This window comes from Myxococcales bacterium, from assembly GCA_023898405.1.
Classification (GTDB): domain Bacteria; phylum Myxococcota; class UBA727; order UBA727; family JABDBI01.
This window is the reverse complement of the sequence record CP060221.1, coordinates 980,416-1,038,086: the sequence shown is the minus strand read 5'-3', so window position 1 is coordinate 1,038,086 and position 57,671 is coordinate 980,416. Positions and strand designations below refer to the sequence as shown.

Sequence of the window (57,671 nt, the reverse complement as noted above, 5' to 3'; positions counted from 1 at the left end):
AAGGCACAAAACACGCCATCAGAAGTAATAAAATTACCGACACCTCATGCCATAAAAGAATTTCTTGACCAATATGTCATTGCTCAAGATGAGGCCAAAAAGGTTTTGGCTGTGGCGGTCTATAATCACTACAAACGCATCAATTCTACTAATGAAAAAAATGATGTGCAGATTCAAAAAAGCAATGTTTTACTTATAGGACCAACTGGAACAGGAAAAACCTTGCTTGCCCAGAGTTTGGCTCGACTTTTGCAAGTACCTTTTTGCGTGGTGGATGCAACTTCTCTTACTGAAGCTGGATATGTAGGGGAAGATTCAGAAAGTATTTTGCAAAACCTTTTGTCTGCAGCGGATAATGATCCGCACAAAGCTGCAAAAGGTATCGTTTATTTGGATGAGATCGATAAAATTGCTAAAAAGGGTGATGCCTTGAACGGCAGCCGTGATGTTTCTGGTGAAGGTGTACAGCAATCATTGTTGAAGTTGATAGAAGGAAGTGTCGTAGCTGTTTCTCCAAGAGGCTCTAAAAAATATGGCCAACCGGAACAAGTGGTTCACCTCGATACTAAGGATATTCTCTTTATCTGCGGGGGAGCATTTGTTGGTCTAGAAGATATTTTGAAACGAAAGATGGGAACAAAATCTTTGGGTTTTAACTCAGACCAGACAAAATCCCAGAGCAATAAAGTGGCTTTGAAACTGAGTGATGTTGAACCCAGCGATATTATTAGCTACGGCTTTATACCAGAGTTTGTTGGTCGTCTTCCCATTATTGCTACTCTCGATGAAATGACGCAGGAAAGTTTGGTCACCATATTGGCTGAGCCTAAAAATGCACTTGTAAAGCAGTATCAAAAGCTTTTTGCTCTTGAAGGAGTTGAATTGATATTTACCCAAGATGCATTGAGTACTGTTGCAAAAATAGCCTTAGAAAGAAAGAGCGGCGCACGTGGACTGCGTTCAGTCTTGGAAAATGCCATGCTCGACATCATGTACAGTGTGCCTTTTTTACCAAATGTTCAGAGTTGTACAATTACGGGTGAGGTTATCCTAGGTAAAAAAGATCCTGAGCTCACCTTTAATCAAAAGAAAAAAACAGCTTAGAAAAGCTAGAGCGAGATAAAATGGAGCGAAGAGTTACCACAGAAAGTTGTGGACCAACCTTGCAGAGGTACTTTCTATCAATAGCCCATCTTTGTAAATGCCTCCATCCAGCATTGTTGAAATCTGCTCAGCACCATGGATTTTCTCCAGCGTTTTTCTGCCTCTAGCAAGAGCTTTAAGGCCATTGCTTCTGCCATTTTGACGCTCCCGCTACCTTTGATATTTCTTGTGCGAAGCTTTACCGTGGCAAAGGCAAGTTCTGATATGAAGCCAATGCTTCGCCGGGAAATCAAAAAATGTCACCAACTCATTCCATGACGAAGTAACTGATTTTACTGCTTTAACCTGAAGTTTGCTTAAGCGATTAAGTTATTGTTCAGGTTTGACGGCATTTTTAGCGCTGGCTTTTTAGGGCTCATCTGACAGCAAGTTAAGTCAGTTAAAAGATTTATCAAAAAGTTTATTGGACTACGATGTCGCGTATGCTCAATCTGGTATTCATTTTTTAATTTATCATTTATTGTTTCTATAATAAATCGCTTTATAAGTGTGATTTTATTAAACAACGACATGAGTTTATTTTTCATATTTTTTCGAATGCTTGTGATTAAGTATAAACCATTAGAACGCAATTTTTCGGATAATGAGCTGGAAAGATAGCCCTTGTCGCCAAATAACTTCGCAAAGATATTCTTCACCATTTTTGGCACTGGTTGGCAATCGTCAACATAGCCCTTTGTTAGTCTTATGGATAAAAGTTCGCCTCGGTCATTAGCGATTAAGTGTACTTTTATGGCATACGTTTATCGACGTTGAATCTATAATCGATATGCCACTGCACTTTCCAAAACTTGCTTTTAAGAAGCTCGCCATTGGCATCACAAGACGCGGTATTAACTGGATAAAACGAGAATATGAGATAAGAACTGGGAATTCCTTTCTTAAATGTCTGCAAACACACTCAATATACCTGAGTTTTGCTTAATCCTTCAAAAAAAAAGCGCGTGAGGAATGGCTTAGTGCATGATTCTGTATTTTTTTACAGCTTCTTATTGGGTATGCATCGCTTTTTCTTGCTTGGCTTCTAAAATAGATTTGGCACCAGTATGTGCCAAAAAAGACTTCGAAGGTCGCCAGAAAATTATCAATAAATAGTCTGCTAAAGTACTTTTTGCTTCAGCTGTTGTGCAAAACTGATCTGCTCCCAACTCAGCTCAATATCATTGCGCCCAAAATGGCCATAGGTTGCAGTTTTTTGATAGATCGGCTTTCTAAGATCAAGGTATTCGATAAGGCCAGCAGGCTTAAGTGGAATGGAAGTTTTGATGACATCTTCGATCTTTGACTCATCGACAACAGCCGTGCCAAAAGTATTGAGCATAACGCTTACCGGATTACTTTCACCAATGGCGTAGGCCAGTTGTACTTCGCATTGACGAGCAAGGCCAGCTGCTACAACATTTTTTGCAATGTAACGTGCAAGGTAAGCTGCCGAACGGTCTACTTTTGATGGATCTTTGCCAGAAAATGCTCCACCGCCGTGTCGGCCCATGCCACCATAAGTATCAACAATAATTTTTCTGCCGGTAAGACCACTATCACCTACTGGACCACCGATAACAAAGGCACCGGTTGGATTGATATGAAATTTAATGTCAGGAAGTAAATGCTCTTTTTTGACGATAGGTTTGATCACTTCTTCAATAATGGCTTCTTTTATTGTGGTCTGAGAAATACCCTCATCATGTTGGGAGGAAATTACGAGAGTGCTTATTCCCTTGGGACGCCCCTGTTCATATTCAACGGTTACTTGGGTTTTGCCGTCGGGCCCCAAGAATGGAACAACATTTCTTTTGCGTACTGAGGCAAGTTGCTGGGCGAGTGCATGTGCATAGGTGATTGAAAGAGGCATAAACTCTGGCGTTTCATCGCATGCATAGCCAAACATCATGCCCTGATCGCCAGCACCTTGCTCTTTATCAGCTGACGCATCAACACCAAGCGCAATATCTTTTGATTGTTCATCAATACTTGTGAGAATTGTACATAGCCGAGCGTCAAAATCATGTTTTTCGGCGCGATAGCCAATATTTTTTATAACTTCACGAGCGATAGCAGCATAATTGAGTTGAGCGTGAGAACTTACTTCCCCAGCAATGATGCAAAGATTACTTTTTAAGAGACACTCAATAGCAACACGGCCTTGAGGATCTTTAGATAGAATAGCATCCAAAATGGCATCAGAAATTTGGTCTGCTATTTTATCTGGGTGGCCTTCTGTTACAGATTCACTAGTAAAAACATGTGGTCTTTGAGATATCATGAGTGGCACTCCGCTTTGGGCTTAGATTGCTATCAAGTTTAGTCTTTGTCTTGGAGTATGCAGGCAATCTCTCAGATGGAAAAGACGTTCAACTGATAAATTCATGCCAAGTTTTCGGACTTCTCTGTTGCATGAACATAATTTTCCAGTATTGATAATTCATTGATAAAGAAATAAGTACCTAATTTGTTTAAATAAAACGTCTGGTATTAATGGTGATTGTTTTGTTGAAAATAAGATTTTTTTAATTTCAATGAAATAGTAGAAATTATTTGGAAAATTTATGCTGCATGAACAAGAAGTAAGGATAAATCCTTATGTTGTTAACTCTTTGTATCTTGTGTTGATTCCAATTGCTGTGTTGATGATTGTTGATTTAGTTGTGTTCTCTGGTTATTTTAAGACCAGGTCTCCTCTGACATTAGAATTTGTTTTATGGTTGAATCTTTTTCTTAATTTTCCACATATAATTTGTAGCTCTTTGTTGCTTGCAGATAAAAAATATCTTTCTTTTTTTAAGGATAAACTTCTTTATTTGGCAATTTTTGGTATTTTTGCCGTTTTTATTTTGGTGGCTTTTGACTCAGCTGGCTTAAGAGAGGCTGTTACACTTTTTGCGCTTATTTGGACTGTAAAGCATGTGATCGGTCAACAATTTTCCATGACCAAAATATTTTTGAAAAGAAAAGAAAATCTCACTTTTAAAATTTGGAAAAGCTATGGAGTGTTTATTTCTTCTAGTTTATTTCTTTGCATTTACTCAAGGATTTATACAAATTATTTCAGTTATCTAAAACCATTTCTAAATCTGTTTGAGCAGTACTCCCTTTATTTTACTATCCCTGCAATTGTTCTGTCTGCCATTTTACTATTTCAAGTAAGAGAATCAGCAGGCATTCTCTCAGGAAAATTAATGATAGTGGGAAATCTATGCATGGTTTTAGTATCGTGCTTCTTATTTTCTCAGGACTATTTTAGTCTGGCCGTGTTGGGTCCAAGGATTATTCATGATTTTTCCGCTCTGTATTTTTATGGAGCGCATTCCTACAATAAGAAGAAAGTAAAAAAATCAGGATCATTTTTTGACTTTATACATAGAAATCAGCCAATCCCTTTGTTTTTTGCTTCGTCATTATTGGGCTGTGGGCTTATGTATTTTTGCCAAAATATTATTTTTGATTTGACAATTTATCATGCGCTGAGCGCGCTCCATTTTTATACAGAATCATTTTTTTGGAAAGCAGATAGTCCTGCCCGAGAATTCTTGCATTTTTAGGGAATCAACATGTTAAGCCATAAGAGCAATGAGAGCTCATTGCCTCATCTGTCCCAACTCGATGGTTTAAGAGGCCTGGCTATATTTTTGGTTATTGTTGGGCATGTGGAACTTATTAACGGACCTTTCATTACTCCAAATTATTTTGATTCAGCTTCGAGCTTTGAAAATGCTTTTTGGTTTTGCTGCAAGTTTGGTTGGATAGGTGTTGATTTATTTTTTGTTCTTTCCGGTTTTTTGATCACCTGCATTGTGATCAGGCAGGTAAACTCCTCACAAAATTATTTGATTTTCTTTTTTCGGCGCTTCCTGCGTATCTATCCGCTTTTTGCAGTGTCCTTAGGGGCGTATTTTTTTGCGCTTCATTTTATCGATATAGAAAAAATGGTTGGCTCTAAGTATAGCTGCTATGTCGAAAACCAGTGGTTGATGTGGTTTCAGCTAACTAATTTTATGAGAGAAAATGGTATATATCCTCAAGGAGAATTGGCGCATTTTTGGAGTCTTGCGATTGAGGAGCAGTTCTATTTTTTAATGCCATTTTTATTTTTGTGCCTAAGAAAAATTTTCAAAGAAAAATTTTCAAGCATTTTTGTGTTGGGAATAATTCTGCTTATTGCTTTAATTTACACGCTCAAAATCTTTCATATTAAAGCTGCAGTGGATTACGCTGAAAATATTTATGTTTCATCAATATTTCGGGGTGAGCCTATTTTGTGGGGAAGCATCTTGGCTTTTGCTTATACCTACAGCAAGGAAAAATTTCAAAGTTACTCTCCTTTCATTGGGACTTTATTGCTGTTGTTGGGGGCGACACTTTTTGTCTTTAGTATTTTTTGTGCGCATAAGCAGATATCTATTCGTTCATTCGATATGAATTTTACTGGATATCGCACGCACATACAGAGTTTTGGTTTTCATGGCGTCAGTATATTTTTTAGCGGGCTTTTAATGCTTGCCCTCTCCATGCCAAAGAACAAGAGATTCATAAAATTGTTAAATAGTAAGTTACTTAGGTTGCTTGGGAAATATTCATACAGCATCTATATTTTTAACACTTTAATTATTGCCGCATTAACAGCCGGAGGTTTTTCCTGGTTCTTTTTGCGCAGCGCCTTTTCATCATATTTTTTACCCTGTTATTTTTTGCTGATTATTTTTCTTTGCCTTATGATTGCAGCCGCCACCTGGCATACGATCGAAAAATTTTTCTTTTTTATAAAAGGGCGCAAATATTTGGCCTATGTTGATAATCAAGACAACTAAGTTTTACTTAGATTGCGCTTGATGCAAACTCTGTTTGGCTTAGTTGAAGTGTCGCCTTGACAATTCTGCCCTACTTAATAATTGTCTGCAAGCAAAAAGCCGGCATAGCTCAGTTGGTAGAGCGACTGATTCGTAATCAGTAGGTCAGCGGTTCAACTCCGCTTGTCGGCTCCATTATTTGTTTGTTCTCCAAGCACCCTGGCGTTAAAAGGCCGTGGTGCTTTTTTAGATTATTGATAGCGATTGTTAAGGTCTGGAAGATACTTTGATTGAAATTGTCTAGCATCAATAGCGTTATCCAAGAAGGGTTTTAATAGTTCTTATTTTTTATAGATAAAATGCCATATTCTTCCAACAAAATCACCGACAAAGGATAAAACCATGAAACGCACTGGAATCATGGGGGGAGTATGCGGGCATTTTTTAATATATTTTTTTGCTGCGCGATTATTTTTGGAAGCAATTCTTGGGCAGAGCGACCAATTCGTGTTCTTAGTCTAGATGGTGGTGGAATCAGAGGCATTCTTGAAGTTATGTCTCTTACTGAAATTGAAGATGAAATAGGCAAACCAATAAACCAAATTTTTGACGTAATGGTGGGCTCATCCACAGGTGGACTGATTGCTTTGGCGCTCAGTATTGGTGATGAACAAGGAAAAGCTTTCTACAGTGCTCGATCATTGTTAGAATTTTACACAAAAATGGGGCGAGAAGTTTTTCACTCAACGGTGTCTCACAAATTATCGACAGGATTTGGATTGTGGGGACCAAAATATCAAAGCGCAGTTCTTAAAGAGCATCTTGAGAGAGTGTTGGGTGACACCATGATGAGTCAGGCGCTTGTCCCTGTTATAATTACCGGATATCACGTTGATGGTGAGACAGGGGTTGAGTTTAGTTCTGCGGATGCCAAAGAATTTCCTTTTGATAAAGATTGTCTTATGAGGGAAGTAGCACAGGCTACCAGTGCTGCTCCGGTTTATTTTGATTTGGCTAATGTAGAGTTTTCTTGGGGGACGCTTCATGGTGTTGCTGACGGTGGACTTTATCGAAATAATCCTGCTTTGATAGCCTATGTCAATGCTCACAGGATGTTTCCAGGCCGTGATATTGAAGTTTATTCTTTTGGAACCGGGAAAATTGGTGCAGAGGAATTGCAGCGAGAACTAAATGGCAGAGGTCTTATCAACTGGGTGGGGCCCATTTTAAAGCATTTTCAAATAGGCGATATCGAAGCTGATAATACTATGTTGCATAAGTTAATCAATGAAGATGGCAAACAGAATTTTTTTAGGGTTGATATAGATGTCCATCGAGATTTTCGTGCAATGGATAATGTTAAGCGAAAAAATATTGAATATCTTGTGAGGCGCGGCAACGAACTTACAAAAACACCTTTGTTCCAAAATATGCTCATGCATCTGAAGCAAAGTATAGATGAGCCTATGAAATGATCTTAACTTGGCTTAAAGAATTCCTAAACAGCTGCTGAATCGAATGTATATATTTTGCTACGGCTTAACAACGCTATTTTGATTTTCATGACAAGCTGAGTGCTCGAGCTTTGAGGCTCGAGCGATAAAAATTAGCGTTTACCCAAATCAATGCAGATGGATTTGGTTTCAGAATAAAGTTCAAGCGCTTCAGCGCCCATTTCTCTTCCCCATCCCGATTGTTTGTAGCCGCCAAAGGGTAAATTGGCATCAAACACATTGTAGCAGTTAACCCACACTGTTCCGGTGCGCAATTTTTTGCTGACTTGATGAGCCTTGGAAATATCTTTGGTCCATAAGCCCGCAGCAAGCCCATAGATTGAATCGTTGGCTTCATGGATAACTTCTTCTTCTGAGCCAAATGGAGAAGCGCATACAACAGGGCCAAAAATTTCTTCCTTGACTACTGACATGTCTTTGTGAGTTTTACTTAAAACCGTGGGAGCGACAAAATAGCCTTGATCATGATTGCTTTCTCCGCCTACTGCTTGTGCCCCTGCTGCCACGCCCGCTTTGATATAGTCAGTGACCCGTTCATGTTGTTCTTTTGAAACCAAAGGACCCATCATTGTGTCTTTGTGCATACCTGGGCCAAGCCTGATGCTTTGAGCTATTTTGCTAATGCCTTCAAGGGCACGATCATAAATTTTTTCGTGTATAAACAAACGTGATCCTGCACAGCAGCATTGCCCATGATTGAAGAAAATACCGTGCGCAGCACCTTTTATCGCTTGTTCAAGATCGCAATCATCAAAGATAATATTGGGTGATTTGCCGCCAAGCTCGAGCGATACTTTTTTAAGGTTTGATTGAGCTGCTTGTAAGATTAATTTTCCTACTTCAGTGGATCCGGTAAAAGCGACTTTATCAACGCCATTATGTGCTGATAGCAGTGCTCCGGTTGTTCCATCGCCGTTAACGATATTGACAACACCATTGGGAAGGCCTGCTTGATTGAGCAAGGTAGCGAGATAGCTTGCGCTCAAAGGAGTTTGTTCTGCGGGTTTTAGTATTACGCAACACCCAGCAGCTAAAGCTGGTGCAAGTTTCCATGCCGCCATCAATAAAGGAAAATTCCATGGAATGATCTGAGCAACGACACCTACCGCTTCACGTTCTGTATAGGCGTGAAAGAGATTCTTTTTTTGAAAGGGCACCGACATATCAACCACACGTCCGCTGAATTTTCCTGCCCAGCCAGCATAATATCTGAAATGAGCAGCAGCTAAGTTTACATCGGCAATACGGGCAATACTTAAGGGTTTTCCATTATCCAAAGACTCAAGTTCTGCGAGTATATCTCCATGCTGTTCTATAAGCTCTGCGATGCGCCACATGATCTGAGCTCGGCTTGATGATTGCATATGGGCCCATTCAGGAGATTCAAATGCAGTGCGCGCAGCTAAAACGGCACTGTCCACCTCGCTCTTTCCTGCCAAAGATACTTTGGTGAAGGCCCGAGCGCAGGCTGGATCATAAACCTCAAAAGTTTTTTCTTTGGAAGTGCACCATTCACCGCCAATAAAATGGCCATGCTCCTTGAGTGCAAATTCTTTTGCGGGGGTTTTCATCAGTTCAAAAGTTGCTGTTGTCATTGATTGCTCCCATAGTTGTACAAACTTTAGGTTTAGAAACTATTTTGCAAATATCTGCACAATAGTCTCTTACAGTCTTTTAAAATATTTTTTTAGGATTGTTTTAACGAATCGATTGCCATGGCATAGTCGGAAGAATTGAAAATATAGGATCCTGCTACCAACAGTGAGGCACCTGCCTTTGTACAGAGCGGTGCGGTCTTTTCATTGATACCGCCGTCAACTGAAATTATGCACGAGTCATTGTTGTGCTGAGTAAGCATTTTTTTTACACGAGTTATTTTGGGAACAACAGTTGGCAAAAAACTTTGAGCCGCAAAACCTGGATTGACCGACATAATAAGCACAAGATCCAATTGATCAATGACATATTCCAGTGTGCTTTCGTGAGTACTTGGGTTAAGAGCGACACCCACTTTGATATTTTTTGACTTAATATGCTTGATGGTTCTTTCTAGGTGGGTGCAGTTTTCCTGGTGAACAGTGATATAATCTGCTCCTGCATCAGCAAAAGCATCAATATGGTATTGAGGATTATCGATCATGAGATGAACATCCAAAGTTTTTTGAGTAATTTTTTTTACCGCACTTACAACCAAGGGGCCCATAGTGATATTGGGAACAAAGCTGCCATCCATTACATCTATGTGAACAAAATCTGTTCTTGCACTGCAAATGGCATCAATCTCTTGTCCTAAAATTAAAAAATCAGCAGATAAAATTGATGTTGCCACTTGAGTCATGATGGATTTCCTATTTTTTGGTTAAGAAAACGAATGACATCATCACAAAGTTTATCCCGATCAAAATCCAAACTGACAATATGCTTTGAGCGAGAATAAAATTTACAAAAAAGCGAGGTGTTACTTTTTTCTAGCAATAACTGCCATGAGCCACGAGTATCGATTGCGCTATCTTGTTCTCCAAAAGCCACGAACATGGGTGATAAAATTTTAGGAAGAGCATTGAGGGCTTGCAGTCTTAAGTCATCGAGTTGCATCATGCCAAATAACGACATTTCTCTATAGGAAGGACATTTTTTTTTAGCTTCAGGGTCAGCTATGTCGCTTCCTCCCGATAATTTTTTGAAGTGACTATTTTTTGGAAGCAGTCCAATATGTGCAAGCGAAATGGTAAGCTCAGCTGAAAGTTCGAGCCGCAGTGCACAGGAAAGCAAGAGCAAACTGTCAATTTTTTTTTGTGATTTTTTGCTGAGTACCAATGCGAGTAAAGCGCCCATAGATAGCCCACCAAGGATGATACTGCGATTTTGATCGAGTTGTGATAAACAGTCCTGGGCTTGTTTTAGCCAATCATCGGCTGTGACTGAGTCGAGGTCTGAAATTTTTGTGCCGTGCCCTTTTAAAAGCGGTACGCTCACCTGAAACCCACGTTGATTGAGCGATTGAGCCAAAGGCCTCAAGTCGTAGGGCGAGCCTGTCAATCCGTGAAAAAAAAGAACCTGAGGGCCATCTCCCGGTAAGTGGTATCCAGATTTAGTGACGAGCGGAAGTGGTGAAAGCATATCAATGTACCATGTTTGGTCCTAGTCTATCAGGCATGATGCTTTGGCGGATACCAACGTTTTCGTTTGGGTAATGCCAGTGCAGGATTTGCTCATCTGAACCGTGCCAGCACAAAAAAACTAGGTGTCCATTTTCTAAGGATGGAAAATCAATGTGTGGTGGAAAGAGAGATCTAACAATGGCGCCAAGCCGAAAAATAGCGTTAATCTCTTGTTCAATACGTCGATGAATTTGGGCTTTTTGTTTTTTTGATAATTTTTTTTGAGGATGTCCGCTGACATCACATAGTTGTAAGGTGTCGGATTTTTTATCAAAAATTGGGTGTTGGGTTTTAATTTTATGATTTGGGCCATCATATATCTTGCTCAGCAAAATATGGATGCTTAGGAAATGCTCTCGAACTAAAGGTAAAAGACCATTTGCTTCTTGTAATGTTACAGTTCTTAATATCATAGTTCCGTTTTATAGCTGTTGATTGCCATGTGACAAGCCCAACTTATGATGGTGCAGAATTTGGTTTGTTTTGGAAGCAAAAGCGTTCAAGTCCGCAGACAAATATTCCAACTCCAGAAAGCAGACATAAATAAAATCCGCCCCTTACCTCGATTAAATTTGTTTGTTTGGTTTGAGAGAGAAAGTCAAAAAGATTGAAAGTTGAAATACTCATAGAGCTAAAGCCATAAAATAAATACTTAAGGCTTGTTTTTTTTAAGAGTGTGGGAAGCAATAAAAGTCTATGTGCGTCATATGATTGGCGTTTGATGGATGCTACTTTAAGTACTTCAAAGCTAGCAACTAAGGAAAAAATAATGTGAATAATCCCTCCGCATCGCAAGCCAATCAGAGTAATAAAGCCAGAAATACAAAGCCATGGTAAAAAAATACTCAAAATCATAATCGCCGAGAAAAAAAATACGCCTACATCTGTTCGGCTTAAATAAGAAAAAGCATAGCAAAGTTCATCTAGAACAAAACTAATTTCTTTTACAAGCTGATCTAAGGTGTGTTTTCCCATCTGAATAAAAGTTGAGCAAAATATTTATTTATTCCAATTTTGATGCAACTTTTTTATTTTTTGTACGAAATTATTTAAAGACAATGAAGTGATGTACGAGGGGATACGAGTATGCCTACTAATAGTATCAATAATAGTTCTGCTGGGGGATCTCTTAGAGTGCACACCAAGGCTTCGCAGCCAAGAACGTCATCCAATCTCTCTTTTCAGGATAAATTTCGTTCAGGACTTCGATCGGGTATCGATTTTGGCAACAATGCAATCAGGCAAGTGATTAGACCAATACCTGGTTCGGCCGCTCTGTCGGCATCTATTTCGGATGCAGCATCAGCTTTAGGTAGTGCAAGTAGGCTTGGTGGAGGCCACTCTTCTGCAAGCCCAGGAGTGCCACCAATTGATGGAGATATAGATTCGTTGCAAGATGAAATGGTAAGAAAAAATCATGACATGCTTGAACAACAGATGAAAATATCTCATATCACGACCGTTTATAATATGGAGTCCAACCTCATTAAGGCCATGTTTGATGTTTTAAAAACTATTGGATCAAATGTTCGTTAAGAGGGTATTGAAAAGGACTTGTTCCTTGGATAGTCAGGGAGGATGGAGGTAGTTATGCCGATCGCAACTCGCCATGTTTCAGTGTCAAAGCCTATTTCATCACCTGAAAGAAAATCGCCTGCCCAAAAATCATCGACTGCAGTTTTTAAGGCTAAGTCGGGTTCCGCAGGCAGAGCTGCTCTTAGTAAAAGTTCTATTATTTCTCCAGAGCAGCTTAACAAACTTGCATTGGATTTGAAAAATAAGGTTATCGATCGAGAAGAAGCAAATAGACGCTTTGTTGCTACCGTGATCGACAATTCTCTAAGAAATAAATTAGGTGAGCAAGATAGAGAAAAATTAATGATGGATATCAAAGAATTTTTTTCTAATGATCAATCTTTTATAGATAAGCTCACTAAAAATTTGCATGATTTGGTGTAGCTAAAGATTTATTTAATTTTGTAGGAACATTAAAGCTCCAAAATGCGTTTGTGCCAGGTGCTAGGAAGACACGAGCTTGTACTCGTGTATTTGTTTGAGCGGACTGGTATGAATTTAGCAGAAAATCAAAGACAGCTCGTTGAGCAATATTCTGAATATGTGGTTCGTATAGCAAAGCAAATCAAGCGAACGCTTTCTCCCAATATTGAAACCGATGATTTGATCGGTTATGGGATGACAGGCTTGATTGAAGCTGCAGATCGCTATAACCCATCCGTGGGCGCAAATTTTTCAACCTTTAGTTATTATCGCATCCGCGGGGCTATTTACGATGGTCTGAGGGTTATGGGTTCATTGAGCCGCACCGAATATAGACGTCAGCGTTTTGAGGAAAAAGCTTCCATGTATATGGAGTCTGAATCACTAAGAACGCCTTCTACGGCACAATCAAGCCCAGATGATGAGCTCAATAAGATGGCTCAGAAAGTTCAGCGAATGGTAACAATATATGTTACCTCCCTGAGTGAAAAAGATATTCATGGCATTGCTGATAATGACTCTGAAAAAGCCGATGATCGAATGCAGCGTCTTCAACTTTACGAAAAAATGAAGGCCGCAATCGGAAAATTATCTAAAAGCGATCAAGAAATTATCAACGCTTATTATTTTGAAGATAAAAGTTTAGAAGAGGTAGGTAAGGGATTGGGGCTGTCCAAATCTTGGACATGTAGAAAACATGCCCGCGCACTTGAAAAACTTAGTGATGTTTTCTTTACCCTGATCAAGGACCCAAAATAAGCAACCTCTCTTTTTTGTAGCCGAAAGCCAGTATTGAAGGCGAGGTAAGACTATGGTTATTGGCCAAGTAGTTCACGCAAAAAAAACAGCGGTGGGCGTAAAATCAACGGGAGGCTCTACAAGTTTTAAAGAGCTTCTTAACAGCAAACAAAAAGAGCATTCCATCAAATCACAACATCAGGGTTTTGGAGTTGCTCAACCCCTCAAAAAAGTAATTAATGAGATGGTTGATAACCACAAGCTCACCACTCAAGCGCTTAAGAGCTCGCGTGTGCGCAGCAGTTATGCTCCAGAAAAACTTTTAAATTTTCAGTATAAGGTTGGTTTTTTGCTTCTCAAACAACAAATGTTTGCCAGAACAGCTGAATCTTGTGCAAGTACATTGAAAAATTTCACTCAGATGCAAGTTTAATAAGTATTTTATTGTGTTTATATCCATTATTTTTAGGATACATCCCTTTAAAAAATAATATGTTAGAGCTAATGAGTTAGCATAAATTGCTATTCACTAGATTAATCAAATAAATTGATTATAATACGGCCATACACGTGTTTGTGTGATAAATGAGGTTTTTGGGGGACAAAGATTCTGTAACCTCATAATATTTTTAGGGAAAAAACATCCATATGGATTCAGAGTTATCTTTCTTTATCTTTTTGGTTCTTTGTTTAGTAATTTCGGCATTTTTTTCGGCTCTTGAGACAGCGCTTACGACGCTTTCTGCTGTTCGCACCAAACGGTTGATTGAAGAAAGGTCCTATGCTGCACGAGCCTTGAGCCTCTGGCTTAAATATCCCAATAATGTTTTGACATCGATTTTGATTGGGAACAATATTGTCAATACATTGTCCGCCTCAATGGCGACCGTGATAGCTCAAAAGCTTTTTGCAAACTACGCTATCAGTTTGGCAACCTTTGTAATTACTGTTTTACTTCTTATATTTGGTGAGATCACACCCAAGACGTTTTCTCGCCATAATGCCGAAAAATTTGCTCCGATAGGCATGATTATTCTCTATCCTTTTTATATTTTGACGACTCCACTAACGTGGGCGTTGAGTATTTTTGCTGCCCGACTGGTGAAACTAGTGGGTGCAAAAACCGGGCAGCATGAGCCTTTGGCAACCGAAGAAGATATAGCCTATATGATCCGTCTAGGTCATGAAGAAGGTGTATTAAAGCGCGGCGAAGGCCAACTTTTACAAAGTGTCATTGAATTTAAAGAGACGGTTGCAAAAGAGGCTATGGTTACTCGCACTCAAATAGGTTCTTTTGAAGTAGGTGCAAGCTACGAAGAAGTGATGGAGCGAGTGATTGCAGAAGGCCATACGCGCTGGCCTGTGTATGAAAAAAATATTGATAATATAGTTGGTATTTTTCACGTTAAAGATCTTTTACGATGTAAAAATCTGGATAAGGAAACTAAAACTTTCTCTTTGAGGGATTTCTTGCGCCCAGCCAAATTTGTGCCTGATATGATGAAAATCGGAGCGCTTCTAAAAGAATTTCAAGCAGGTAAAGCACATCTTGCCATTGTGGTTGATGAATATGGTGGAACTGCTGGAATTATTTCGTTGGAAGATGTCTTAGAAGAGATTGTTGGTGAGATTCGTGATGAGTACGATGATGAAGAAAAAGAAGTGACTCAGATAGATGCTCATAATTATTTGGCCAACGGCCGGGCTAATCTTTTTGAACTAGGCAAAATGCTTGGCGTTTCATTTCCCGAGTCTGATGCTTTTGATTCCTTGGGCGGATTTTTAATCTCTACCTATGGACGAATGCCTCGTGTCGGGGCCAAAATTCATTTTGGCGAGATAACATTTTTGATCAAGGCAGCGGATGAAAAGAAAATAATTCAGGTTCATATTTTGCAAGGACAAAACAGACCTAAATTAGTTAGCAATAGCCAAAGCTCATCGGGCGATGAAAGAGCAGCTGCCTAAGGCGTGTTGCAATGATAGAAAAAGGTGACTCCTCCCTTTTGATGCAAAAGCTAAAATTGAGCTGGCGCAAAGCCCTTCAGCACCTAATTCAATTTGGGGGGTTTTCAGCTCACAATTCTCTCGAAATTATACATGATGGAGACCGTGCCTTTCTGGAAATTCACGATGCTTTTTTAAAATCTCAAGATTCTATATTTGTTGAAATGTATATTATTGCACCTGACCGCTTGGGGTATTGGCTTCGAGATACACTTATAGATGCAGCAGCTCGAGGTGTCAGAGTGACGGTGCTTTATGATTATATTGGTTCATCACATCTAAATAGTAATTTCATATCTCCCATGACTCATGCTGGTATTCGTGTTTTGCCTTTTAATCCAATTTGGCCGTGGCGTAGAAGAGGTCCATTGCTATTTAGGGATCATCGAAAAATAATTGTTGTCGATGAAAAAATTGCTTTTTGCGGAGGAATGAATATTAGTTGTGACTACGCGGGCATCAAATATGGAAACAACCGTTATCGAGACTCTATAGCGCGCATAATGGGACCAGCGGTAAAGGATCTGTTGGCTATTACTCAAGAAAGCATTATTGAAAGTGAATTCAAAGGGGTGGGCAATGGACACATATATTTGAGTTCCAAGCCTCCGCTTTCAATTTTTGATTTATTTTTTGAGCGTGTCAGAAGGCTCAAGAATCCACCTCTTGCGAAAGAACGATTAAGACAAAATCACGATACCTTAGTGCAGGTTTTGCGTTCAAATACGCGAATAAATCTTATGCACATTCAAAAATCTATGGAAGAGTCTGTCAATCGAGCGGTGCGTTACTGTTATTTTACGACCCCTTATTTTTTGCCCTACGGAAGCTTAAAAAAAGCCATCATCAATGCTCGGAGAAGAGGAGTGGATATTCGAATTCTTACCGCAGGGATTTCAGATGTTCCATTGATGCGTTTGGCAAGTCATCACGTCTATCAAAGTTTTTTTAATCATGGCGTAAGAATTTATGAAATGAATAAAAAAACTCTTCATGCAAAGATTGCCACTATCGATGGTATATTTTCTTCGATCGGTTCTTATAACTTGGATTATTGGTCGGCGAGAAGAAATTTAGAAGTCAATGTATCAATTTTGGATTCTCAAGTGGCTCAAGGATTAAAAGAACAGTTTAACGAGGATCTAAAACTTTCTGTAGAGATCGATCCACATAAATTTTCACTACGTTCATGGTTTAAAAAACTTGTTTGTTATCTAAGCTATATTTTGATGCGTTTATAAAATTTTTTTTGTGGCTTTCTGCAATTACAATATCAAAGCTGAGCTCAGTATTTTACTTTTAAAAAAGTTTAATCCTGGAATTTATTTGAATTTACAGGCGTGCCTGCACGTTGATTAAAGTTTATTGACAAACAAGAAATTAGGATTAAGCTCTGGCACCATGAACAGTATATTTTTTCGACAATTTTCAACAAATCTTTGGTGGTGGAACTCCTTATTTGCTAAGGTGGGCCCGTTTGCACCTAAAATTTGAAAATACTGTAAAAACCAAGCGCAGCATAAAAAGGCCCACCATATCGGTGGGTTTTTTTTATTCAAAAAGGAGAAGTGATGATCATCATATTGAAACAGCATGCCACCAAAGAAGATGCCGATACTATTTTAGAAGAGATTGAAAAAACAGGTCTTAAGCCTTTATTTTTGCCTGGGGTGGAAAGAATAGTGATTGGGGCTATTGGCGATGAACGTTTGCTCAATGAAAAACATTTTGAAAATTTTCCACAGGTAGAGCAAGTAAAACCCGTCTTATCACCTTATAAAATGGTGAGCCGCGAATTTTCCCCTGCATCAACCATAGTAAAAATTGGCAATGTGGAAATTGGGGGTGATAATTTCGTCACCATTGCTGGGCCCTGTGCCATAGAGAATACCGTGCAGATGAATAAAGTAGCGCAGGCGGTTAAATCTGCTGGTGCAAAAATATTGAGAGGGGGTGCCTTTAAACCACGTACCAGCCCATACAGCTTTCAGGGCTTGGGGGTCGAAGGTTTAAAAATTTTGGCGTCTACGGCTAAGGAATATCAAATACCAACTGTGACCGAAGTAATAGAAACAGCTGATATCGATGCTGTAGAAGAATATGCTGATGCCTTTCAGGTAGGCGCTCGAAATATGCAAAATTTTTCTTTGTTAAAGGAGTTGGGCCAGCGCAAAAAACCAGTCATACTCAAACGTGGTTTAGCTGCAAAAGTGGAAGATCTTTTGCTGGCTGCTGAATATATTCTCTCCAAGGGTAATTCCCAAGTGATTTTGTGTGAGCGAGGAATCCGTACATTTGAAACCTGCACACGCAATACGCTCGATTTAAATGCAGTTCCCTATTTAAAAGCTACAACACATTTGCCGGTGATCGTTGATCCTTCCCATGGTACTGGGGTCAGAGATTTGGTTGCCCCAATGGCCTATGCCGCAGCAGCATGTGGGGCTGATGGTGTGATTATTGAGGTGCATCATGATCCAAAAATTGCGCTTTCAGATGGAAAACAATCGCTCTTTCCTGAGCAATTTAGCAGTATGATGCAAGAGCTTAGAAAATTTGTACAAGCAAGCGGAAGGACTATGTAGTGACAAGCGCAGAAACATCAAAGTATGCAAGGTTCATTAGAAGTGAAATTGATGGAGTTTTTGACCCTGTTGAGCTCATTCAATTACATGTTGAGGCTGAAGTGATTCTTTTGGAATCAGCTGATGTCATAACCAAACTTGGCGAAAAAAGTATTTTACTTTTAGAGCCAGCCTTGAGAGTCGAAGCTCGAAATAAAAAAGTTTTTATAGAGGCGCTCGAGCCTGAAGGCGAAGAGCTGTTGCCGTTGCTGAAAAAAAGTTTGGGTTCATGGCTTATAGAGTCGAGCAAAAAAACTCTGACTTTAGGTTTTTCGCCACTCTTTAATGAATTTGATGTCTTAGAAAAGATGCGCATGCCTTCGAAACTTGAAGTGCTGCGTGCAGTACTTAAAGCCATAGATGTCAATGAAAAAGATCGTGCTGCTTTGATGCTTTCTGGAATTTTTTCTTACGACTTTATCGATCACTTTGAAAATCTTTCACCAGCTCGAAATGATCACATAAATTTTCCTGACTATCTTTTTTATTTACCGCTTTCAGGAGTTGTGATCGAGCATCCATTGCAACGGTGTTCGATATTTTCTTGGACCTTTGAAGATAAAAATACTCAACTAAGATCCCAATCGCGTTTCAAAAAACTTGAACATGAAGTTAAAAATGCTGTTGAAAATCATTGTGCAAAAAAAATATTTTCTTCCCAAATCCATTGTCTTGATAGAAATACTTTTGCTGTAGATGTCAATGATCAAGAATTTGGAAAGATGATAGAGCAATGCAAAGAATATATCGATAAAGGTGATGTCTATCAGATTGTTCCTTCACGAACTTTTTTTAGAAAAGTAGATAACGCTTTGCTTTCCTATCAGGCACTACGTTATTTAAATCCTAGTCCGCACATGTTTTATCTTTCGAGTAGAGAATGGACTCTGCTCGGTGCATCTCCTGAAACATTCATCAAAGTAGATCAAGGAGGGCGACGTCTGTTTATTCGTCCTATTGCAGGAACTCGCAGACGAGGTTTGGATAGCAACGGCATTGTTGATCCTGAGCTTGATATGCGTGAGCAGGTTTCTCTTTGTATCGATGAAAAAGAACTTTCAGAACATATGATGCTGGTAGACTTGGCGCGCAATGATATCGCTGGTGTTTCCAAACCAGGCACTCGTCGTCTGAGGCGTTTGCTTGCTGTAGATCGTTTTTCTCATGTTATGCATTTGGTCTCTGAGGTAGAGGGTATTCTAAAAAATGATTGCGATGCTCTTTTGGCGTATCAAATGTCGATGAATATGGGGACGCTGATGGGTGCTCCTAAAGTTAGAGCAGCCGAGCTGTTGCGACAAATAGAAAATTCAAAACGTGGTTTTTATGGTGGCGCTATTGGATACATTGATAAAAATGGTGACATGGATACTGCCATAATTATTCGGTCTGCACTGATTAAAGATGAGCAGGCATTTGTACGAGCGGGGTGTGGTGTTGTCTATGACTCAAATATTGATTTTGAAACACAAGAGACGCTTAACAAAGCGGAAGCTGTATTAAAAGCATTGGAGTTAGCTCAAAGATCATGAATATTTGCATCATCGATAATTTTGATTCTTTTACATTTAATTTGCTTGAAGAATTTCAGGGTGTAGGCAATACCATTCACGTTTGGCGTAATAGTATGGACAGTGCTGAAATAAAAAGGCGCCTTTTTGCTCTCGCAGTACCTCGTTTATTGGTTTTTTCCCCTGGTCCGGGGCACCCTGATCAAGCCGGTTGTATGAATGAGCTTATCAAAGATCTTGCCGGCCAAGTTCCTATGTTTGGCGTGTGCCTAGGCATGCAGGCGATGGTGAGCGTTTTTGGGGGGCAAGTAAAAAAAGCTCCTGATATCGTTCACGGGAAGGCTAAGCCACTTATACATGATGGTAAATTTATTTTTTATGGTCTTAAAGATCGTATAGCTGTTGGTCGTTATCACAGCCTGACTGCGACTGTGGTACCAGAAGAATTTGAAATTTTTGGCCGAAGCGATGAGTTGGTGATGGCGATTTCCCATCGAAAATATCCAATGATTGGAATTCAATTTCATCCAGAATCAGTGTTAAGCACGCAAGGAAGTCGTATTATTAAAAACCTGATCGATTGGGCTGGAGAACACTCATGAATGAAAAAATTTTGTTGAATGAGCTTATGAGCTTAAAAGATTTAAGTGTTGAGCAGGTTGGTCTTTTAATCGACGATATTCTTGAAGAGCGGATGCCTGCAAGTCAGGTTGCTGCTGCCTTAGCCTTGCTGAGTGCTAAGGGAGAAAGTGGGCAAGAAATTGCTATAGCTGCTCAAACTGTTTTGAAAAAAACTTTGCTGGTTGAACAACCTGATTATTTGTTTGGCGATGTTGTTGGAACTGGTGGAGACGGTTTTAATACAATTAATGTTTCAACATTGGCATCTTTGGTGGCGGCAACTGCAGGTTTTCCTGTAGCAAAGCACGGCAGTGTTTCGGTGTCTTCTCGATGCGGGTCGGCAGATATCCTGAGAGCGCTCGGCATCGATATTATGCAAGGTCCTAAAGAAGTGCGCCAAAGTTTGGATAAAAATAAATGGTGCTTTTTATTTGCTCCCAATTATCATCGAAGTTTCAAGGCAGTCAAAGATATACGTCGTGAACTGGGAATAAAAACAATTTTTAATATTCTTGGCCCCTTGGTAAATCCCTTGAGGCCGCCTATCATGTTGATCGGCGTATATGATCCAAAATTGCTTGAGCATTTTGCTGTGGCGTTAAAAGATATGGGTAGAAAAACAGCATTGATTGTGCATGGCGGAGGGCTCGATGAACTTGCCGTTCATAGCGTCAGTGATGCTGTGCTTTTGAAGGATAATAAGGTAGAAAAATTGTCTATTCACCCAGACGATCTTGGCCTTAAAAGCTTTGCTCTTGAGCAGATTCAAGGTGGTGGAGTAGAGGAGAATATTCAAATCAGCATTGATTTATTATCGGGCCATGCAGATGAGGCAAAAAGTTCAATTGTTGCTGCGAGCGCTGGTGCTTTGCTGTGGTTGGCGGGCAAAGAATCATCACTAAAATCTGGAGTAGGCTTAGCTTTAGAAATTATTAAGAGCGGTCAAACAATGAAGCTTATAAAAGAGTTACAGGAGCAGGCCTATGGCGCTTGAAGCAATCGTTGAATATAAGCATCGTTTTATCAATGAAAAGATTGAAGAAATAAAAAGCTACAAAGATTTTTTGCTTCCTAGTGCCAATAATTTTTTTCAAGCTTTAGAGCAAAGTCCTGTGGCATATATTTGTGAGATAAAGCAAGCCTCTCCCTCATTGGGCTTAATTCGCAAAGATGTAAATGTGCTTGATGTTGCCAAACTCTATAGTCCTTTTGCTGATGCAATCTCTGTACTGGCTGATGAAAAATATTTTTTGGGTTCACTAGAAAATGTCTTGAGCGTGAGTCACAAAAAATATGCTCCGCTTTTGTGTAAAGATATTGTGGTTTCACCTTGGCAAATTTATCAGGCTCGGCGTTATGGCGCCGATGCCGTGCTACTGATGCTTTCTGTGCTGGATGATGACAACTATCGTGCATGTGAAAAAATAGCCTGTGATTTAAAAATGGCCGTGGTTTGCGAAGTTCATGACGAAGAAGAAATGAAACGAGCGAATCAACTCAAAGCAAAAATTATTGGCATTAATAACCGAAATTTAAAAACTCTTGAAGTTGACGTAAACACCACAGAGCGATTGCTTAATTTAGCTTGGAAAGATGCCCTGATCATATCTGAATCGGGTTTCGCTACACATAGACAAATTTATCGCTATAAAGATAAGGTAAAAGGATTTTTGGTGGGAACATCTTTGATGCGCCAGGAACGCATTGATAGAGCCTTAAGAGAATTAATTTTTGGCCGTGTGAAAATATGCGGTCTGACCAATGCGTATGACGCAAAGATAGCCTACGACAACGGCGCGTATTACGGAGGTCTTAATTTTTCTCCATTATCTCAGCGCTGCATAAGCGTTGATGAAGCGCGCTCTATAATCGATGGCTCACCACTTTCTTATGGCGGTATCTTTGTTAATCAATCAGTGGATGAAGTCATTTCTATAGCACGAAAATTAAAACTTGATTATGTGCAACTTCATGGTGATGAAGAAAAAGATTATATCGCGCAATTGCGACCTGACTTGCCGGCAGATTGTGCAATTTGGCAGGCTATTCGTATTAAAGATCAAATTAATGTTGAGCCCAATTTAAACGTAGATCTTTATGTCTTTGATACCCATCACGAATCATCATACGGTGGGACTGGTAAGTCTTTTGATTGGTCAATACTTAAAAATATAAAAACTCCTTTCGCTTTAGCTGGTGGAATTAATCCTGACAACGTTAATCGTGCTGAAAGTATTTTTCCGTTGGTGATCGATGTTGCATCAGGAGTTGAAGAGAAAGATCCACGCAAAAAGTCTTTGCAAAAAATTAAAAAACTTTTCTCTAATTTAAGAAATAGCAAGGAGTTTTATGAAAGATAATGGGCGCTTTGGCCGTTTTGGTGGATGCTATGTCCCTGAAATTTTGGTTCCGGCTTTAGAGGAGTTGGAAAAATATTTTTATGATGCTCTTGAAGACGTAGGGTTTCAAAATGAACTTTCAGTTTTGCTCAAGCATTATGCCGGAAGACCTACACCTTTATACGAGTGTAGAAATTTATGTGCCGATACCAAAACGCGCATATTTTTAAAAAGGGAAGATTTACTGCACGGTGGGGCACACAAAACCAATCAAGTGATAGCGCAAGGACTACTCACCAAAAAAATGGGCAAAAAAAATATCATTGCTGAGACAGGTGCAGGTCAGCATGGTGTAGCGAGCGCATTGGTAGGAGCTCTATTTTCTTTAAAAACTCGTGTGTACATGGGAGCGAAAGATGTAGAGCGGCAAAAACTTAATGTTTTTCGTATGCAACTTTTAGGGGCTGAAGTTATTGCCGTAGAATCTGGTGAACAAACGCTCAAAGATGCGGTGAATGAAGCATTGAAAGATTGGGCTAAAAATTTTGCCGATACCCACTATATGATCGGAAGTGTGGTTGGGCCACATCCTTTTCCGATTATGGTGCGTGAATTTCAACGTATCATTGGCGAAGAAACCAAAGATCAAATGCTTGCAGCAATCGGTAGACTTCCTCATGCGGTGTTGGCGTGTGTAGGTGGAGGATCAAATGCCATGGGTATTTTTGCCGATTTTATCCCAGAAAAAAATGTTCGCTTGATTGGAGTTGAAGGAGGAGGTGAAGGAATTTTTAGCAATCACCATGCAGCAACTTTGCACGGAGGCACAGAAGGAATTCTTCACGGAGCTCAAACCAAGATTATGCAAAATGATGAAGGCCAGGTGATGGAGTCTCACAGTATTTCTGCAGGGCTCGATTATCCAGCAGTTGGTCCTGAGCATGCCTATTTGCAAGACAGTGGTCGCGCTGAATATGTTTCTGCAACAGATAAAGAAGCGCTTGATGCATTTATTCTTCTTTCGCAAAAGGAAGGAATCATTCCAGCCTTTGAATCGGCTCATGCATTGGCTCATGCAATTAAAATGGCTCAAAATTCGGACGAAGAACAGATATTGGTTGTCAATATTTCTGGGCGCGGAGACAAGGATATGGTTCAGGCAAGTCAGATTTTGGGAGATCATATTGGTCAGGTGCAAAAAATTGGAGTGAAGAAATGAGCCGCTATGAAAAAATGTTTTTTGAGCTTGCACAAAAAAATCAAGGAGCCTTTATTCCATTTGTGATGCTCTATGATCCTGATAGAGCTCAATGCAAAAAAATTATTAAGACTTTGATTGAATCTGGTGCTGATGCTTTAGAGTTGGGAATCGCTTTTAGTGATCCTCTGGCCGATGGTCCTACTATTCAAAAAGCTGGCCTTCGAGCCTTGCATAGCCGCGCGACTGTACACGAATCATTAGATCTTGTGCAAGAAATTCGCCAAGAATATCCAAGCGTGCCTATTGGAATTTTGACCTACGCTAATCTTATTTTTAAAAATTCCTTGGATTGGTTTTATGCTCATGCTCGTGATTGCGGAGTGGACTCAGTACTGGTTGCTGATGTTCCCATTCTAGAAATAAAACCTTTTTATGAAGCCGCTATCAAACACGGAGTCGATCCTGTGTTGGTTGCGCCCATCAACATGCCTCATGAACGCTTAAAAGATGTAGAGCATTACGGCAGAGGATATACCTATGTCGTTACGAGAGAAGGAGTTACGGGTGCAGACGAAAAAATTAATTTTCACCACAAAGATTTTTTACGAGCCTTAAAAAATGCTGGTGCACCTCCAGCTATTTTTGGTTTTGGTATTTCTAGTCCCGAACACGTTTCACAAGCTCTGAAACAAGGAGCGCAAGGTGTTATTAGCGGATCAAAGATAGTTTCTCTCATAGAGGGAAATTTAAACTCGCCAGAGCACATGCTCGATGAGCTTGCACTTTTTGTTAAAGCAATGAAGGCAGCCACAAAATTGGCGTAATCCTTGGAGATTATTTGGAAGATAATTTTTGGGGGCCACTGTCACTTGTCATCCCCGCGCAGGCAGGGATGGCGGCGATAGCGACCAAGCAAAAATAGATAATTTTCAAACTACTCTCTCAAGAAAGTTTTATTGTCTTTAATGGTGCAGAATTTTTTGCATTTTTTTTGCGTAATTTTTTTCATAGCTGATTATGCAAATGCCACAGATAAGCACGACAACAGTTGTAAGCAAGGCAAATGGAATTACCGTTTTGTCGTAGATTTTTCCGCTGATCCCTACAAAAATGGCTGTGAGCAAAAGTCGTGCACTGGTCAGCAAACTTGCGGCTATGCCTTTGATATCTTCAAGCCAGTGGATGCACTCATCAAAGTAGAGCGTCATGGTGAAATTTAAACCTACGGCAACGATCATCATGCATGCTGTCATAGCATAAGGATTTTTAGGAAAGAGCAAGGCTGAAAGGCAAAATAGAATTGCACCTAAAAAACTAAACCCAAGACCAGTTTTCTTAAAATCTTTGCCTAAGCGTTTAAATACTCGTTTGTAAGATAAGCTTGCCAGAACGAATGAACCCAATATTGCTGTTTGAAACCAGGGGAAAAATAATTTATCAACCTTGAGCTCCAACACAAAAAATACCGATATCAATGACAAAAAACCGATGTAGAGCGCAAAAAACAAACTGATATAGATAGAAGTTTGCCAAAAGGGTACACAAGTAAATGCACGTTTGAAATCTTTTATGAGGCTTAAAAAACTAAAATCTTTCCGCTGATCAGACTTTAAGGTTTCTCGGTAAAAGACAAGGCAAATAAATAAACTAAACCCCACAAACATAGTGATAGCTAAAAAGTTGGATTTAAATCCGTACTGATTATTTAAGTGAGCCCCCAGCATAGGAGCGGTGGCCATAATGATAGGAATGATAGTATTGAGCTGATTGATCGCCAGCATAGCTTTTTCTTTAGGAAAAGCATCAAATAAAATAGCTGTCCCCAAAGTAAAGCATCCTCCACTTCCAATACCTTGCAGCACTCTTCCCATCAACATGAGATTTAAATCTGTCACAAACAAGGTGATGAGACTTCCCAAAAAAAATAGTGACAAGGCAACAAGCAAAGGGAGTCGCCTGCCATAGGCATCAGATAAGGGCCCATAAAAAGGACATGAGATACAGATGCCAAAAAAATTCCAGGTCAATAAACCTTGGATAGCTTCTTCGGATGTATTAAAAAAAATCATCATGTCCGGGAAAGCTGGAAGATAAATATCTGTTTCAATGCAAGCAGCTATAAAAATAATAATGATCAAAGCTAGGTTGGAAAAATCTTTTCTGCTCATAACTATTCCATTTTAAAAATTTCTGTATCGTATCTGATAGTGACATGAAATTATGTTTAAATATAATTTTGTAAAATCTAAATTAGATTCCATTTTTATTTGTGTTGATATTTGTTTTTAATTGTTGGGTCAAAAATAAGTGAAATATGCAAACTTACAAATAGGGTTTTAAGATTAAAGATGAAAAAAATATTCTTTATTCTGATGTTTTTTTCCTGCTACCTATGCTCTTTTAGTAATGAAGAGGAGTGCTGTAGTGAATGTTCTGAGACTGAATCAGTTGACTCTGAGAACTATTGTGTAGAGTTAGAATCAGAGCCCGCGTTCGAAAATGTGACGCAGCAAATAAGAAAAAATCTTAATTATTATAAAGTTCAGATGGATGGCATAGAGCTTTTGTTAAGTCAATCTGTACTGTGTATCGGTACCGGGCGAGTTCAAAGGATTAACTTGCTGCATCCAATACCCACCATCATAAGAAAAAAGGATTTTTGTATTGACAGCAACTCAAGGCTACAAGCCGACTTTGTTATGGATGCTTTTTCGTTACGTGAAGTCAAAAAATTGCCTCAGGACAAATTCGCTTTTGTTTTTTTTGCTCACGTTGGAGTGGATGCTTTGTTTTTTGAAAATGCCATTTTAGTTGTTGAGGAATATCAAAAAAGATTGGTTGATGGTGGGTTTTTTATCTACAATTCTGAAGTTTCTAGCACACCAAATTTTACAAATCATTTGCAAGTTGAGCACAAAGTATCGAGCTTTGCGGATGCTAAAAAATATTGGAAAAAAATTCTTATTCAAGCAAAGTTTAAAAATATTTGCATCGTTTTAAAAGATGAAAAAGATTTTTGTGAAGAAGCTGTGTCTATATTGATAATAGCCCAAAAAGCATATTAATTTTTGAGATAAATAATTACTGGATAAATTGTTTTCGCATGCGCCAATGAATGAGAAAACTAAGCATAGAAACCAAAAAAATAATGCTTACGACCGCGATTTTTGTTTTGGCATTGTGTTGTTTTTCAAATAAAGCCTGTTGAAGCGATTGTTCGCGTTTGTTGGTGAGCTGCTTTCCACTGGGAAAAACAATGGGGTCTTTTTCGCGCGTGTAGACAAATCGATCGGAGTAGCAATCAGCATATTTTTCATCGTTTTGATGACACACAAGTTCATGGCCGGACAAAGTAAAATAAGGAAAAGCAACTTCAATACCAGACCAAAGGCCAACCATTATACTGATAGCCATAGCGATAGTTGCGATAAGACAAATTCCCAAGGCATAAAACTCGCCAAGTGTTTTTTTTAACATAAAATACCTTATTTTTATTAATCAGTATCTCAAAAGTAAATTTGCAATTTTAGATTTTTATAACACCAAGAAAACTAAATCCCAGTGAAGGATATTAGTTTTTCTTAAAAAAATTAGCTATGGCTTATGTGTTGCTCGCTTAGCAAATCATGTTCTTTAATTGTTTTTTCGCCTTTTTCTTTAAGTATGCTTAAAGCTAAAACATCTTTTTCAATAGTTTTGCAGATGTTATCCAAGGGCAGATGGCTGAGGTTATTTTTGGAGAATGGATTTTGCAGTTCTTTACCAATTTGATCGAGACCGAGAAGGGGATAGGCAACAAGCAAGGTAATAAAAGGCGTAGACCAACCCGCATCAAAAACAATTCCTACAGGAACGAGCAAAAGAAAAATAAATAAAAAACGGCGTGTTTTAATGGCATATGCGAGAGGCATTGGTGTTTTTAGGATACGTTCACATGCTCCCAAATAATCTATTAATTTTTTTCGTTCGACATCAAGTGTAAAAAAAGCCATAGGGCTTATCAATGCTTGTTTTTTCCAAGCTGATAAAATATTTGCCATTTCCCATGATATGAGTACTGCTGGACTCACGTTTTGAATGTTGCAGGTTCTAAAAGCAGGGTTTGCTCTGAGAATATCCTTGGTGGCAAAGGGAAAACGTACAATGAGTAAAAGAAATTTTTTAAGTAGAGAATTCCTTTGAGGAACGTAGCTCATACTTGCTATTGCTAAGTTACGACTTTGATTAACAATGCCACCCCAAAGCTTTCGTGCTTCCCACCAGCGTTCATATCCTGCGTTGGTTCGAAAGACGAGCAAAATTCCCAAAAATGCTCCACAAATTTCAAAGGGAGTTAAATCGAATTTGGGCAAAGGGAAAAAAAAATTATGGATAATTGTTATGCAGACTGAATAGGAAAAAAAAACTAAGAGCGGAAATAATATTTTTTTTGATGCCGAACCATTAAAGCTTAGTGCGCTGCGAAAAAATCCCGATCTCTCCTCTCTGTTTTCTGTCATATTTCCCTTTATGATTGATGAGGTTGGCTGTTAATTGTTTTTCGAAACTAACAGCCATTGGTTGTGCACCATCAAAGGAAATTTTATCGATCGTGCGATCGGAGTTAATTTTCTCCTGCGAAATATCCTTTGCCCAAACGAGGACCATGAGGAATAACATTCTCACCCTCTGGCCCGAATTGAGCAGCTATAGTTTTGAGCTCCTCTTTAGGTGGGTGAGCAATGGATTCTTTTTTGGCAGCTAATGCCATGGACTCAATGTGAAGAGACTGAGTCGGGAACGCAAAGCTGACACCCATTTTTTTGGCTAGGCGCACGATATCTAAATAGATTTCGTGCCGACCTCTAATTTCATCAGACCATTTTTTGACTTCCATGAAAAAATACACCTGAATTTTTAGAGAGAAATCTCCAAAAGCATTGAAACTCACTTCATAGAAATCTTTACGGCTTAATGGGTGGGCTTTGATGATGGCTCGTATACCGTTACAAAATGCTTCAATCAATTCTGGATCACTGTTATAGCTAATGCCAAGCTCTGCTACTGTGCGGCGGTACTTTCGAGCGCCCATATTATCAACGATTGAATCGGTAAATTTGCTATTGGGAACACTCACCAAAGAATTATAGAATGTACGAATTTTAGTTGAACGAAAGCCTACAGATTCTACCATGCCCTCTGTACCCGCTGATTTGACCCAGTCTCCAACTTGAAATGGTTTATCGGCAAAAATAGTGATGGAGCCAAATAGATTCGCTACTGTATCACGAGCTGCAAAAGAAAAAGCCAAACCACCAATGGTGACACCTGCAAGCAGGCTTGTGACGTCGACATTAAGATTTTGTAAAATAAAAAGAATTCCTACTACCAAAGTAATGATCTTAAGACCCCGGCGAAACAAAGGCACTAATTGATCATCAAGCTTGTTTTCAGTGCTCAATGCGCGTTGCATCATAAAAAATGCTAAAACATCAACACTGCGGTAGGCGAGAAGCACTACTGATACGCCTGCTCCCAAGCGTACAGCAACTAGTAGATAACGAGTAATATAAACATTGAAATCAAGGCCAGGAATAAAAAGAGCTATAACTAAAGCCATGGCCAAGTAACCAATTGGGGCGGAGGCCTCTTTGAGCATTTTTTCAAACTCTATGAGCTTAAATTTTAAGAAAATTTTCCCTGCTTGTCGGATAACAAAAACAGTGGTGATGGTTCGGATAGCTAATGCAAATAATACGAGCAATAATAGAAAAAATACCTGAGCCAAACTAAAGCCATGGATACCAAATAATTCTGTAGTGGCCCAATCAGGAACGAGTTTATAAAGTTTTTTCAGATCAAACCTGGTGGCTTGAGTGTAGAGCTCATCAATGGAGTCGAGAGAAGTTTTGGGGAAAATCCATCCTCGTTCAGTTTTTTCTAAGTAAATACTTTTAAGCCCTTGTGATAGAGCATAGCGATGTTGATTACTTTGAGCATCTCGATAATCGGGATCATCAGGAATTGCTTCAAGCTTTATCTCAATTCCATTTGCCCTGAGGACGTGCCTCAGATGCTCAGCCAATATGAGAAGTTCCGCATGAGAATGCTCAAAGGCATCAAAACATCGGATGCTATCTTTGCTGTCGCCATATACAAAAATTTTGAGGGCTGATTTTGGGGTAGAGCATCCCTTGCTAAATGAATTTTTTTTATATTTTTTTTCAACTTCTTTTTTAGGTTGTACAAGTCCAAGGCTTTCCAAGTAGCTCGTATCAGCTAACAAAGGTGTAGAACAAAAAAGTAATAAACAAAATATATATCGCATCTTTACTCCTGATGACTGAAAGAATTAACATTCACTGCCAATAAATCAATTTCTTGAATCACTAAAAATCAATTTCTTTTCTCTATTTGTTGGGAGCCTTTTGCATTGGCATCTAAAAAATAGGACATTTCTATTAATTAGAACTTAAAAAAGTGCATGATGTTGGTATTAAAAATAATAAAAAATATTTTTTCATGATTGCTAAATGTGACAGTATGAAGTCAAAAAAGGATATAGATGTATGAAGTGTATCACTGTGTTTTTTTTGGCCCTGTCATACAGCTTAGGCTTGTTGGCACGAAGCCCAATTATACTTGTCAGTATTGATGGTTTGCGTCCCGATGCTATTTATAGAACGCAGGCTAAGACATTAAAAAAATTAATTAATACAGGAAATTATTTTAGCCGTGCTATTACTATCAGGCCATCTATCACTTTGCCTTCCCATACATCAATGCTCACGGGAGTGTCTCCCAAAAAACATGGTATTGATTGGAACTCGTATCAGCCTGAACTTGGAGTTGTACAATATCCAACGGCTTTAGAGATTGCAAAAAATAATGGTTACAAAACAGCTATTTTTGCTGCCAAAGAAAAATTTTTACACCTCAAAAGAGAAAATGGTGTTGATCATTTTGAAGTGCTTGAGACGGATGGAATGAAAGTTGTCGATGCATTTAAAAAATATGTAGAGGCAAATGGTATAGCGGACGTAACTTTTATACATCTCCCTGATCCGGACAAATATGGTCATCAATTTGCTTGGATGTCTTTGTTGTATTTATGGGCGGTAAACTATGCCGATCAAGCCCTAGATAAGATCATAAAAATAGCAAGCAAGGCTTCAAAGGAACAAGCGACTTTCATTGTTATGGCTGATCATGGCGGTTTTGGTTTTAGTCATATGATGGATATACATTTGAACAATCACATTCCCTTTATCGTTAATGGACCGGATATTGCAGCAGAGATAAAAGTTAAAAAAGAGATTGTAACCTATGATACGGCAGCAACTATTCTTGATCTTTTACAACTGCCATTGCCAGATTATTTTGATGGAAAGCCTGTGCCGCTGGTTAAGGTGAACAAAAATCAGTGGTAGGGTCTAAGAATTTGAAAATAAATTAGGGGCTAGAATATCTGGCGGACTTAACTTCCTTAGAGGCTGTAAAAAAAATCAATTTGGCAATTCTGGTTCAATAAATGTCGCTGTGACGAAAGTATGACGTGAAAACCTTTTTGAAAGGAAATATCATGTCGTGCTTGTATGAGACCTGTTTGTCAGATTGTGCCTGGGAAGTGATTGAGCCACTTTTTCCTGCTAACGCCAAACGAGGCAGACGTCGTGTCTATAGCTTTCGGAGCATAGTTGATGCCATATTCTATGTTTTAAAGAACGGCTGTGTGTGGCGTTGTTTACCCAATGACTTTCCTCCTCACGGTATTGTCTATCACTATTTTCGCACCTGGTCTGTTTCTGGTTTGTGGGCGGTCTTAAACTGCATTCTCGTGGCAATAGTCAGAACCTGTGCTGGCAGAGATGCAAGCCCCTCACTTGTTTCCATCGACTCCCAATCACAGACAGCGGAACCAGGAGTAGATGAGCGTGGTTTGGATGGGGGAAAGAAGATTAATGGAAGAAAGCGCCACATCGTTGTTGATACGATGGGATTGATGCTCCTATGCATTTGTACCGCAGCAAATGTATCTGATAGGGTTGCCGGCGAGGAATTGGTTACTGAGCTCAATAAGCGCGAGAAGTTTCCCAGATTAGCGAAGATTCTTGGAGATAACGCATATAAGAATTTGTCTTCAGGCTTGAGAGTAGGCGTAAGCACAGAAACTGCGGAACGTTTAAAAGGGCAAAAGGGGTTTGTACCACAAATATTTCGTTGGGCCGTAGAACGAACTTTTGCTTGGCTGAATCGAAATAGGCGTCTGGTGCGTAACTATGAGAAGAATACAAAGCATCAGGAATCAATGAACTACATCGCTAATGCAAGATTATGTATCAGACGATTGGAAAATTGGCTTACCACCTGAGATTTGATTTTTTTTACAGCCTCTTAAGAGATCTCTTGTACAGCATGAAAATATTTTCTAGCCTCAGGGAGGAATTTCTGTTTAAGGCACCGTGCCATTTGTCTTCACTTGGCATTTGTCCTTTGAACCACCAGGCAAAATCAGGTCCGCTCGATGTCCATCCACTCTGGCTTGCTTCTTCAAGTTGATAGTGGTCAGCCCAAAACTCGATTCTTTGGTTATAGTGAGAGTATAGGCTGCTTTGAATGTGCAGGAGAAATCTACTTTTTTGTCCGGCTAAATTTTTTTCGATTAGGCTGAAAGTAAATTTATCAAATGGTCTTTGTATAACAAGCGAGTCGTAGTCTGCATTCGTTTTAAAGGCGAAGCCCACGTTGATTATAAGAGGTAAATTATTTGATAAAAACTCTTCATTCTTGGAAAGCAACTGATAAATGTTTAAAGGGTTGAGAAATTTATCCTCATTACCCGTACCTATACGTTCTCCGAGCATAATTTTTTTATTAATAAAAAAATTAATAGATTCCGAGCAAGACATATTTTTTAGTGAAGAGCTTGCAACAAGTGCTAAAAGCGCCTTGATATCATTAATACAAAATTCAACACCATTTTTTCTTACTGAGTGTTTGGGAGCATCAAACAAAATACTTGCTACAGATAAGCCATCGCCTAATCCAAACCACCAATAAGGTGAAAAATTTTTATCAAATGGATAATGATAAAATTCTTTTTCTACTGTTACTGAATTAGTGCCAAACGCCTGGTCATATTTATGTAGTACGCTATTTGTTGCGTAAAGATTAGTGAGGGGAGAGCCACCAGCTTTACTTTCTTGGTATCGTATTTTGTTGCGGTACCATTTAATAGGCTTAGTTTCATACTGAAAAATTACTTCATGCGCATGTGTATTTATGCACAGAACTGAAAGCAATAGTAAAAATATTAGGCTCATGGAAAAGGCTCAGTAAAAAAGATCGCAATTGAATAAATAATAATTCAGTGAGAAAAATTCCTACTTTTTCTTGAGCAAACCACAATTGTGTCATTTGTTCATAAAAAAGAGCATTTTTAAGGAGATAAATAAAAGCAGTAGAGCAAAGCCTTTTTGGAGATATTCTTGACTAAGATGGTTTGAAATACGTGCTCCTACTGCTCCACCTATGATAAAACCCAAAGCAATGAACAATGAGGCCGCAATATTGACGTGGCCGCTTTTATAATAGACGTATGCGGCAAAGAGTCCAACAGGGGGAATAAGTGCTGCTAGAGTAGTGCCTTGGGCCATGTGTTGAGTAAAACCAAAAACCAGTACCAAGGCTGGAACCAAAATAATTCCACCTCCGATCCCAACAATTCCCCCTAAGATTCCTGCTGCAAGCCCCAAACAGATCAAAGCGATAGATGTAGCCATAAAAAAATGCCTATGATTTGTAGTGAACACACATCAGACGCGCGAGACTCACCGATCATTATCTTTTAAATGAAGAAAATTTTATTTTACTCCTCGCTCTGCATGATAGCTTGAACGAACAAGAGGGCCGCTTTCCACATGAGAAAACCCTAGATCGCGAGCAAAATTCGCCAAGTATGTAAATTCTTCGGGCGAGGCGTAGCGATCTAAAGGATGATGCCATTGGGTAGGACGTAAATATTGACCGATGGTGAGCTGATCGCAGTTGTGGGCTTTTAAATCTTGGAGAGTAACTTTTACTTCATCGATATTTTCACCAAGACCAAGCATGATACCGCTTTTAGTTTGAATTGTGGGATCAAGTTCCTTAGCGGTCTTTAAAAGGAGAAGGGAACGATCGTATTGGGCACCAGAGCGAATTTTTGGCGTTAAGCGGCGTATCGTTTCAAGATTATGGTTAAAAATATTTGGTTTTTCATCGATAACAATTTTTAGGCATTCTTTATTGCCTAAAAAATCGGGAACTAGAACTTCGGTCGACATATGGGGAGCATGCTCGCGCAGTAATTTTAGACAGCGGGCAAATTGTTGTGCTCCTCCATCAGCAAGATCATCACGGGATACTGAGGTGATAACCACGTGTTTTAAGTTCATAGCAATCGCAGATTTTAGTAAACGCTCTGGCTCGTTGAGATCGACTGGGCCAGGGCGTAATTTGGATTGCACATTACAAAAACGGCACGCCCTTGTGCATTGATTACCTAAAATCATAAAAGTTGCGGTGCCAATATTCCAGCATTCGCCAATATTGGGGCAAGCGGCTGAAGAACATACGGTGTTAAGACGTTCTTTGACCAACAGGCGAGAAAGCTCTTGATAGCGCTCGCCCGTAGGAGCTCTAACCCGCAGCCAAGAAGGGCGCTCTAAGGATTGCGTAGTTGTGCATGTGCTCATTTATGGAGTTGCCGTCCAGTTTTCTAAAGTGTTTTTTAAATCTGCCATGAATATATCTGCGGTCGCACCGTCGATCAGGCGGTGATCAAAAGATAGTCCCAAAAGTCCCATGCGCCTGATGGCGATCACGTCGGTGCCATCAACCTCTAATACTCTTGCCTGTTTGCTGATTTGTCCAACACCTAAAATCGCTACTTGGGGTTGGTTGATGATTGGGGTTCCGATCAATGCTCCATAGTTTCCAGGGTTGGTGATGGTGAAAGTTCCACCTGAAAGCTCATCGGGTTTAATTTTTCTAGCCCGGACACGCTGACTCAAGTCAGCAATTGTGTGGGCAAGTCCTCTTAGATTTTGTTTATCCGCATGTTTGATTACTGGTACCATGAGTCCTGGTTCTGGATTTTCGATCGATACAGCTATGCCAAGATGAATATCTTTCTTAAAGATAATAGAATCTTTGGTCAGGCTTGCGTTGATGTAGGGATGACGCTTCAGCACTTGGCACACAGCTGCGGTTAAAAAAGTGGTGTAGGTAAGAGATACCTGCTCATCTTTTTTGAACTGATCTTTGTGAGCCATGCGTACTTTATCGATAGCCGTGTAATCGATCTCAAAAAAAGTTGTTACGTGGGCACTGGTAGCGCGAGAGGCAAGCATATTCTCAATAATTACTCGACGCATGGTGGAGATGGGTTTGCTTAGCTGACGATCGCTTGCAATAATTTCTCCCTGCAAGGCGCTATAAGGAGCTTGGTTGCTCACTGCTTGAGTTTGAGGAAGAGCATTGCTTGGCGCTTTGTTTCCTCTTGTGCTCAGGTAATCGAGAATATCTTTTTTCGATACGCGTCCGCCGTGGCCGCTTCCATTAATGGATGCCAATTCATTTTCCTGAACACCATGCTCAGATGCAATGCGTCGAACAAGAGGCGAAAAAAAATTTGACATAGTATTGGCTGAAGTGCCAAGGATTATAGAGTCTTCACCTGCTTGAGTTGAAGTTACTTGAGTTTCTGATAACGAAGGCGTAGGAGGAGCACTAGAAGGAAGCTTATCTACTGGGCTCTTTTTATCTTCAACTATGGCGGTATTAGCGCTTGCTTTTTCATTCGCCTGACCAACCTGTCCTAACACGGTGCCTACTGCTACAGTTTGTCCCTGATCAACGGTAATGCTGAGGAGTACCCCAGCACTTGGCGAAGGAATTTCAGCCTCAACTTTATCCGTGGAAATCAGTAAAATATTTTCGTCTTTTTTTACTTCATCACCAGGTTTTTTGAGCCATTTAACGATTGTTCCTTCTGCGATTGATTCACCAAGCTGCGGCATAATTATGTTATCAGCCATATCGAGAGCCCCTATAAAAATCCGCCATTCTGGAAAGCTTAGCTATGCCAAAAGAGCGTTTTAGAAAATTGTCGTGCGATGTTGCTTGCCAGCTTCGTTAACACAACGGAAACATCTGGCCAAGAAAGTTGTTGCTCTAAAAAGGCTTCCTTAAGCGTGGCAACATCTCGATCCTTAAGACCGCAAGGAATAATATGCTTTGTAAATTTTTTGGCATCGATGCTTGTGTTGAGGGCAAATCCATGTTTAGTGACCCCCTGACTTAATCCAACGCCGATAGCGACGAGTTTTTTTAATTTTTTTTGTCTAAGCCAAATGCCTGCAAAGCCAGGAATAGTCATAGCATTTTTTAGTCCCAACTCTTCTAAACTTTTGAGCAGAGCATATTCAAGGCTACGCATGTAATATTCAATGTGAGCAAGGCTGTCATAGCAGTTGGAACTCAATTTCATGATCGGGTAGCCAACAATTTGTCCTGGCCCATGAAACGTAGCATCACCACCGCGATCAGCCTCAAAAAATTCGATACCATCATCTTTGATGCTATCAATGGAACTTATTAAACTTCGAGTTTTATGTTGCCGCGTTATGGTAATCACTGGATTGTGCTCCAGCAACAATAATTGATCTGGAATCTCATCACATGCTCTTTGCTGGTGCAAAGCTCCCATCAACCTAAGACTCGCTTCGTAGGGTTGATGGGTTCCCAAATAACGTACCTCAAGAACAGAGCTAGCCATGAATAGCTTGATCGACTGCATTGAGAGCAGCCTCGTAGATTGCTTCGTAAAGAGTTGGGTGAGCGTGAACTGTAGCAGCAATGTCGTCGATAGTTGCTTCCATTTGCATGGCAAAAGCAGGTTCTGCTAGAAGCTCAGTAGCTTGCGGACCTATGATGTGAACACCTAAAATTTCACCATATTTTTTATCAGTGATAAATTTTACGAAACCGCGATTTTTTAACAAAATGCCAGCTTTGCCATTTCTCATGAAATCAAATTTGCTGACTTTAAAGTCAAGTCCTCGCTCTTGGGCTTGTTCCTCTGTAAGCCCAGCCCAAGCAACAGGAGGCTCAGAGTATACACAAGAAGGGGTATGTTCATAGTTAAGCGCAGTAGGATTAAGTCCTGCCATTTTTTCTACCGCAATGACACCTTCTTTAGAAGCGATGTGTGCAAGCCAAGGCGTATTTACGCAATCACCGATGGCATAAATATTTTCCTCGGTGCTTCTCATAAAGCCATCAACGACCACGAAACCTCGTTCAAGTTGCACCTGAGTGTTTTCGAGACCCATGCCTTCAGTGAGTGGTATGCGACCTATGGATATCAATACATAATCGCTATCGATCTGTAATGAAGCTCCATTTTCATCGCTAAAAGTCACATGAGCTTGTTCAGACTTATTCGATACCTTAGACACGCGTGCATTGACATAGAAATTGACACCTTGCTTTTCTAGCTGTGTCTGAAGTTCTTTAGAACAGGCATGATCGGCTGGTGCAAGTGGCCTAGGCATGGCCTCAATAATGTTCACCTTAGTACCAAAGCGGCTGAAGATAGAAGCAAACTCGATACCGATGACTCCACCACCGATGATGGTGAGCGAGCCAGGGATCTGTTTTAATTCTAAGATAGTGTCGGAGTTTAAAATTCGCGGTGAAGCTTTGGTATTGGGGAAATCACGCGGTTTTGAACCAACAGCAAGCAAAATATTTTTGCAGCTAATGCTTTGCGTTTCTTTTTCGTTTTTTATGACTACGGTATTTTTATCTTTCAAGGAGCCAAAGCCGTTAAAGACATCAATCTTTTTGCTTTTCATCAGGTGAGCGACACCGCCAGCATTAGAGTTGATAATCCGAGCTTTATATTTTTGTATTTCACTCCAATCGACTTCTACGCCGGCAGTTTTAATACCGATCCGAGGAGCGTGTTTGATTTCGTCAAAAGTATCTGCGGCATGAAGCAAGGCTTTTGTGGGAATACAGCCGCGATGAAGGCAAGTGCCTCCAAGGCTTGGATCTTTTTCCACCACAGCCGTCTTTAAACCTAGCGAGGCCGCTCTTGCAGCGGCAACATAGCCACCAGGCCCTGCACCAATCACTACGAGGTCATACTGCTTCGTCATCACATCCCCCTGAGGGCTAGAGTTGAATCGGTGTAGCAGCTGCAAGATACTAAGTTTGCAGCTTATTGAAGTGTTTGCTCGGGCAAGCTTATATTGAGAAGTTACTTAAGTTTTACTTCCTTAAAAGGAGCGTGTTTGCGAGCTTTAGGATCGTATTTATTGATTTCAATCTTGTCCTTGGTTGTTTGCTTGTTTTTGACTGTCACATAAAAATAACCAGTACCAAGAGTGGACTCAAGTTTAATCAATTCTCGTTTGCCTTTTTTAGCCATAACTTAACCTCATAAAATTATTCACCACCACTTATTGCCTGTATTATTCACTTAGGCAAGCCTCTTTGGGCGCAATTAATCATTGTTCAAGCATGTGCCAGATAATTTCATAGATTTTTGTTGCAGTTCCTAAGCTAAGAGTAGGTATTCTTTCATCTAGAGCTGTTAATAAAAAGTGATCCTTGGTATGAAATACTTTTCTAATTAAAAAACGTTGGGGGCCAAGTTCAATAATGCAAAATTTTTGGTGAGCATCTGCTGGGGTATCCGTAATATCAGCACCTAAAAGCCAATCGCCTTCGCGAAATTTAGGAGCCATGCTCTCATCATTAACCCTTATTTTAACTGTATTTTTGTTGATTTCTTCATAGAAAGAGGCAAGTTGTTGAAAAATTTGCTCATAACATTCATGGAGTAGGTCTTGTTGAGGGTTGGGAGAAGAGAAGATCTCTACTAAACGAGCATCAGAAATGGGGCGTGCGGGTTCGCCTATGCCATCGATGAGCCACTCAGCTGTGCAAGCGATACCTTCCTTGGCTAGTGCTTCAATAAATCTTTCGACATTTTTTCCTTTAGAAACATGTAAACCATTTTCCCATGACTGCATGGTGTATCGATTAATTCCATGGCGTTCGCAAAATAGTTTTCTATTTAAATTAGGTACCAAAGAACGTGCTGAGCGAAATCTGGTGCCAATAGTCTTTGCGTTTGGGTTGTTTTTTAGATTCACCATAACTCCGTTGCGCGCGGTCTCAACAATAAATCACACCACATAGTAGGTTGCGCTGAACAAAAAAATCACTCAAAAAAATATTTTTAAGAGTAGTTTATTGACTAAAACTATTCTTATGGATAGTAGTTTCTCTTGTGAGAGCAATAGGCCATGAATAAAACCGTGGTCCTCACAAAAACACCCGTGAAGAAGTTAGGAGAGGTAGACAGGTATATTCAATATTTTTTGGTTAACTGACTAAATTTTAGAATGATTAACCTATTTAATCCTGTTTGCAATATTATTTTAGTTGTTCAAGCCTGTCTATTCCCTCTATTTTTTGCTGAGCGTATCCAAAATTCACATTGAAAGCTAGTAGCTCAATATCATTATGTTTTTTACTCGTTTTGTTTTTTGGGGCGTCCTTATTTTGTTTCAAGCTAAAAATAAACCCGGTGCAGTCTGGCTGAACGGTTATAAATAATAGCTAAATAACTATGTGCTGCGTAGGCATGTTAAATATTGTAAAAATATCTCAAATTGTTATGCATAAGCGATTGAGAGTTTTTGATTATTTTTTTTAATATGAAATATATTCCGACTTGCTTGTTGAAATGGCCATGCTAGGCTTTGCATGCTTTATGAAAATCTTTATGGAGCCATGCTTTTTAGCACACAGTGGCTTCGAATTTTTTGCTCAACAGGAAATGAACGATGCCAAAACAATCTATTCCAAGCTTTTTTTTTCCAACTACGGTTTTAATGATTGATGATAATGTAGAATTTCTTAAGAGTGTGGCGATAGGGCTTCCTGCTGAGACTACTACCTACAATTTTTATAGCGATCCTCATATGGCGCTAAAGCATATCAATGAAAAATATCATGGGAATGAAGTAGCTGATGGTTTAGTGAGCATGATAGACGAAGAAGAGTTTGAACATAGAACTCTCGACGTGAACGTTCGCGACATTTATCGCATCATGTATAACAAGGCTCGTTTTGAGCAGATTTCTACCGTTGTGGTTGATTATCATATGCCGGGAATCGACGGCATAGAATTCTGCAAATCGATCAAAAACCCTAATATTCAAAAAATTCTTCTAACAAGTATTGTTGATGAGCATAAAGCTATTGAAGTGCTTAACGAAGGTTTGATCCATACCTTTATTCGAAAACAATCGCCCAATGTTATGCAGTTGTTGAGTCAAGCGTTAGCACAAGCACAAAAACGATATTTTCTTAATCTTTCGCAAATAATTCATCAAGCTTTAAGTTTTTCGACTGAAGAAAGCGCTTTATCCGATCCTGCTTTTGTCGAGTTATTTCATCGTATTAGTAAAGATTTTGGCGCTGTTGAATATTATCTCACCGAATTTTTAGGCAGTTTTGTATTTTTGGATGCTGATGGAAATCATTTTGGTTTGTTTACTCGAATAAAAGATCAGATCGATTTTTATTGTGAATCAAAAGAGGCCGAAAATGCTCCGGCTGAAGTGATAAGTGCTCTAAGGGAAGGATTGCAAATTCTGTGTCATCATAATGAAAATAGCTGCATTTTACCTGACGGGCGCGTATGGGAACAATATCTCTATGATGCTTTGAAAATCACTGGAAAAAGTGATTATTTCTGCGCTTTTGGACCAAATATGTTGGATGTCAGAAAAGAAAATCTGCTCTCATTTAATGAATATTCATCACCGATCGGGATGCGCTTGAATGAGTAACGCCAGAGTGGTGGGCCCGGAAGGAATCGAACCTTCAACCGCCGGATTAAGAGTCCATTGCTCTGCCAATTGAGCTACGAGCCCACTTCAAAAGGCCTACACCACCTGCACCTTTTGAGTGTTCTTGTCAATACGAATGGGTATTGCAAAACATAAAATATCCCTACAGTGTTCTGGCATATTAGTCCTCTGGCAAATACGTGTATGACTACTAGGGAGTATTTAATGCAAAAAAAACAAGGGCTCTTAGCAACTAAGGTTGGTATGACCCAATTATTTCTCGAAGATGGGGTTTGTATTCCCGTTACTGTTCTTCAAATTAAAGATAACGTTGTAGTACAAAAAAGAACTTCAGAAGTTGATGGGTATGACGCTGTTCAGGTCGCGTATGGCGATGTGCGAGAAAAGACTCTCAACAAACCTAAACTAGGTTTATTTAGCAAAAAAAATATCGAACCTAAACGCTTCTTGCGCGAATTCAGAATGGATGGATCGATGGTTGCCTCTTTTGAAGAAGGTGCATCGGCTTCTCTCGAATGGTTGAAAACTGCTGAGTCGTTGGATATTTCTGGCATCAGTAAAGGTAAAGGTTTTGCTGGTGTTATGAAACGCCACAATTTTAGCGGTTTCAATGCAACTCATGGTGCTCACGAAACATTTCGTGGCGGTGGTTCCATCGGTATGCGTGAGTTTCCTGGCCGCGTGTTGAAAGGCAAAAGAATGGCCGGTCAAATGGGGAATGAACGTGTGACAGTTAAAAATGTACGCATAGTTCGCTTCATGGAAGACGAGCGTATCTTGTGTCTAAGGGGTGCTGTCCCTGGTGCGAAAGGTGCTCTCATTGAACTGCGTATGTCAAACCGCAAGGCTAAAGTAATTCATGGTATCTCTGGACCTAAAGAAGAAAAAGGTCTGAAGAACCCAATGAAAGCTTCTAAAGCTGGGGCAGGAAAAGGTAAAAAATAATCGGACATCATTTTTTGATGGGTACGATTTGATGGCAAGTCATCTTTGGCTTGCCTTTTTATTCTTATGTGTTTTTTCCTGTCTTACAAATAAGCGAAACATTTAGTGGAAATTGCGAACGATGGGGATAAGAAAATTACAAGCATCTTGTCCTTATTAAATTTTAGCGATCCAAAGCTTTATCATTTGTGAGATTTTAAAAGCCTCAACTCATCATGTTGAAGGCGTTTATTTTTGAGAAAAGATTAATTGAGTTTAAAGTTATGAGAAGAATAAGGGAGTGCGTATGTCAGAAGCAATCGATCAGTTAACGGTAAACTGGGAAGAAGAAGGTGAACTGCGAGTCAAAGAACTTAAAAAGCATGTGCTTTCGAAAGGAGCATGGGCGACAGTGATGTTTCTTTATCAAGAGTTTGATAAAAAACTTGGGGATTTTCGTCCGCCTAAAATTACCATTCGCCGTTATCGTAAACGCAATGATCAGTACATGTATCAATCGAAATTTAATATTTCATCTGAGGCTCAAGGTTTGGAGATAGCTCGCATCATTCAAGAGTGGTATAAGCCTGAGGCTCAAGAATAAATTGAATTTTTTAAAAAATTCTCATGTAAAAAGAGTCTGTAAGCTTGAAAAATATTGGGATGTTTTAAGAAATTATTTTCAAAACATTCCAAGAATCAAATTTGATTTGTCAGTTTTTTTCATATAATCCGTGTCCATGACAAGTATTTGAACTACGTGCGCTTATTCACTTGTGGCATTCAAGATGCCCTGGCTGATTATGTGAGTTTTTATGATCGAACTAAGAAAATTATCCCATGCCTTTTTGTATAAAACTTTGTTTGAAAATGTTTCACTGCGAATGCTTGATCACCAACGCTATGGAATTGTAGGGGCCAATGGCTGCGGTAAGTCCACCTTGTTGAAAATGATTGCCGGTGAAATGGAAGCGGACAGCGGTGATATAGAAATTCCAGCTCACCAGACCTTATTTCGCATTGGTCAAGATCACAGCTTGAATGATGATCAAAGCATTATTGATACTGCCATGATGGGTAAACGAGAACTTTTTGACGCAATTAAGCTGCAGGAAAAGTTTTTGAGTCAAGATGATCCTGCTGATGGCGCAAAAATAGCCCAGCTTGAAGAGTTTATCAGCAATCATGAAGGTTATCGTTTGCGTCCTTACTCACAAGAAATTTTAGAAGGTTTGGGAGTTGCGACTGCGCTTCATGAACAAGCGCTGCGCGTGCTTTCAGGAGGATACAAATGGAGAGTATTTCTTGCTCAAGCACTTATCAAAAATCCAGATATTCTTCTACTCGATGAGCCAACCAACCACTTAGATATTGTATCTATCGATTGGTTAGAAAAATTTTTGTCCAACTATCAGGGGATGGTGGTGTTGGTTTCCCACGATCGCAGATTCATGGATAGTGTCTGTACACGTATTCTTGATATGGATTTTTCCACGGTCACTGAATATGTTGGAAATTATTCTGCCTTTGAGAACGCGCGCAGATTGTTTTTGCTGCAAAAAGAAAAAGAAATTATTGCTCAGCAAAAAGAAATTGCACAAAAAGAAGCATTTATTGAGCGATTTAGGGCAAAGGCTTCTAAAGCTCGTCAAGCGCAAAGCCGCATCAAGCAGCTGGAAAAAATAGTTATCGAAGAGCCTAAAAAAAGTACGCGTATTCATCCTAAATTTCGTTTTGATATTTTAGAGCCAGGCCCCAAAGATGTTTTGGATGTTAAAAATCTGACCAAATCTTATGGTGAAAAAATCATCATTGATGATTTTTCTTTTCAAATAAAACGCGGAGAAAAAATTGCTGTTATAGGACCCAATGGTTCAGGGAAATCAACGCTCATTAAAGCTTTGGCCGGTGAATTTTCGGAATGCGATAAACAGGTTAAATGGGGCTATGGCACGAGCGTAGGCTATTTTGCCCAGGATTGTGGGAGAGCCATAAAAAATTTCAAAAACAGTGTGCTTGAGTGGCTGTGGCAATTTTGTGCCGATAAACCACAGAGTTATGTGCAAGGCATGCTTGGGCGCGTTTTGTTCAGCGGTGAGGATGCCAAAAAACTTACTAAAGATTTGAGTGGGGGCGAGCTTGGGCGGCTCTATCTTGCTTATTTAATGATCCAAAAACCCAATGTCTTACTGTTGGATGAGCCAACCAATCACTTGGATTTAGAGAGTATCGAAAGTTTAACCATTGCTCTAAGAGACTTTATGGGAACCCTGCTGGTTGTTTCTCACGATCGGAATTTTATTGATACTTTTGCTCAGCGCATCTTGGAAGTGACCTCCCAAGGCAGCAAAGACTACATGGGAAATTATAGCGAGTTTGTGGCTTTTAAAAACAGAGATTATCTTGATGCGAAGGAAGAAAAAGCGCAAAGCAAAGCGCCTGATGCACCTAACACTGAAAAACGTTTAAGTTATGAAGAACAAAAACGCCGTCGTTCCCAGGTGCAAAAACTAAAAAAACATTTAGAAAAACTTGTGTTGATGGTGGAAGAAACCGAGGAAAAAATAGCCAAGCTCGATCAGCTATTTTTAGAACCTAATTTTTTTCAAGAAAATTCTCATGAGCGAGTGGTAGAGATAGAAAATCAAAAAAATCAACTTAAACAAAAGCTTGATGATTTAATTTTTGATTGGGAGCAAAGTGAACAGCAGCTTGGTGATCTTGGTGAAGAAACTTAACAAATAGATTATCACTGATAATTTTTTTAGAACAAAGCTTCAAACAAACCAAGAAAAGATCGCAATTGCATTCTTGTTCTATGGGGCTAAAAACAATTACGAAAAATCTAAGAACTTGCTGTGACAAGCTAGGAAGTTTAATGAAAAACTTAGCAAATGATATTAATCCTGGCGAAATTTGGCGTCACTATAAAGGCAAAAACTATCGCATCATAGCCCTTTCGCTTCACTCTGAAGATCTTAGTCCCTATGTCGTCTATGAAGCGCTATATGAAAATCCCATAAGCAAGATTTGGCATCGTCCTTTGGCGCTTTTTCTTGGATCACTTCAAGTGAATGGCAATGTTGTTTCTCGTTTTATTAAGCTTGATAGTGATTTATAGCAAGCATTGCTTGTTTGTACTCGCGCGATAAACAGTTTGTAGGTTTAAAAAAAATTCCTTTACTTTCATGAATAGTAAATTCGTTTTTTGTTTAATTTTTACAATTTTATTTTTGAACTTTATGAGCTCTTTTTAAATAAATTGAGTCGTAGAGCATTGCCAATGACTGAAACAGAACTAAGGCTCATTGCTAAGGCTGCGAGCATGGGATTGAGCAAAATTCCGAATAAGGGGTACAAAACACCGGCGGCTATAGGGATCCCGAACGAATTGTAGATAAATGCAAAGAAAAGATTTTCACGAATATTTCTTATGGTGGCTTCACTCAATCTACGCGCTTGAACGATAGCCATGAGATCGCCTTTTACCAAAGTGACACTCGCACTTTCGATGGCAATATCAGTTCCAGTTCCCATGGCGATACCAATGTCTGCCTGTGCCAGTGCTGGTGCATCATTTATTCCATCTCCAGCCATAGCCACAATGGCATTTTTGCTTTGGTACTCTTTGATGAGTGCTTGTTTTTTATCAGGAGTTATCTCCGATGCTACATGTTTAATTCCCAAAGAATGTGCCACTGCTGTGGCTGTAATATGGTTGTCGCCAGTGGCCATCACCAAGGTCAAACCTAGCTTTTGTAATTCTGTTAAAGATTTCTTGGTGGACTTTTTTATGGGATCAGCTACTGCAAGAATACCTACCGCCTGTTTTTCAATGGCAATAAACATAACGGTAGCGCCTTCTTTTCTTAATGTGTCTGCAAGGGAATCAAATGTATTTGAAAATCCAAAATGATCACACAAAAGTTTATTGCCGATGGCAACTAATTTGTTGTCAATAATTCCCGTCACTCCCATGCCGGTATGAGAAGAAAAATCGCGAACTTTTTTAAACTGCAAATTTCGGGCATGTGATTCATCGATTATAGCCCGGGCTAAAGGGTGTTCACTTGCTTTTTCTAATGAGGCAGCCAAACTAAGCAAAATGTTTTCATCAAAATTGTGGGCAGTAATAATTTTTACTAGCCGTGGTTTTCCTTCGGTAAGCGTACCCGTTTTATCAAAAATAAGTGTGTCTACTTTCCGCATTCGCTCAATAGCTTGTGCATCCTTAAATAAAATTCCAAGTGTTGCACCTTTGCCTGTTGCTACCATAATCGAGATTGGTGTTGCGAGCCCTAATGCACAAGGGCATGCAATGATGAGCACTGCTATTGAATTTACTACAGCGAAGGCCATGTTTTGTTCTGAGCCAAAAAATCCCCATGCTAGGGCGGTAATGCACGCGGCCACTATTACCAATGGAACGAACACCGCTGCTACTTTATCAACTAAGCTTTGAATCGGAGCACGGCTTCTTTGGGCTTGCGCAACCATTTGAACGATACGCGATAAGAGTGTATCTGCCCCAATTTTTTCTGCCTTCATAATGAATGAGCCAGTTTTATTGATGGTTGCACCTACAACTTTATCGTTGAGAGATTTTCTGTGAGGCAGAGGCTCGCCCGTTATCATGGACTCATCTATCAGACTTTCTCCTTCGATGATTTCACCATCAACGGGAATTTTTTCTCCAGGGCGAACTCGCAGGTGATCATTAAACTTGATTTCAGAAATATTAACATCGTGTTCAGTACCATCTTTTTCAATGCGTCGTGCTGTATTTGGCTGAAGCTTCATAAGCTCGCGTATTGCGCGGTTCGTGTGTGAGCGAGCCTTGAGCTCAAGCAGCTGACCCAACAATATCAATGTGACGATCACTGCGGACGATTCAAAATAAACAGCCACCTGTCCACGCTGATCTTTAAAAGCATCTAAAAAAAATTCAGGAAAGAAGGCCGCGATAATGCTGTAGCAATAGGCAACAGAAACTCCCAAGCCAATCAAAGAGAACATATTGAGACGCATACGCGCAAATGATTGATAGGCGCGTATAAAAAATGGCCAAGCAGAGTAAATACAAACAGGTGTTGCTAAGAGAAATTGTATAAGTCGTTCCATTGATGGGGAAATAAATTGTGCAACAGGATGGCCTACAAGCATGTCGATCATGCTCAGTAAAATTAGTGGAACGCTAAAGATCAATGCAATCAAAAATTTTTTTCGCATAAAGTGATATGCCTGATCATTTTCGTTGTGTCCGTACTGTGGTTCTAGATCCATGCCACAAATTGGGCAGCTTCCTGCACTATTTTCCTGAACCTTTGGATGCATGGGGCAGGTATAGATGATATCGCCCATGGACTTTGTTTCGCTTTGATAGTCAGTATTCATACTGCAACAGTCATGCTGTGCTTTATTGAGATTTTTCATGTGCGTATGTTTCCAATATGATTTCCTGCACCGCTCTGTGAGCACTATGCACGGCAGTATCCATGAACCCTAAAGAATTTGTATCCCCCCATTGTTCACCAACAAAATAAATATCTTTGGCTTTTGCTTTGTCGAGCAATTCTAGTTGTTGCCATTGTCCAACATGCGCAGGACCAGCATAGGCACCCTTGCTCAGAGAGTGGGTTGGCCAATGAATGGTAGGGCTTGTTCCCAAAAAATAATTTCTAATGTCGGGATACAATTTCTCAAGAACTGATAAAACTTTCTCTACCTTTTCATTGCCATCGTTGTCTTCAAGAGCTCGTTGGCCACCGAAATATGCTGTAAGATGAAAATTTTTGTTGGCTGAATTATTAAAGCTGCTTTCCCATAGATCAAAATCCTTTGTCATGAGTTCAAGCATTCCATCATCTTGTGTGCGCCAAATTGGTTTGGAAAAGACCAAAACCATTTTGTAAGTCATTGCGTAAGGAAGATCATTGATAAGCTTTGAAAGCTCTTTAGGGAGGAGTCCTTCTTGGGAAAGGTCTACGTCTTCACGCAATATAGGCATGGGCAGGGCCATGATAACCTTATCTGCATCGAAATTTTTCTCTTGCCCTTGAACATCAAACTGCAGTTGAAATCCTTGAGCATGACGCAAAATTTTCTTTAAACGGTGGTGAAAGAAAAGCTGAGACTTTGGGATTGTTTGAGCAAGTGCCTCGATAATCCTGCTATTCCCTCCTTCTATTTGACTGCCTTCATCACCTAACTGTCCATCCATAAGAAAATATTCTTTTTCAAAATCTATCTTAATAAGCTGAAGAAAACACAAAGCATTTAGATCATCGATATCTCTACCATTTTCGTTACATTGTGTAGCATTGGCCAATTCTAGAAATAAGGGTGAAGCCCCAAGCTTGGTGAGATAAGTTCGGATCGATAGCTGATCGAGCTCCTGTTCTTTTTTAGTGATACCTGTGAAGAAATATTTTTTTTCATTTTTAATTGTAGCGAGATCGTAGTGAATTTCCCTCAAAATAGGTAATGATTCACGATAAAGTTGCTTGTAATCTATCAGACGGTTATTGAAAAAATATTTTCGCTGTTGTGCTCCCTCTTTTTTGAGTTCTAACAAAGAAAGTCCAAGCTCTTGGGCAAGTTGAATTATGTTGCGATGACCTCGATCAATAAAACTTCCGCCTCCCTCAACTTCGATACCCCATTGGTAATCCTTATGCGTATAAACCCGCCCCCCTAAACGATCCGAAGCCTCAAAAAGCTGCGCTCTAAAACCTCTTTTGGCCAAAAGATATTTAGCTGTCACTCCTGATAAACCTGCTCCAACTATGGCAAAGCGAGTAGCGTGAGTAGCGTGGCCAATAAGTAAAATAGCAATGAAGAATACAAAAGTTTTTAAAACTGAAAAATACTTCATAGTTGATAGCCGCTTATTTTTGTACACGTTATAAAAACTTTTTGAACTTGCAATTTAGTCCATCGAAGATTGGGGGTTTCGTGGGCTTAGCAAGGTTTAATCGTTAAAGCTTTGTAGGAGAAATTATTTGGGCAGTTTAGCAATTTTACTTACTTTTGCCCTAATAGGATTATGATCGGATAGGCCTCCTGTCGTTGGATTTCCACCTAAGGGACAAAAGGGTGCAGAGCACCTTTGCTTGTTTTGAAATATTTCTACAATCTCGACATCCTTTAGTTCAACTCGATCTTTTTTATACCAAATGGAATCTATGATGCTGAGCCCACGGCAGTTAGTGATAGCAGACTTTTCGTTTTGAGGCTGAGCATAGAAGTATCCCATGGCTGACAGCAGATCGTATGGGCTTTGGTTGAGCTTAAGAATTACTTCTTTTTGGGCATCATTTAGTGGATGTTTTATGAATTGATTGTTGGCAAAATAATTAAATTGAGAATCATAAAAGCTTTGCTTTAACGTAGGGTCGCTAGCGTATACGCTATTGAAATCTCCAAGGATTATATCAGGATTTTTTTTGATGACGTCATTTAAGAGTTGTGTCTTATATTTTATGTAGGCATTGATCTGCTGCTGATTATCAATATTCTTGGCGATAAAATTATCGTCATATCGACCACCTGACAGATGCAGATTGGCAATTTTTAAGCCGTCTAAATCGGCAACTATTGCATGGCGATCGGGAATCTCAGCAGTAGTGCTCTGTGTGCTGATTTTCTCTCCTTTAAAAGGCTTATGCTCAATTGTATGAGCTAAATACACGCTTACCGTCTCTGGGCCATAGCCAGTCGGAATAGCCTTGCTGAGATGAAAGAGAGTATTTATGTCTACGGATTCTTGTGTGAAGAAAATATCTATATTCTTTAATAGCCTACTGAATAGTGAATTATCATTATTTAAACAGATGCCACCAAAAAGATTGTAACTTAGTATCGAGTACTCTCCTTTCTCTGATGGCTTATCATTGCTGTATTGATGATTTTTTGCTTTTTTGTTGAGTTTTTTATCTCTAAGGGCACGATCGGTATCTTGATTCTTGTTAGTAGGATTGCATGCTAGCACAGAGAATATAATCAAAAATAAAAATTTTTGCACAAGTCTGTCCATACACTTTGCCCTACAAAAAATTTCTCTATCAAAAAACGAAGCTTATTTTAAGCCTTAGTGATTTTTGTCCATATAGTCATGTTGTCAACCATGAGTTCTTGGCAATCGGCATCTTGAGAGAGAGCTTTTTCAATTGTTAAATCGCTCGCCAACAATTCAGAAGCCAAATAGTTTTGATGTTGTTTGAGCGCCACGATGATTTCATCATTGTCGCTGCTGAGATAAATTTTTATGCGATCGCTTACTTCTAGTCCCAAAGCTTTTCGGTGTCGTTGCAAGGTGCTTAGAGCATCACGCATGATTCCCTCGTATCTTAGCTCCTGGTTAATTTCGGTATCAAGCGCAACCGTGATGTGATCTTCATTCATTACCACCACGTCTTTGACTGCTTCTCTCACAATCGTCACGTCGTCGATACTTATGTGGTAGCCATTGAGCGACAAAATATCGCCAGCCTCAAGCATTTGTAATTGAGCTCGAGAAAGCGCGGCGATGGCCTGGCTCATAGTTTTCATATCTTTGCCAACACGCGGACCTAGGTGCTTGAAATTAGGTCTGCAGCTCAGTGTGCACAAGGAGTCATCTTCTCGTAAAAGTTCCAGACTCCGAACATTGAGTTCAGATAGAATCAATTCTTCGTGAGCAGTGAGCGCATTCATGGCGTCTTCAGAGTGACTTACCACGGTAATTTTGAGCAAAGGCTGGCGAGTTTTAAGTCGATATTTTTCTCTTAAAGCCCGGCCCATGTTAACTACCTGACGGATAGTGCGGATGTGTTCTTCAAGTTTGTGATCAATTTTAGCTGGATCAGCTTGAGGAAAATCACACAAGTGCACGCTATCTTCTTGAGATTTGTTGAGACCTGCATGAACCACAAGATTTTGATAGAGCATTTCACTTAAAAAGGGCAAAATCGGTGCCAGAGTTTTGGCAAAAGTAGTGAGCACTTCATAGAGAGTGGCGTAGGCAGCAAGTTTATCAGCATGCTCCTGAGGGCTATCAGCATTTTTCCAAAAACGTCTGCGGCTTCGACGAATGTACCAGTTTGTGAGGTCATCGATAAAGCTGAGTATGGGCTGAATGGTTTTATAAAGGTAGTAGCCTGACATTTCTTTATTAACTATAGCTATTAAAGATTGCAGTTTTGAAATAATCCAGCGATCGATCTCAGGTCGATCCTTAAGGCTCAGAGCTTTATTTATATCCTTTGGATCAAAAGCATCGAGATTTGCATACTGCACAAAAAATGACCACGAGTTAAAAAGTGGCAAAAGTACCGAACGTACAATTTCTTTAACATCCTGCTCTTTAAACTGGAGGGGCTCTGCACGAACAACAGGTGATCCTATGAGATATGCACGCAGAGCATCCGAACCATACTCATTAATAACATGCTCTGGATCAGGATAATTCTTCTTGGATTTGCTCATTTTAGCACCGTCAGCAGCCAATACCATGCCGTTGACGATGACGTTTTTAAAAGGAGGTTTGTCAAAGAGAGCAGTAGAAATTACCAAGAGGGTATAAAACCAGCCTCTCGTTTGGTCCAGACCTTCAGCGATAAAATCTGCAGGAAAAGATGAGTTAAAAAATTCCTGATTTTCAAAAGGATAATGTATCTGAGCTACCGGCATTGAACCTGACTCAAACCAACAATCAAATACCTCAGAAATACGCTGCATAGAAGAGCCACACTGACTGCATGGAATCTCTAGGCCATCGATAAAGTGACTGTGAAGATCATCGAGTATTGCGCCACTTTTTTCTTCTAACTCTTGGGCAGATGACAGACAAATTTTATGATCGCACGCTTTGCAATGCCAGATGGGAATCGGGGTGCCCCAGAATCGATTGCGCGAAACTGACCAGTCGCTTGCATCTTCGAGCCAGCGGGCAAAACGCTTATGGCCGATGGCTTCGGGGACCCAGTGAATGCTTTCATTGTGCCTGCTCATTCGTTCTTTTATTTTTGGTACATTGATAAACCAAACAGGGACGGCTTTATACATGAGAGGCGTATTGGAACGCCAACAAAATGGATAAGAGTGAACAATGACAGAGTGATCAAAAACTTTGTGCTCTTCTTTTAGAGTTTTTAAAACGGCTTTGTCGGCATCTTTAAAATTCAATCCCAAAAGTTTTGGAGTCCAGGCATAAAATTTTCCTTCCTCATCGATGGGATCCAAAAATGGAATGCCTTCTTTTTTGCAAGCTTCGAAGTCATCAGCTCCAAAAGCAGGAGCCATGTGCACCAAGCCAGTTCCGTTCTCTGTTGTGACATGATCAGAAGCGATCACTTTAAAACATTTCGATAGATCATTTCCCAATGCTGATGCATAGTCGGTGTGGGAATATATAGGATGATAACTTCGTCCAACTAGATCGGAGCCTTTGAGTTTTTGAACGATCTTAAAGCCATTTTTAAAAACTTTTTCAGCAAGCGCCTCGGCAACAATATAATTATTTTCATCGCCTTTTTGTTTTACTTTAAGGTAGTCAATGGCATTTCCTACGGCTATGGCCAAATTAGAGGGCAAGGTCCAGGGAGTGGTGGTCCAGATTAAAAGAAAGGTATTGGCCTCATCTTTAAGCTCTGCTTTGATAGTGACCGCTGGATCTTGTACTTCTTGGTAGTTGAGATTAGCTTCAAAATTAGAAAGAGGTGTGGAGAGGCGTACACTGTAGGGCATGACACGAAAGCCTTGATACACCAAATCTTTTTTCCAAAGCTCAGAAAATACCCACCACACCGATTCCATAAAAGAACGATCGAGAGTTTTATAGTCATTGTCAAAATCTACCCAGCGCCCCAAACGGCGGATAACTCTGCGCCATTCTTGGGTATATTTGAGAACTCCTGAGCGGCATGCTTCATTAAATTTTCCAATGCCATACTCGCGTATGCTGTGTGGGCCAGAAAGACCTAGGCTTTTTTCGGTTTCCATCTCAATGGGTAAACCATGGGTATCCCAGCCAAACCGTCGCTCAACATAATGACCACGCATGGTCCAATAACGAGCAACCGTATCTTTGATGGAAGATGCAACGAGGTGTCCGTAGTGAGGAAGTCCTGTGGCAAATGGAGGGCCATCATAAAAGCTGTAAGGTGTCGCTCCCAAAGATTTTTTTTGCTTGATTGAGCGCTTGAAGGCATCGATGCGATCCCACAATTCAAGAACAGACTTTTCTTCTTCAGTGAAGTTAAAGTTTTTGGATAGAGTTGGAAAATGATTCATCACAACACCTCAATTCAAACAGCAAACATGATAAGCCAATAAAATTTTTACACTTAAGAGAACAGTGAGAGTCTGAACTGCTTTTTACTGTTCTCTCAAACTTTTATACCAACCCCAGTAAATAACTAAGCCTAATTTCTTCCTAGTCATCGTTTTGCTGCGGGCGTTCAGAAATTAGACTTAGTTAATTTCTGGGATTGGTATTATTTTGTTCTTTGCAAGAGCAGTAAGGCTTTTGTCATGCTGTTTATCCTAAAACAACCCATTTGCCAAAAAATAGCTAAAGAGGCAGGCTGAGACCTATTGTGGGAGAAGTATCGATGCTCAGCGCTCAAATAACAGATCAATTCAAAGGTATTCATACTGCCTTGGTAACGCCTTTTTGTGAAAATGGTGAACTTGATGAGGAAAGTTTTTGTAAACTTTTGTTGCAGCAAAAAGAAGAAGGAGTTCACGGGGTTGTTTTGGCCGGTACCACCGGTGAATCTCCTACCCTTTCAACCCAAGAAAAAGTACGTTTGATTAAAATTGCTAAAGACGTGCTTAATAGCGATCAGCGGGTGATCGCTGGAGCAGGGAGTAATTCCACCAGACAAGCCATTGAATGGCAGAAAATCATGGAAGATGCAGGAGCGGATGCTACTTTGCAGGTAGTGCCTTACTACAACAAAGCGACACAAGATGGTTTGTTTATGCATTTTTCGACCATAGCTCAAAATGCTCAAAAACCTATTATTGTGTACAATGCTTTTGGCCGTACGGGTATCGATTTGGCGCCCCAAACTATGGCGAAAATTGCGTTAGAAAATCCACTTATTATCGGATTGAAAGATGCGAACTCAAACATAGAGCGTATGGTCGATATGATTCGCCTTGGTCGCGAAGCTAAGCCCAATTTTTTGTTTTTCTGTGGTGAAGACAGTAGCTTCTTTTCATTTTTAGCTCTTGGAGCGGATGGCAATATTTCCGTGCTCTCACATGTTGCAGCATCGGAGATGCTCACACTCTATAGGTGTTTTAGGCAGGGTGAAATCGTTTATGCGCAAAAAATAGCGAGCCGCCTGAATAGCTTATGCAAAATTTTATTTTCTCACAGCAATCCCATTCCTATCAAAACTATTTTGGCGGCTATGGATATGCTCAAAAAATATTTTCGTCTGCCGCTTGTGCCGCTTTCTGAACACGATGAAAAAGTCTTGCTTGAACAGTGCAATGACTTTGATTTTATAAAAAATTTCAAGCAGAAGGGGCTGTGCTCATGACTCCAATTCCCTTGATCATTGTTGGCGCTCTAGGGCGTATGGGACAAACTTTGATTAAAAAATTTTCCAACGATGCTCGTTTTGAAATTATTGGTGCAGTGATCAGTTCTCGCCCTGAACAAAACGCTCCCAATGAGTGGGAATTTCCGGTTGTTAGTGAACTCGATCAACTTGTGCCACATCTTAGGCCAAAAACTTTGATTGTCGATTTTTCACACTTTAGCAAGCTTGAGTCATTGGTGACTTTTGCAAGCAGACACAAATGCTCGTTACTGGTTGGCACTACAGGACATCCATCTGCTCATATGACTCTTTTGTCGAGAGCTGCGGAATACATAGGGGTTTTATTCGCTCCTAACACATCCATCATGGCTAATTTAATGATTGAATTTAGTCACCTGGCTGCAGCAACACTGCCTCACTCTGCTGTGCTTATCAACGATATTCACCACCGTCATAAAAAAGATGCGCCCAGTGGAACAGCTTTGGCAATTAAAAAAGCTATAGAAGGGGCTGAAGCTGAGCTTGATCAAGATATAGAAATAAATTGTGCTCGTATTGCTGAAGTGATGGGTGAACACTCAGTTCGCTTCTTTAAGAAAAACGAATGCTTAGAGATAAGCCACAAGGTCTTTGATAGAGCAATATTTGCTGAAGGTGCTTTGTTTGCAGCGCTTTTTCTTTCGCAGCAAGGACCTGGATTGTATGACATGGCTGATGTGCTAAATCTAAATATGACAATAGAAAATAGGCCTAATTGAGCCGATAAATAGTGTAGTGAAAATGAGGTGATAATGGTGGATTGGCGTGGTTTGATTGCTGAAGAAGAAAAAGATGGAAATAGGATAAAAGTTCCAGAAGATGATTGGCGAAAGGAGGTAGCCTATAGCTTGTGTGAGCTTTATTACTCTCAATATCGTGCGCAGCGTAGTTATTCTTCCAATCAGCGGATCGATTTAAGGCCTGGATCAGATTTTCATGTCTTTATGCGAACTCATATGCAGCCTTTAGAACAGTATGAAGTGTGGGAAGCATTGTTTCCCAATACTTTTTCGGCTTCTACCGCGGGTGCACTCGATGAAGCTTTACATCTACTTGCTGATACTAAGTTGGTAGATCGTGTTTATTCTGGTGACATCGTTACTGTGCAAAAAATAGTAGAGAATATTAAAAAGAAACGCGCCAAATATCTTGATGTGCTCTAAAAAATTTATGCCACCTTGTGTGAGCAGGGTGGTCTAGTTTTGGCACTCTCTTGCTGATTTTAAAAAACTCACCAGCGAAAAATGAAGAGCGTTTTAAAAAATTAAGTTTCTCCATTTTTTGTTTCATAGCGCAACATCTTTTTTACTGTGACACTATCGCTTCGAACTTTTTCCAAGCTATCGACAATAGTTTGAAGCGAGTTTCTTAAGTCATTGATATCATTTTTGAAGCTTGTTTTTTCGGTGCACAGATCAGATATTTCTTTCAAAGACAGTTTTAAATTTTGCGAGAGAACTGAAGCTTGCGAAATAATTTCGACACTACTTTTAATGTAGTTATTAATCGAATTTTCTTGATCTTTTATTTGTTGAAGTTTTTCTTGGTCAACAGCGCTTTTTAATGTGCCAAGTAGAAGCTGTTGACTTGATGTTATTTGCATTACTATTTTTAAATCATTCTCGATCTGCTTGTTGTTGGCAGCAAAGGTAGCAACAGAGTCAATCACAGGATGAATCTTTTCAACTAATTCTAAAGATTTCTTGTCAAGGTACTCAGTTTTTTGCTCAAGGGCATCTGAGGTTTTTATAAAATTTTGTCGATAAGAAAGAACGCTATTAATATTTTTTTGCATATCTCTAATTTGATCTTGAGCAGGATCGATGTGTTCTTTAACCATTTGAATGAACTTGAGTAAGTGTTTTCCCATTGCTCCCCCCAATGTTTCATTGAAAGGGATTGAAAGATTTAAATCATTTTTTGTAACTCGAACTAAATAATCTTTAACAGTATACTCGGGCTTAATGAGAAATCTTCCAATAATGAATCCCACGACAATAAAAAGCAAAACGACAATAAAGCCTGATACAAGGAGAATTATCCTGGCTTTTGTTGTGGTTTGAATACCGAGGGCATGGTAGTGCATGCCTTGACCTACTGCAAAGTTTGTAAGTTTTAAAATTGAGTTTTCTATATAACTTAAAAGATTATTGCCTTCACTGCGAAGCAACTCAAAGGCTTTGTCGATATTGCCTTTATCTACAAGGACCAATATTTTTTCTTTAAGAGGAGGCCATCTTTTAAGAGAGTTGAAAGCATTATTGATAAGCACGCTTCCTTCTTCGCCTGTTATACGAGCGTTAACTAGTTTCAGCTCCCTTCTAATGTTGGTTTCGTAAATTGATAAAGAGGCTATGATGCGATCTCTTTGTGCCTTGTTTTTGATGAGGAGAGCTTCTTTGATGTTACGCGAGATCTTTACTACGTCGAGAGCAGCGGATGAAGAACTACGCATAACAGCCATAGGGTGATCGTGAAGATCTTCAATAAGCAAAGAAAAATTATCGAACTGAGAGTTGATAATAACGCCAAAGAGCGAAAATAATATAACAAATACTGAGAAAAAACATCCTAGTTTAAATGCTGGTCCCATATTATCTTCCTATATTAAAAAATATCTTAGAAGCGTTAAAGAATTTATAATTAAGTAGAGTGTTGGAACTGCCCATTGACAATTTGTTCTTATATTATTCATGAGTTCAATTTTACCACCGTATTCAAGCCTAAATGAAATAAGTACCTGAAAGGTTGGAATCATGATGAATGCGTATGAAATAAATACGACAGCGTCCATGAAGGTAAAATATGACAGGACGGGTAGCATTGAGCGAGCGGTATCATGAAAAGTTACGACAGTAAGCAAAAATAAAAAGCAATTACCAAGAGCCAATGCTTTATCTTCATGTAACCAAAAAACATTCCATGAGAGCATCACTATGGCCATTAGGGGTAAAAGTAGTCGCCAAATAAAATAACTGGGATCTCGTTCAGCATAAATATAGAAATTAAAGACTGAATATTTTTCTTCGGTGCTTTTTTTAAGCGCTAGATCAGTAACATAAAAACTACGATAGTTAATATTCCAGGCGTTATTGCTCGCATCGATTATTTTTTCAGCGCTGGCAATCTCTTGAATAATGTCTACTTCGCGATCATCCCAAAAGGTAGAAGCAAACTGTATTAAGAAAGCCTGAGCATCAAAAGGAAAACGCAAAAGATTGAGATTGGCAGGCACGGTTATAGTGACGATTTGATTGAGTTGAAGTCGACCATCAGGAAAAATTTTCATATCTTGATGATTGGTCTGCATTTCTCCATTAATAACCGAAATGCTTGGGTTAAATGTCTGGGATAAAATTTGGTCAACCTCCTGATTATGGAAGTTATGAATAATGTGAGAGTCTGGATCTTGTTTGGCCAGTCGTGCGTCTGGCCAAGAAGTTTCAAGTGCGAATTTAGCTGTAAGCTTTGGGTTTGCTTCCGAAGCAGCATCTATTTGTTCTACTCTTATCAGGGTAGCGGCAAATTTTACTCGAGTCGGATGAAACGGAGGATTTTTGTACTCATCATGACTTTCAGATAACAAAAAAATAT

At 39.6% G+C, this 57,671-nt stretch carries 53 protein-coding genes and 2 tRNA genes (2 of these 55 only partly in view); 29 read left to right on the top strand and 26 right to left on the bottom strand.

Annotated elements, in window-relative coordinates; translation table 11 throughout:
• Positions 1 to 1,104, top strand: the 3' portion of a protein-coding gene (clpX, locus tag H6731_04745; GenBank protein USN51718.1) for an ATP-dependent Clp protease ATP-binding subunit ClpX. It extends 144 nt beyond the left edge of the window; only the last 1,104 of its 1,248 coding nucleotides appear in the window; its start codon lies off the left edge, out of view; its stop codon occupies positions 1,102 to 1,104.
• A 356-nt stretch (positions 1,105 to 1,460) separates the two neighbouring features.
• On the opposite strand, the gene H6731_04740 is transcribed toward clpX, so the two are convergent.
• Both H6731_04740 and H6731_04735 read right to left on the bottom strand, forming a co-directional pair.
• Entirely contained in the window at positions 1,461 to 1,898 is a 438-nt protein-coding gene (locus H6731_04740) for a transposase (protein ID USN51942.1), read from the bottom strand.
• Positions 1,899 to 2,263: 365 nt separating this feature from the next.
• Positions 2,264 to 3,424 (bottom strand): methionine adenosyltransferase, encoded by a 1,161-nt coding sequence (locus H6731_04735; protein ID USN51941.1) that lies wholly within the window; start codon positions 3,422 to 3,424, stop codon positions 2,264 to 2,266.
• A 286-nt stretch (positions 3,425 to 3,710) separates the two neighbouring features.
• Between H6731_04735 and H6731_04730 the strand changes: the two genes are divergently transcribed.
• The 4 genes from H6731_04730 to H6731_04715 all read left to right on the top strand — a co-directional run bounded on the left by H6731_04730 (position 3,711) and on the right by H6731_04715 (position 7,423).
• Positions 3,711 to 4,703, top strand: a complete 993-nt coding sequence (locus H6731_04730; GenBank protein ID USN51717.1) for a hypothetical protein — start codon at positions 3,711 to 3,713, stop codon at positions 4,701 to 4,703.
• 9 nt (positions 4,704 to 4,712) lie between these two features.
• Positions 4,713 to 5,969: an acyltransferase gene (locus H6731_04725; protein ID USN51716.1), complete on the top strand. Its 1,257-nt coding sequence runs from the start codon at positions 4,713 to 4,715 to the stop codon at positions 5,967 to 5,969.
• A 98-nt stretch (positions 5,970 to 6,067) separates the two neighbouring features.
• Positions 6,068 to 6,143, top strand: a tRNA-Thr gene (locus tag H6731_04720).
• A 236-nt stretch (positions 6,144 to 6,379) separates the two neighbouring features.
• Positions 6,380 to 7,423 carry a patatin-like phospholipase family protein gene (locus H6731_04715; protein USN51715.1) on the top strand — a complete coding sequence of 348 codons (1,044 nt, stop codon included), beginning with the start codon at positions 6,380 to 6,382 and terminating at the stop codon, positions 7,421 to 7,423.
• A gap of 131 nt (positions 7,424 to 7,554) precedes the next feature.
• Here H6731_04715 and H6731_04710 read toward each other — a convergent pair whose 3' ends face one another.
• The 5 genes from H6731_04710 to H6731_04690 all read right to left on the bottom strand — a co-directional run bounded on the left by H6731_04710 (position 7,555) and on the right by H6731_04690 (position 11,472).
• Positions 7,555 to 9,057, bottom strand: a complete 1,503-nt coding sequence (locus H6731_04710) for an aldehyde dehydrogenase family protein (protein USN51714.1) — start codon at positions 9,055 to 9,057, stop codon at positions 7,555 to 7,557.
• 92 nt (positions 9,058 to 9,149) lie between these two features.
• Positions 9,150 to 9,800, bottom strand: a complete 651-nt coding sequence (locus tag H6731_04705) for a ribulose-phosphate 3-epimerase (protein ID USN51713.1) — start codon at positions 9,798 to 9,800, stop codon at positions 9,150 to 9,152.
• Entirely contained in the window at positions 9,797 to 10,582 is a 786-nt protein-coding gene (locus H6731_04700) for an alpha/beta fold hydrolase (protein ID USN51712.1), read from the bottom strand. Before H6731_04700 ends, H6731_04705 begins: the two co-directional genes overlap by 4 nt.
• Before the next feature lies 1 nt (position 10,583).
• On the bottom strand, positions 10,584 to 11,036 hold the full coding sequence (locus H6731_04695) for a DUF2203 family protein (GenBank protein USN51711.1): 453 nt from the start codon (positions 11,034 to 11,036) through the stop codon (positions 10,584 to 10,586).
• A 43-nt stretch (positions 11,037 to 11,079) separates the two neighbouring features.
• Entirely contained in the window at positions 11,080 to 11,472 is a 393-nt protein-coding gene (locus tag H6731_04690; GenBank protein USN51710.1) for a hypothetical protein, read from the bottom strand.
• 237 nt (positions 11,473 to 11,709) lie between these two features.
• Here H6731_04690 and H6731_04685 point away from each other — a divergent pair, with 237 nt between their 5' ends.
• The 13 genes from H6731_04685 (at position 11,710) to trpA (ending at position 24,486) form a co-directional block, all read left to right on the top strand.
• Positions 11,710 to 12,159 carry a hypothetical protein gene (locus H6731_04685; GenBank protein ID USN51709.1) on the top strand — a complete coding sequence of 150 codons (450 nt, stop codon included), beginning with the start codon at positions 11,710 to 11,712 and terminating at the stop codon, positions 12,157 to 12,159.
• 54 nt (positions 12,160 to 12,213) lie between these two features.
• The gene (locus H6731_04680) at positions 12,214 to 12,582 is read left to right on the top strand and encodes a hypothetical protein (GenBank protein USN51708.1); all 369 of its coding nucleotides are present in this window, start codon (positions 12,214 to 12,216) and stop codon (positions 12,580 to 12,582) included.
• Positions 12,583 to 12,690: 108 nt separating this feature from the next.
• Positions 12,691 to 13,380, top strand: a complete 690-nt coding sequence (locus H6731_04675) for a sigma-70 family RNA polymerase sigma factor (protein ID USN51707.1) — start codon at positions 12,691 to 12,693, stop codon at positions 13,378 to 13,380.
• A 52-nt stretch (positions 13,381 to 13,432) separates the two neighbouring features.
• The gene (locus H6731_04670) at positions 13,433 to 13,792 is read left to right on the top strand and encodes a hypothetical protein (protein ID USN51706.1); all 360 of its coding nucleotides are present in this window, start codon (positions 13,433 to 13,435) and stop codon (positions 13,790 to 13,792) included.
• 215 nt (positions 13,793 to 14,007) lie between these two features.
• Positions 14,008 to 15,327 (top strand): HlyC/CorC family transporter, encoded by a 1,320-nt coding sequence (locus H6731_04665; GenBank protein USN51705.1) that lies wholly within the window; start codon positions 14,008 to 14,010, stop codon positions 15,325 to 15,327.
• Positions 15,328 to 15,338: 11 nt separating this feature from the next.
• The gene (locus H6731_04660; GenBank protein USN51704.1) at positions 15,339 to 16,607 is read left to right on the top strand and encodes a hypothetical protein; all 1,269 of its coding nucleotides are present in this window, start codon (positions 15,339 to 15,341) and stop codon (positions 16,605 to 16,607) included.
• Positions 16,608 to 16,937: 330 nt separating this feature from the next.
• Entirely contained in the window at positions 16,938 to 17,951 is a 1,014-nt protein-coding gene (gene aroF, locus H6731_04655) for a 3-deoxy-7-phosphoheptulonate synthase (GenBank protein USN51703.1), read from the top strand.
• Complete coding sequence (locus tag H6731_04650) at positions 17,951 to 19,522, top strand: anthranilate synthase component 1 (GenBank protein USN51702.1); 1,572 nt, start codon at positions 17,951 to 17,953, stop codon at positions 19,520 to 19,522. Before aroF ends, H6731_04650 begins: the two co-directional genes overlap by 1 nt.
• The gene (locus H6731_04645) at positions 19,519 to 20,103 is read left to right on the top strand and encodes an aminodeoxychorismate/anthranilate synthase component II (protein ID USN51701.1); all 585 of its coding nucleotides are present in this window, start codon (positions 19,519 to 19,521) and stop codon (positions 20,101 to 20,103) included. The genes H6731_04650 and H6731_04645 overlap by 4 nt, the downstream gene beginning before the upstream one ends.
• Positions 20,100 to 21,116 (top strand): anthranilate phosphoribosyltransferase, encoded by a 1,017-nt coding sequence (gene trpD / locus H6731_04640; GenBank protein USN51700.1) that lies wholly within the window; start codon positions 20,100 to 20,102, stop codon positions 21,114 to 21,116. Before H6731_04645 ends, trpD begins: the two co-directional genes overlap by 4 nt.
• Entirely contained in the window at positions 21,106 to 22,482 is a 1,377-nt protein-coding gene (gene trpCF / locus H6731_04635; GenBank protein ID USN51699.1) for a bifunctional indole-3-glycerol-phosphate synthase TrpC/phosphoribosylanthranilate isomerase TrpF, read from the top strand. The genes trpD and trpCF overlap by 11 nt, the downstream gene beginning before the upstream one ends.
• Positions 22,472 to 23,680: a tryptophan synthase subunit beta gene (trpB, locus tag H6731_04630; GenBank protein USN51698.1), complete on the top strand. Its 1,209-nt coding sequence runs from the start codon at positions 22,472 to 22,474 to the stop codon at positions 23,678 to 23,680. Before trpCF ends, trpB begins: the two co-directional genes overlap by 11 nt.
• The gene (gene trpA, locus H6731_04625) at positions 23,677 to 24,486 is read left to right on the top strand and encodes a tryptophan synthase subunit alpha (protein USN51697.1); all 810 of its coding nucleotides are present in this window, start codon (positions 23,677 to 23,679) and stop codon (positions 24,484 to 24,486) included. The genes trpB and trpA overlap by 4 nt, the downstream gene beginning before the upstream one ends.
• Positions 24,487 to 24,624: 138 nt before the next feature.
• Here the strand turns inward: trpA and H6731_04620 are convergent, their stop codons facing one another.
• A complete protein-coding gene (locus tag H6731_04620; GenBank protein USN51696.1) occupies positions 24,625 to 25,830 on the bottom strand; it encodes an MFS transporter in 1,206 nt (401 codons plus the stop codon).
• A gap of 180 nt (positions 25,831 to 26,010) precedes the next feature.
• On the opposite strand from H6731_04620, the gene H6731_04615 reads away from it, so the two are divergent.
• Positions 26,011 to 26,727: a hypothetical protein gene (locus tag H6731_04615; GenBank protein USN51695.1), complete on the top strand. Its 717-nt coding sequence runs from the start codon at positions 26,011 to 26,013 to the stop codon at positions 26,725 to 26,727.
• A 16-nt stretch (positions 26,728 to 26,743) separates the two neighbouring features.
• Here H6731_04615 and H6731_04610 read toward each other — a convergent pair whose 3' ends face one another.
• The 3 genes from H6731_04610 to H6731_04600 form a co-directional block, all read right to left on the bottom strand.
• A complete protein-coding gene (locus H6731_04610; GenBank protein USN51694.1) occupies positions 26,744 to 27,139 on the bottom strand; it encodes a hypothetical protein in 396 nt (131 codons plus the stop codon).
• Positions 27,140 to 27,252: 113 nt separating this feature from the next.
• The gene (locus H6731_04605; protein ID USN51693.1) at positions 27,253 to 28,161 is read right to left on the bottom strand and encodes a hypothetical protein; all 909 of its coding nucleotides are present in this window, start codon (positions 28,159 to 28,161) and stop codon (positions 27,253 to 27,255) included.
• A 104-nt stretch (positions 28,162 to 28,265) separates the two neighbouring features.
• Entirely contained in the window at positions 28,266 to 29,969 is a 1,704-nt protein-coding gene (locus tag H6731_04600) for a mechanosensitive ion channel family protein (GenBank protein ID USN51692.1), read from the bottom strand.
• A 241-nt stretch (positions 29,970 to 30,210) separates the two neighbouring features.
• Here H6731_04600 and H6731_04595 point away from each other — a divergent pair, with 241 nt between their 5' ends.
• Together H6731_04595 and H6731_04590 are read left to right on the top strand one after the other, a co-directional pair.
• A complete protein-coding gene (locus tag H6731_04595) occupies positions 30,211 to 31,071 on the top strand; it encodes an alkaline phosphatase family protein (GenBank protein USN51691.1) in 861 nt (286 codons plus the stop codon).
• A gap of 125 nt (positions 31,072 to 31,196) precedes the next feature.
• Positions 31,197 to 32,012, top strand: a complete 816-nt coding sequence (locus H6731_04590; protein USN51690.1) for an IS5 family transposase — start codon at positions 31,197 to 31,199, stop codon at positions 32,010 to 32,012.
• 13 nt (positions 32,013 to 32,025) lie between these two features.
• On the opposite strand, the gene H6731_04585 is transcribed toward H6731_04590, so the two are convergent.
• The 8 genes from H6731_04585 to H6731_04550 form a co-directional block, all read right to left on the bottom strand.
• Entirely contained in the window at positions 32,026 to 32,964 is a 939-nt protein-coding gene (locus tag H6731_04585) for a hypothetical protein (protein USN51689.1), read from the bottom strand.
• A gap of 90 nt (positions 32,965 to 33,054) precedes the next feature.
• Complete coding sequence (locus H6731_04580) at positions 33,055 to 33,423, bottom strand: sulfite exporter TauE/SafE family protein (GenBank protein USN51688.1); 369 nt, start codon at positions 33,421 to 33,423, stop codon at positions 33,055 to 33,057.
• Positions 33,424 to 33,504: 81 nt separating this feature from the next.
• Positions 33,505 to 34,377, bottom strand: coding sequence for a lipoyl synthase (gene lipA, locus H6731_04575; GenBank protein ID USN51687.1), 873 nt, complete (start codon positions 34,375 to 34,377; stop codon positions 33,505 to 33,507).
• Positions 34,378 to 35,721, bottom strand: coding sequence for a 2-oxo acid dehydrogenase subunit E2 (locus H6731_04570; GenBank protein USN51686.1), 1,344 nt, complete (start codon positions 35,719 to 35,721; stop codon positions 34,378 to 34,380).
• 38 nt (positions 35,722 to 35,759) lie between these two features.
• Positions 35,760 to 36,461 (bottom strand): lipoyl(octanoyl) transferase LipB, encoded by a 702-nt coding sequence (gene lipB, locus H6731_04565; GenBank protein USN51685.1) that lies wholly within the window; start codon positions 36,459 to 36,461, stop codon positions 35,760 to 35,762.
• Entirely contained in the window at positions 36,454 to 37,848 is a 1,395-nt protein-coding gene (gene lpdA / locus H6731_04560) for a dihydrolipoyl dehydrogenase (protein USN51684.1), read from the bottom strand. The genes lipB and lpdA overlap by 8 nt, the downstream gene beginning before the upstream one ends.
• A gap of 101 nt (positions 37,849 to 37,949) precedes the next feature.
• Positions 37,950 to 38,120 carry a 50S ribosomal protein L33 gene (gene rpmG, locus H6731_04555; GenBank protein USN51683.1) on the bottom strand — a complete coding sequence of 57 codons (171 nt, stop codon included), beginning with the start codon at positions 38,118 to 38,120 and terminating at the stop codon, positions 37,950 to 37,952.
• 79 nt (positions 38,121 to 38,199) lie between these two features.
• Positions 38,200 to 38,853: a hypothetical protein gene (locus H6731_04550; protein ID USN51682.1), complete on the bottom strand. Its 654-nt coding sequence runs from the start codon at positions 38,851 to 38,853 to the stop codon at positions 38,200 to 38,202.
• Between the two features lie 693 nt (positions 38,854 to 39,546).
• On the opposite strand from H6731_04550, the gene H6731_04545 reads away from it, so the two are divergent.
• Positions 39,547 to 40,557 carry a response regulator gene (locus H6731_04545; protein USN51681.1) on the top strand — a complete coding sequence of 337 codons (1,011 nt, stop codon included), beginning with the start codon at positions 39,547 to 39,549 and terminating at the stop codon, positions 40,555 to 40,557.
• An 8-nt stretch (positions 40,558 to 40,565) separates the two neighbouring features.
• Here the strand turns inward: H6731_04545 and H6731_04540 are convergent.
• Positions 40,566 to 40,641 (bottom strand) — tRNA-Lys (locus H6731_04540).
• 141 nt (positions 40,642 to 40,782) lie between these two features.
• On the opposite strand from H6731_04540, the gene rplC reads away from it, so the two are divergent.
• The 4 genes from rplC (at position 40,783) to H6731_04520 (ending at position 44,623) form a co-directional block, all read left to right on the top strand.
• Positions 40,783 to 41,523 carry a 50S ribosomal protein L3 gene (rplC, locus tag H6731_04535; GenBank protein ID USN51940.1) on the top strand — a complete coding sequence of 247 codons (741 nt, stop codon included), beginning with the start codon at positions 40,783 to 40,785 and terminating at the stop codon, positions 41,521 to 41,523.
• Positions 41,524 to 41,809: 286 nt separating this feature from the next.
• The gene (locus tag H6731_04530) at positions 41,810 to 42,106 is read left to right on the top strand and encodes a hypothetical protein (protein ID USN51680.1); all 297 of its coding nucleotides are present in this window, start codon (positions 41,810 to 41,812) and stop codon (positions 42,104 to 42,106) included.
• 211 nt (positions 42,107 to 42,317) lie between these two features.
• On the top strand, positions 42,318 to 44,240 hold the full coding sequence (locus tag H6731_04525; GenBank protein USN51679.1) for an ABC-F family ATP-binding cassette domain-containing protein: 1,923 nt from the start codon (positions 42,318 to 42,320) through the stop codon (positions 44,238 to 44,240).
• 140 nt (positions 44,241 to 44,380) lie between these two features.
• Positions 44,381 to 44,623: a DUF1653 domain-containing protein gene (locus H6731_04520; protein USN51678.1), complete on the top strand. Its 243-nt coding sequence runs from the start codon at positions 44,381 to 44,383 to the stop codon at positions 44,621 to 44,623.
• A 119-nt stretch (positions 44,624 to 44,742) separates the two neighbouring features.
• Here the strand turns inward: H6731_04520 and H6731_04515 are convergent, their stop codons facing one another.
• The 4 genes from H6731_04515 to H6731_04500 form a co-directional block, all read right to left on the bottom strand.
• Positions 44,743 to 46,896 (bottom strand): copper-translocating P-type ATPase, encoded by a 2,154-nt coding sequence (locus tag H6731_04515; GenBank protein ID USN51939.1) that lies wholly within the window; start codon positions 46,894 to 46,896, stop codon positions 44,743 to 44,745.
• A gap of 22 nt (positions 46,897 to 46,918) precedes the next feature.
• Entirely contained in the window at positions 46,919 to 48,376 is a 1,458-nt protein-coding gene (locus tag H6731_04510; protein ID USN51677.1) for an FAD-dependent oxidoreductase, read from the bottom strand.
• A 123-nt stretch (positions 48,377 to 48,499) separates the two neighbouring features.
• Positions 48,500 to 49,537: a hypothetical protein gene (locus H6731_04505; protein USN51676.1), complete on the bottom strand. Its 1,038-nt coding sequence runs from the start codon at positions 49,535 to 49,537 to the stop codon at positions 48,500 to 48,502.
• Between the two features lie 47 nt (positions 49,538 to 49,584).
• Entirely contained in the window at positions 49,585 to 52,773 is a 3,189-nt protein-coding gene (locus H6731_04500) for an isoleucine--tRNA ligase (protein ID USN51675.1), read from the bottom strand.
• Between the two features lie 320 nt (positions 52,774 to 53,093).
• On the opposite strand from H6731_04500, the gene H6731_04495 reads away from it, so the two are divergent.
• Genes H6731_04495 through H6731_04485 form a run of 3 tightly spaced genes read left to right on the top strand, consistent with a single transcriptional unit; the run spans position 53,094 to position 55,240 of the window.
• Positions 53,094 to 54,035 (top strand): 4-hydroxy-tetrahydrodipicolinate synthase, encoded by a 942-nt coding sequence (locus H6731_04495; protein ID USN51674.1) that lies wholly within the window; start codon positions 53,094 to 53,096, stop codon positions 54,033 to 54,035.
• Complete coding sequence (gene dapB, locus H6731_04490; protein ID USN51673.1) at positions 54,032 to 54,796, top strand: 4-hydroxy-tetrahydrodipicolinate reductase; 765 nt, start codon at positions 54,032 to 54,034, stop codon at positions 54,794 to 54,796. Before H6731_04495 ends, dapB begins: the two co-directional genes overlap by 4 nt.
• 33 nt (positions 54,797 to 54,829) lie before the next feature.
• The gene (locus tag H6731_04485) at positions 54,830 to 55,240 is read left to right on the top strand and encodes a hypothetical protein (protein USN51672.1); all 411 of its coding nucleotides are present in this window, start codon (positions 54,830 to 54,832) and stop codon (positions 55,238 to 55,240) included.
• A gap of 101 nt (positions 55,241 to 55,341) precedes the next feature.
• On the opposite strand, the gene H6731_04480 is transcribed toward H6731_04485, so the two are convergent.
• Together H6731_04480 and H6731_04475 are read right to left on the bottom strand one after the other, a co-directional pair.
• Positions 55,342 to 56,670 (bottom strand): MCP four helix bundle domain-containing protein, encoded by a 1,329-nt coding sequence (locus H6731_04480; protein USN51671.1) that lies wholly within the window; start codon positions 56,668 to 56,670, stop codon positions 55,342 to 55,344.
• Between the two features lie 9 nt (positions 56,671 to 56,679).
• Positions 56,680 to 57,671: the 3' portion of a hypothetical protein gene (locus tag H6731_04475; protein USN51670.1), read on the bottom strand. Its footprint extends 67 nt past the window's final position; only the last 992 of its 1,059 coding nucleotides appear in the window; its start codon lies off the right edge, out of view — the gene reads right to left on this strand; the stop codon is at positions 56,680 to 56,682.

Bases quoted from the DNA above. Each gene is read 5' to 3' on its own strand.
- H6731_04730 (USN51717.1), top strand. From the start codon at position 3,711: ATGCTGCATGAACAAGAAGTAAGGATAAATCCTTATGTTGTTAACTCT.
- H6731_04725 (USN51716.1), top strand. From the start codon at position 4,713: ATGTTAAGCCATAAGAGCAATGAGAGCTCATTGCCTCATCTGTCCCAA.
- H6731_04715 (USN51715.1), top strand. From the start codon at position 6,380: ATGCGGGCATTTTTTAATATATTTTTTTGCTGCGCGATTATTTTTGGA.
- H6731_04710 (USN51714.1), bottom strand. From the start codon at position 9,057: ATGACAACAGCAACTTTTGAACTGATGAAAACCCCCGCAAAAGAATTT.
- H6731_04705 (USN51713.1), bottom strand. From the start codon at position 9,800: ATGACTCAAGTGGCAACATCAATTTTATCTGCTGATTTTTTAATTTTA.
- H6731_04700 (USN51712.1), bottom strand. From the start codon at position 10,582: ATGCTTTCACCACTTCCGCTCGTCACTAAATCTGGATACCACTTACCG.
- H6731_04695 (USN51711.1), bottom strand. From the start codon at position 11,036: ATGATATTAAGAACTGTAACATTACAAGAAGCAAATGGTCTTTTACCT.
- H6731_04685 (USN51709.1), top strand. From the start codon at position 11,710: ATGCCTACTAATAGTATCAATAATAGTTCTGCTGGGGGATCTCTTAGA.
- H6731_04680 (USN51708.1), top strand. From the start codon at position 12,214: ATGCCGATCGCAACTCGCCATGTTTCAGTGTCAAAGCCTATTTCATCA.
- H6731_04675 (USN51707.1), top strand. From the start codon at position 12,691: ATGAATTTAGCAGAAAATCAAAGACAGCTCGTTGAGCAATATTCTGAA.
- H6731_04670 (USN51706.1), top strand. From the start codon at position 13,433: ATGGTTATTGGCCAAGTAGTTCACGCAAAAAAAACAGCGGTGGGCGTA.
- H6731_04665 (USN51705.1), top strand. From the start codon at position 14,008: ATGGATTCAGAGTTATCTTTCTTTATCTTTTTGGTTCTTTGTTTAGTA.
- H6731_04660 (USN51704.1), top strand. From the start codon at position 15,339: ATGATAGAAAAAGGTGACTCCTCCCTTTTGATGCAAAAGCTAAAATTG.
- aroF (USN51703.1), top strand. From the start codon at position 16,938: ATGATCATCATATTGAAACAGCATGCCACCAAAGAAGATGCCGATACT.
- H6731_04645 (USN51701.1), top strand. From the start codon at position 19,519: ATGAATATTTGCATCATCGATAATTTTGATTCTTTTACATTTAATTTG.
- trpD (USN51700.1), top strand. From the start codon at position 20,100: ATGAATGAAAAAATTTTGTTGAATGAGCTTATGAGCTTAAAAGATTTA.
- trpCF (USN51699.1), top strand. From the start codon at position 21,106: ATGGCGCTTGAAGCAATCGTTGAATATAAGCATCGTTTTATCAATGAA.
- trpB (USN51698.1), top strand. From the start codon at position 22,472: ATGAAAGATAATGGGCGCTTTGGCCGTTTTGGTGGATGCTATGTCCCT.
- trpA (USN51697.1), top strand. From the start codon at position 23,677: ATGAGCCGCTATGAAAAAATGTTTTTTGAGCTTGCACAAAAAAATCAA.
- H6731_04620 (USN51696.1), bottom strand. From the start codon at position 25,830: ATGAGCAGAAAAGATTTTTCCAACCTAGCTTTGATCATTATTATTTTT.
- H6731_04615 (USN51695.1), top strand. From the start codon at position 26,011: ATGAAAAAAATATTCTTTATTCTGATGTTTTTTTCCTGCTACCTATGC.
- H6731_04610 (USN51694.1), bottom strand. From the start codon at position 27,139: ATGTTAAAAAAAACACTTGGCGAGTTTTATGCCTTGGGAATTTGTCTT.
- H6731_04605 (USN51693.1), bottom strand. From the start codon at position 28,161: ATGACAGAAAACAGAGAGGAGAGATCGGGATTTTTTCGCAGCGCACTA.
- H6731_04600 (USN51692.1), bottom strand. From the start codon at position 29,969: ATGCGATATATATTTTGTTTATTACTTTTTTGTTCTACACCTTTGTTA.
- H6731_04595 (USN51691.1), top strand. From the start codon at position 30,211: ATGAAGTGTATCACTGTGTTTTTTTTGGCCCTGTCATACAGCTTAGGC.
- H6731_04585 (USN51689.1), bottom strand. From the start codon at position 32,964: ATGAGCCTAATATTTTTACTATTGCTTTCAGTTCTGTGCATAAATACA.
- H6731_04580 (USN51688.1), bottom strand. From the start codon at position 33,423: ATGGCTACATCTATCGCTTTGATCTGTTTGGGGCTTGCAGCAGGAATC.
- lipA (USN51687.1), bottom strand. From the start codon at position 34,377: ATGAGCACATGCACAACTACGCAATCCTTAGAGCGCCCTTCTTGGCTG.
- H6731_04570 (USN51686.1), bottom strand. From the start codon at position 35,721: ATGGCTGATAACATAATTATGCCGCAGCTTGGTGAATCAATCGCAGAA.
- lipB (USN51685.1), bottom strand. From the start codon at position 36,461: ATGGCTAGCTCTGTTCTTGAGGTACGTTATTTGGGAACCCATCAACCC.
- lpdA (USN51684.1), bottom strand. From the start codon at position 37,848: ATGACGAAGCAGTATGACCTCGTAGTGATTGGTGCAGGGCCTGGTGGC.
- rpmG (USN51683.1), bottom strand. From the start codon at position 38,120: ATGGCTAAAAAAGGCAAACGAGAATTGATTAAACTTGAGTCCACTCTT.
- H6731_04550 (USN51682.1), bottom strand. From the start codon at position 38,853: ATGGTGAATCTAAAAAACAACCCAAACGCAAAGACTATTGGCACCAGA.
- H6731_04545 (USN51681.1), top strand. From the start codon at position 39,547: ATGCCAAAACAATCTATTCCAAGCTTTTTTTTTCCAACTACGGTTTTA.
- rplC (USN51940.1), top strand. From the start codon at position 40,783: ATGCAAAAAAAACAAGGGCTCTTAGCAACTAAGGTTGGTATGACCCAA.
- H6731_04530 (USN51680.1), top strand. From the start codon at position 41,810: ATGTCAGAAGCAATCGATCAGTTAACGGTAAACTGGGAAGAAGAAGGT.
- H6731_04525 (USN51679.1), top strand. From the start codon at position 42,318: ATGATCGAACTAAGAAAATTATCCCATGCCTTTTTGTATAAAACTTTG.
- H6731_04520 (USN51678.1), top strand. From the start codon at position 44,381: ATGAAAAACTTAGCAAATGATATTAATCCTGGCGAAATTTGGCGTCAC.
- H6731_04515 (USN51939.1), bottom strand. From the start codon at position 46,896: ATGAATACTGACTATCAAAGCGAAACAAAGTCCATGGGCGATATCATC.
- H6731_04510 (USN51677.1), bottom strand. From the start codon at position 48,376: ATGAAGTATTTTTCAGTTTTAAAAACTTTTGTATTCTTCATTGCTATT.
- H6731_04505 (USN51676.1), bottom strand. From the start codon at position 49,537: ATGGACAGACTTGTGCAAAAATTTTTATTTTTGATTATATTCTCTGTG.
- H6731_04500 (USN51675.1), bottom strand. From the start codon at position 52,773: ATGAATCATTTTCCAACTCTATCCAAAAACTTTAACTTCACTGAAGAA.
- H6731_04495 (USN51674.1), top strand. From the start codon at position 53,094: ATGCTCAGCGCTCAAATAACAGATCAATTCAAAGGTATTCATACTGCC.
- dapB (USN51673.1), top strand. From the start codon at position 54,032: ATGACTCCAATTCCCTTGATCATTGTTGGCGCTCTAGGGCGTATGGGA.
- H6731_04485 (USN51672.1), top strand. From the start codon at position 54,830: ATGGTGGATTGGCGTGGTTTGATTGCTGAAGAAGAAAAAGATGGAAAT.
- H6731_04480 (USN51671.1), bottom strand. From the start codon at position 56,670: ATGGGACCAGCATTTAAACTAGGATGTTTTTTCTCAGTATTTGTTATA.